This window comes from Rhodopila sp. (genome assembly GCF_965277165.1).
Lineage (GTDB): Bacteria > Pseudomonadota > Alphaproteobacteria > Acetobacterales > Acetobacteraceae > Rhodopila.
Genome location: NZ_CBDICE010000006.1, coordinates 1,019,781 through 1,071,890, shown reverse-complemented (window position 1 = coordinate 1,071,890; position 52,110 = coordinate 1,019,781). Strand labels below are relative to the sequence as shown.

Annotated in this window: 71 protein-coding genes, 1 pseudogene and 1 riboswitch (2 of these 73 running past the window's edge); of the genes and pseudogenes, 36 read left to right on the top strand and 36 right to left on the bottom strand. The window is 59.7% G+C overall.

From position 1 onward, the window contains the following. The 4 genes in view from ACQY4Y_RS16900 to ACQY4Y_RS16885 are tightly spaced (at most 6 nt apart) and all read left to right on the top strand, a layout consistent with a single transcriptional unit that may run on beyond the window. A protein-coding gene (locus ACQY4Y_RS16900; RefSeq protein ID WP_428491767.1) for a GumC family protein crosses the window boundary here: on the top strand, positions 1-2,128 show its 3' portion. It extends 146 nt beyond the left edge of the window; 2,128 of the gene's 2,274 nt are visible here — the last part of the coding sequence; the start codon falls outside the window, past its left edge; the stop codon is at positions 2,126-2,128. Positions 2,129-2,134: 6 nt separating this feature from the next. Further along, positions 2,135-3,121 (top strand): UDP-glucose 4-epimerase GalE, encoded by a 987-nt coding sequence (gene galE, locus ACQY4Y_RS16895; RefSeq protein ID WP_428491766.1) that lies wholly within the window; start codon positions 2,135-2,137, stop codon positions 3,119-3,121. After that, positions 3,111-4,517, top strand: a complete 1,407-nt coding sequence (locus ACQY4Y_RS16890; RefSeq protein WP_428491765.1) for a hypothetical protein — start codon at positions 3,111-3,113, stop codon at positions 4,515-4,517. Before galE ends, ACQY4Y_RS16890 begins: the two co-directional genes overlap by 11 nt. Continuing rightward, complete coding sequence (locus ACQY4Y_RS16885) at positions 4,514-5,761, top strand: oligosaccharide flippase family protein (protein ID WP_428491764.1); 1,248 nt, start codon at positions 4,514-4,516, stop codon at positions 5,759-5,761. The genes ACQY4Y_RS16890 and ACQY4Y_RS16885 overlap by 4 nt, the downstream gene beginning before the upstream one ends. Before the next feature lie 34 nt (positions 5,762-5,795). Here ACQY4Y_RS16885 and ACQY4Y_RS16880 read toward each other — a convergent pair whose 3' ends face one another. Continuing rightward, positions 5,796-6,269 carry a DUF5662 family protein gene (locus ACQY4Y_RS16880; protein ID WP_428491763.1) on the bottom strand — a complete coding sequence of 158 codons (474 nt, stop codon included), beginning with the start codon at positions 6,267-6,269 and terminating at the stop codon, positions 5,796-5,798. Between the two features lie 486 nt (positions 6,270-6,755). Between ACQY4Y_RS16880 and ACQY4Y_RS16875 the strand changes: the two genes are divergently transcribed. From ACQY4Y_RS16875 to ACQY4Y_RS16865, 3 genes are all read left to right on the top strand, one after another. Beyond that, entirely contained in the window at positions 6,756-7,136 is a 381-nt protein-coding gene (locus tag ACQY4Y_RS16875) for an AAA family ATPase (protein ID WP_428491762.1), read from the top strand. Between the two features lie 228 nt (positions 7,137-7,364). Beyond that, positions 7,365-8,336, top strand: coding sequence for an Hsp33 family molecular chaperone HslO (locus ACQY4Y_RS16870; protein WP_428491761.1), 972 nt, complete (start codon positions 7,365-7,367; stop codon positions 8,334-8,336). A gap of 148 nt (positions 8,337-8,484) precedes the next feature. Then, a complete protein-coding gene (locus ACQY4Y_RS16865; protein WP_428491760.1) occupies positions 8,485-9,291 on the top strand; it encodes a hypothetical protein in 807 nt (268 codons plus the stop codon). A 26-nt stretch (positions 9,292-9,317) separates the two neighbouring features. Here the strand turns inward: ACQY4Y_RS16865 and folE are convergent, their stop codons facing one another. Beyond that, the gene (gene folE, locus ACQY4Y_RS16860; RefSeq protein ID WP_428493655.1) at positions 9,318-9,968 is read right to left on the bottom strand and encodes a GTP cyclohydrolase I FolE; all 651 of its coding nucleotides are present in this window, start codon (positions 9,966-9,968) and stop codon (positions 9,318-9,320) included. Between the two features lie 204 nt (positions 9,969-10,172). Then, positions 10,173-10,667 (bottom strand): Co2+/Mg2+ efflux protein ApaG, encoded by a 495-nt coding sequence (apaG, locus tag ACQY4Y_RS16855; protein ID WP_428491759.1) that lies wholly within the window; start codon positions 10,665-10,667, stop codon positions 10,173-10,175. On the opposite strand from apaG, the gene ACQY4Y_RS16850 reads away from it, so the two are divergent. Then, on the top strand, positions 10,666-10,890 hold the full coding sequence (locus tag ACQY4Y_RS16850) for a hypothetical protein (protein WP_428491758.1): 225 nt from the start codon (positions 10,666-10,668) through the stop codon (positions 10,888-10,890). The genes apaG and ACQY4Y_RS16850 overlap by 2 nt on opposite strands. 23 nt (positions 10,891-10,913) lie before the next feature. Here ACQY4Y_RS16850 and metZ read toward each other — a convergent pair whose 3' ends face one another. After that, on the bottom strand, positions 10,914-12,152 hold the full coding sequence (metZ, locus tag ACQY4Y_RS16845; RefSeq protein ID WP_428491757.1) for an O-succinylhomoserine sulfhydrylase: 1,239 nt from the start codon (positions 12,150-12,152) through the stop codon (positions 10,914-10,916). A gap of 59 nt (positions 12,153-12,211) precedes the next feature. Beyond that, a riboswitch (SAM riboswitch) is annotated at positions 12,212-12,291 on the bottom strand. Between the two features lie 456 nt (positions 12,292-12,747). On the opposite strand from metZ, the gene ACQY4Y_RS16840 reads away from it, so the two are divergent. After that, entirely contained in the window at positions 12,748-13,647 is a 900-nt protein-coding gene (locus ACQY4Y_RS16840) for a site-specific integrase (RefSeq protein ID WP_428491756.1), read from the top strand. Here ACQY4Y_RS16840 and ACQY4Y_RS16835 read toward each other — a convergent pair. The 3 genes from ACQY4Y_RS16835 to ACQY4Y_RS16825 form a co-directional block, all read right to left on the bottom strand. Then, positions 13,585-14,010, bottom strand: a complete 426-nt coding sequence (locus ACQY4Y_RS16835) for a hypothetical protein (RefSeq protein ID WP_428491755.1) — start codon at positions 14,008-14,010, stop codon at positions 13,585-13,587. The two genes, ACQY4Y_RS16840 and ACQY4Y_RS16835, sit on opposite strands and share 63 nt — an antisense overlap. A 304-nt stretch (positions 14,011-14,314) precedes the next feature. Further along, on the bottom strand, positions 14,315-14,485 hold the full coding sequence (locus tag ACQY4Y_RS16830; protein ID WP_428491754.1) for a hypothetical protein: 171 nt from the start codon (positions 14,483-14,485) through the stop codon (positions 14,315-14,317). Between the two features lie 156 nt (positions 14,486-14,641). After that, the gene (locus ACQY4Y_RS16825) at positions 14,642-14,833 is read right to left on the bottom strand and encodes a hypothetical protein (RefSeq protein WP_428491753.1); all 192 of its coding nucleotides are present in this window, start codon (positions 14,831-14,833) and stop codon (positions 14,642-14,644) included. Positions 14,834-15,067: 234 nt separating this feature from the next. Between ACQY4Y_RS16825 and ACQY4Y_RS16820 the strand changes: the two genes are divergently transcribed. Continuing rightward, positions 15,068-15,223, top strand: coding sequence for a hypothetical protein (locus tag ACQY4Y_RS16820; protein WP_428491752.1), 156 nt, complete (start codon positions 15,068-15,070; stop codon positions 15,221-15,223). Then, positions 15,220-15,594, top strand: a complete 375-nt coding sequence (locus tag ACQY4Y_RS16815) for a hypothetical protein (RefSeq protein WP_428491751.1) — start codon at positions 15,220-15,222, stop codon at positions 15,592-15,594. The genes ACQY4Y_RS16820 and ACQY4Y_RS16815 overlap by 4 nt, the downstream gene beginning before the upstream one ends. Here the strand turns inward: ACQY4Y_RS16815 and ACQY4Y_RS16810 are convergent, their stop codons facing one another. Then, positions 15,595-15,819: a hypothetical protein gene (locus ACQY4Y_RS16810; RefSeq protein ID WP_428491750.1), complete on the bottom strand. Its 225-nt coding sequence runs from the start codon at positions 15,817-15,819 to the stop codon at positions 15,595-15,597. A 101-nt stretch (positions 15,820-15,920) separates the two neighbouring features. Here ACQY4Y_RS16810 and ACQY4Y_RS16805 point away from each other — a divergent pair, with 101 nt between their 5' ends. After that, positions 15,921-16,181 (top strand): hypothetical protein, encoded by a 261-nt coding sequence (locus tag ACQY4Y_RS16805; protein ID WP_428491749.1) that lies wholly within the window; start codon positions 15,921-15,923, stop codon positions 16,179-16,181. A gap of 62 nt (positions 16,182-16,243) precedes the next feature. Here the strand turns inward: ACQY4Y_RS16805 and ACQY4Y_RS16800 are convergent, their stop codons facing one another. The 3 genes from ACQY4Y_RS16800 to ACQY4Y_RS16790 form a co-directional block, all read right to left on the bottom strand. Next, complete coding sequence (locus ACQY4Y_RS16800; protein WP_428491748.1) at positions 16,244-16,450, bottom strand: hypothetical protein; 207 nt, start codon at positions 16,448-16,450, stop codon at positions 16,244-16,246. 76 nt (positions 16,451-16,526) lie between these two features. Then, the gene (locus ACQY4Y_RS16795; protein ID WP_428491747.1) at positions 16,527-17,033 is read right to left on the bottom strand and encodes a GIY-YIG nuclease family protein; all 507 of its coding nucleotides are present in this window, start codon (positions 17,031-17,033) and stop codon (positions 16,527-16,529) included. Between the two features lie 6 nt (positions 17,034-17,039). Continuing rightward, positions 17,040-17,342 carry a hypothetical protein gene (locus ACQY4Y_RS16790; protein WP_428491746.1) on the bottom strand — a complete coding sequence of 101 codons (303 nt, stop codon included), beginning with the start codon at positions 17,340-17,342 and terminating at the stop codon, positions 17,040-17,042. A gap of 143 nt (positions 17,343-17,485) precedes the next feature. Here ACQY4Y_RS16790 and ACQY4Y_RS16785 point away from each other — a divergent pair, with 143 nt between their 5' ends. Further along, positions 17,486-17,767, top strand: a complete 282-nt coding sequence (locus tag ACQY4Y_RS16785; RefSeq protein ID WP_428491745.1) for a hypothetical protein — start codon at positions 17,486-17,488, stop codon at positions 17,765-17,767. After that, positions 17,761-20,706 (top strand): MobF family relaxase, encoded by a 2,946-nt coding sequence (gene mobF / locus ACQY4Y_RS16780; RefSeq protein ID WP_428491744.1) that lies wholly within the window; start codon positions 17,761-17,763, stop codon positions 20,704-20,706. Before ACQY4Y_RS16785 ends, mobF begins: the two co-directional genes overlap by 7 nt. Here mobF and ACQY4Y_RS16775 read toward each other — a convergent pair. Further along, positions 20,660-21,430: a bifunctional DNA primase/polymerase gene (locus ACQY4Y_RS16775; RefSeq protein ID WP_428491743.1), complete on the bottom strand. Its 771-nt coding sequence runs from the start codon at positions 21,428-21,430 to the stop codon at positions 20,660-20,662. The genes mobF and ACQY4Y_RS16775 overlap by 47 nt on opposite strands. A gap of 125 nt (positions 21,431-21,555) precedes the next feature. Between ACQY4Y_RS16775 and ACQY4Y_RS16770 the strand changes: the two genes are divergently transcribed. Continuing rightward, positions 21,556-22,236, top strand: coding sequence for an HNH endonuclease (locus ACQY4Y_RS16770; RefSeq protein WP_428491742.1), 681 nt, complete (start codon positions 21,556-21,558; stop codon positions 22,234-22,236). A gap of 80 nt (positions 22,237-22,316) precedes the next feature. Here the strand turns inward: ACQY4Y_RS16770 and ACQY4Y_RS16765 are convergent, their stop codons facing one another. The 7 genes from ACQY4Y_RS16765 to ACQY4Y_RS16735 all read right to left on the bottom strand — a co-directional run bounded on the left by ACQY4Y_RS16765 (position 22,317) and on the right by ACQY4Y_RS16735 (position 24,309). Continuing rightward, complete coding sequence (locus tag ACQY4Y_RS16765; protein ID WP_428491741.1) at positions 22,317-22,514, bottom strand: hypothetical protein; 198 nt, start codon at positions 22,512-22,514, stop codon at positions 22,317-22,319. Beyond that, entirely contained in the window at positions 22,511-22,744 is a 234-nt protein-coding gene (locus tag ACQY4Y_RS16760) for a hypothetical protein (RefSeq protein WP_428491740.1), read from the bottom strand. The genes ACQY4Y_RS16765 and ACQY4Y_RS16760 overlap by 4 nt, the downstream gene beginning before the upstream one ends. Continuing rightward, positions 22,741-22,971: a hypothetical protein gene (locus ACQY4Y_RS16755; protein WP_428491739.1), complete on the bottom strand. Its 231-nt coding sequence runs from the start codon at positions 22,969-22,971 to the stop codon at positions 22,741-22,743. Before ACQY4Y_RS16755 ends, ACQY4Y_RS16760 begins: the two co-directional genes overlap by 4 nt. Before the next feature lie 62 nt (positions 22,972-23,033). Continuing rightward, entirely contained in the window at positions 23,034-23,192 is a 159-nt protein-coding gene (locus ACQY4Y_RS16750; protein ID WP_428491738.1) for a hypothetical protein, read from the bottom strand. A 3-nt stretch (positions 23,193-23,195) separates the two neighbouring features. Then, entirely contained in the window at positions 23,196-23,645 is a 450-nt protein-coding gene (locus tag ACQY4Y_RS16745; protein ID WP_428491737.1) for a hypothetical protein, read from the bottom strand. Positions 23,646-23,698: 53 nt separating this feature from the next. Then, positions 23,699-23,962, bottom strand: a complete 264-nt coding sequence (locus ACQY4Y_RS16740; protein WP_428491736.1) for a hypothetical protein — start codon at positions 23,960-23,962, stop codon at positions 23,699-23,701. Beyond that, positions 23,959-24,309, bottom strand: coding sequence for a hypothetical protein (locus ACQY4Y_RS16735; protein WP_428491735.1), 351 nt, complete (start codon positions 24,307-24,309; stop codon positions 23,959-23,961). The genes ACQY4Y_RS16740 and ACQY4Y_RS16735 overlap by 4 nt, the downstream gene beginning before the upstream one ends. A gap of 129 nt (positions 24,310-24,438) precedes the next feature. Here ACQY4Y_RS16735 and ACQY4Y_RS16730 point away from each other — a divergent pair, with 129 nt between their 5' ends. Continuing rightward, entirely contained in the window at positions 24,439-24,669 is a 231-nt protein-coding gene (locus ACQY4Y_RS16730; RefSeq protein WP_428491734.1) for a helix-turn-helix domain-containing protein, read from the top strand. Positions 24,670-24,724: 55 nt separating this feature from the next. On the opposite strand, the gene ACQY4Y_RS16725 is transcribed toward ACQY4Y_RS16730, so the two are convergent. Continuing rightward, positions 24,725-24,892: a hypothetical protein gene (locus tag ACQY4Y_RS16725; protein WP_428491733.1), complete on the bottom strand. Its 168-nt coding sequence runs from the start codon at positions 24,890-24,892 to the stop codon at positions 24,725-24,727. 85 nt (positions 24,893-24,977) lie between these two features. On the opposite strand from ACQY4Y_RS16725, the gene ACQY4Y_RS16720 reads away from it, so the two are divergent. From ACQY4Y_RS16720 to ACQY4Y_RS16700, 5 genes are all read left to right on the top strand, one after another. Then, a complete protein-coding gene (locus tag ACQY4Y_RS16720; protein WP_428491732.1) occupies positions 24,978-25,229 on the top strand; it encodes a hypothetical protein in 252 nt (83 codons plus the stop codon). A gap of 51 nt (positions 25,230-25,280) precedes the next feature. After that, positions 25,281-25,478, top strand: a complete 198-nt coding sequence (locus ACQY4Y_RS16715; RefSeq protein ID WP_428491731.1) for a hypothetical protein — start codon at positions 25,281-25,283, stop codon at positions 25,476-25,478. A 262-nt stretch (positions 25,479-25,740) separates the two neighbouring features. Then, positions 25,741-25,929, top strand: coding sequence for a hypothetical protein (locus tag ACQY4Y_RS16710; protein WP_428491730.1), 189 nt, complete (start codon positions 25,741-25,743; stop codon positions 25,927-25,929). A 6-nt stretch (positions 25,930-25,935) separates the two neighbouring features. Next, positions 25,936-26,457, top strand: a complete 522-nt coding sequence (locus ACQY4Y_RS16705; RefSeq protein WP_428491729.1) for a hypothetical protein — start codon at positions 25,936-25,938, stop codon at positions 26,455-26,457. Then, positions 26,454-26,873 (top strand): GcrA family cell cycle regulator, encoded by a 420-nt coding sequence (locus ACQY4Y_RS16700; protein WP_428491728.1) that lies wholly within the window; start codon positions 26,454-26,456, stop codon positions 26,871-26,873. Before ACQY4Y_RS16705 ends, ACQY4Y_RS16700 begins: the two co-directional genes overlap by 4 nt. Before the next feature lie 280 nt (positions 26,874-27,153). Here ACQY4Y_RS16700 and ACQY4Y_RS16695 read toward each other — a convergent pair whose 3' ends face one another. Next, positions 27,154-27,822, bottom strand: coding sequence for a hypothetical protein (locus tag ACQY4Y_RS16695; protein ID WP_428491727.1), 669 nt, complete (start codon positions 27,820-27,822; stop codon positions 27,154-27,156). 196 nt (positions 27,823-28,018) lie between these two features. On the opposite strand from ACQY4Y_RS16695, the pseudogene ACQY4Y_RS16690 reads away from it, so the two are divergent. Beyond that, positions 28,019-28,468: pseudogene (locus tag ACQY4Y_RS16690) on the top strand (TspO/MBR family protein); the annotation flags it as partial. Between the two features lie 66 nt (positions 28,469-28,534). Here the strand turns inward: ACQY4Y_RS16690 and ACQY4Y_RS16685 are convergent. The 9 genes from ACQY4Y_RS16685 to ACQY4Y_RS16645 all read right to left on the bottom strand — a co-directional run bounded on the left by ACQY4Y_RS16685 (position 28,535) and on the right by ACQY4Y_RS16645 (position 38,303). Further along, positions 28,535-30,385 (bottom strand): patatin-like phospholipase family protein, encoded by a 1,851-nt coding sequence (locus ACQY4Y_RS16685; protein ID WP_428491726.1) that lies wholly within the window; start codon positions 30,383-30,385, stop codon positions 28,535-28,537. Positions 30,386-30,494: 109 nt separating this feature from the next. Then, complete coding sequence (locus tag ACQY4Y_RS16680; protein WP_428491725.1) at positions 30,495-31,415, bottom strand: recombinase RecT; 921 nt, start codon at positions 31,413-31,415, stop codon at positions 30,495-30,497. 275 nt (positions 31,416-31,690) lie between these two features. After that, on the bottom strand, positions 31,691-32,281 hold the full coding sequence (locus tag ACQY4Y_RS16675) for an exonuclease domain-containing protein (RefSeq protein ID WP_428491724.1): 591 nt from the start codon (positions 32,279-32,281) through the stop codon (positions 31,691-31,693). Beyond that, entirely contained in the window at positions 32,278-33,222 is a 945-nt protein-coding gene (locus tag ACQY4Y_RS16670; protein WP_428491723.1) for a YqaJ viral recombinase family protein, read from the bottom strand. Before ACQY4Y_RS16670 ends, ACQY4Y_RS16675 begins: the two co-directional genes overlap by 4 nt. A 98-nt stretch (positions 33,223-33,320) precedes the next feature. Continuing rightward, positions 33,321-33,686, bottom strand: a complete 366-nt coding sequence (locus ACQY4Y_RS16665; protein ID WP_428491722.1) for a hypothetical protein — start codon at positions 33,684-33,686, stop codon at positions 33,321-33,323. Further along, positions 33,687-33,872: a hypothetical protein gene (locus ACQY4Y_RS16660; RefSeq protein WP_428491721.1), complete on the bottom strand. Its 186-nt coding sequence runs from the start codon at positions 33,870-33,872 to the stop codon at positions 33,687-33,689. Continuing rightward, positions 33,869-35,281 (bottom strand): DEAD/DEAH box helicase, encoded by a 1,413-nt coding sequence (locus tag ACQY4Y_RS16655; protein WP_428491720.1) that lies wholly within the window; start codon positions 35,279-35,281, stop codon positions 33,869-33,871. The genes ACQY4Y_RS16660 and ACQY4Y_RS16655 overlap by 4 nt, the downstream gene beginning before the upstream one ends. After that, complete coding sequence (locus ACQY4Y_RS16650) at positions 35,275-35,535, bottom strand: hypothetical protein (RefSeq protein ID WP_428491719.1); 261 nt, start codon at positions 35,533-35,535, stop codon at positions 35,275-35,277. Before ACQY4Y_RS16650 ends, ACQY4Y_RS16655 begins: the two co-directional genes overlap by 7 nt. Then, positions 35,532-38,303, bottom strand: coding sequence for a hypothetical protein (locus tag ACQY4Y_RS16645; RefSeq protein ID WP_428491718.1), 2,772 nt, complete (start codon positions 38,301-38,303; stop codon positions 35,532-35,534). Before ACQY4Y_RS16645 ends, ACQY4Y_RS16650 begins: the two co-directional genes overlap by 4 nt. A gap of 684 nt (positions 38,304-38,987) precedes the next feature. Here ACQY4Y_RS16645 and ACQY4Y_RS16640 point away from each other — a divergent pair. Together ACQY4Y_RS16640 and ACQY4Y_RS16635 are read left to right on the top strand one after the other, a co-directional pair. After that, positions 38,988-39,695 carry an AAA family ATPase gene (locus tag ACQY4Y_RS16640; protein WP_428491717.1) on the top strand — a complete coding sequence of 236 codons (708 nt, stop codon included), beginning with the start codon at positions 38,988-38,990 and terminating at the stop codon, positions 39,693-39,695. A gap of 104 nt (positions 39,696-39,799) precedes the next feature. After that, positions 39,800-40,414 carry a hypothetical protein gene (locus ACQY4Y_RS16635; RefSeq protein ID WP_428491716.1) on the top strand — a complete coding sequence of 205 codons (615 nt, stop codon included), beginning with the start codon at positions 39,800-39,802 and terminating at the stop codon, positions 40,412-40,414. Positions 40,415-40,578: 164 nt separating this feature from the next. On the opposite strand, the gene ACQY4Y_RS16630 is transcribed toward ACQY4Y_RS16635, so the two are convergent. The 4 genes from ACQY4Y_RS16630 to ACQY4Y_RS16615 form a co-directional block, all read right to left on the bottom strand. Continuing rightward, positions 40,579-40,791 (bottom strand): hypothetical protein, encoded by a 213-nt coding sequence (locus tag ACQY4Y_RS16630; RefSeq protein WP_428491715.1) that lies wholly within the window; start codon positions 40,789-40,791, stop codon positions 40,579-40,581. Positions 40,792-40,929: 138 nt separating this feature from the next. After that, positions 40,930-41,346 (bottom strand): hypothetical protein, encoded by a 417-nt coding sequence (locus ACQY4Y_RS16625; protein WP_428491714.1) that lies wholly within the window; start codon positions 41,344-41,346, stop codon positions 40,930-40,932. Positions 41,347-41,398: 52 nt separating this feature from the next. Continuing rightward, positions 41,399-42,445: a YihY/virulence factor BrkB family protein gene (locus ACQY4Y_RS16620; protein ID WP_428491713.1), complete on the bottom strand. Its 1,047-nt coding sequence runs from the start codon at positions 42,443-42,445 to the stop codon at positions 41,399-41,401. 174 nt (positions 42,446-42,619) lie between these two features. Beyond that, on the bottom strand, positions 42,620-42,817 hold the full coding sequence (locus tag ACQY4Y_RS16615; protein ID WP_428491712.1) for a hypothetical protein: 198 nt from the start codon (positions 42,815-42,817) through the stop codon (positions 42,620-42,622). 238 nt (positions 42,818-43,055) lie between these two features. On the opposite strand from ACQY4Y_RS16615, the gene ACQY4Y_RS16610 reads away from it, so the two are divergent. The 6 genes from ACQY4Y_RS16610 (at position 43,056) to ACQY4Y_RS16585 (ending at position 45,833) form a co-directional block, all read left to right on the top strand. Next, positions 43,056-44,075 carry a hypothetical protein gene (locus ACQY4Y_RS16610; protein WP_428491711.1) on the top strand — a complete coding sequence of 340 codons (1,020 nt, stop codon included), beginning with the start codon at positions 43,056-43,058 and terminating at the stop codon, positions 44,073-44,075. Positions 44,076-44,077: 2 nt separating this feature from the next. Beyond that, positions 44,078-44,236, top strand: coding sequence for a hypothetical protein (locus ACQY4Y_RS16605; RefSeq protein WP_428491710.1), 159 nt, complete (start codon positions 44,078-44,080; stop codon positions 44,234-44,236). Further along, positions 44,233-44,700 carry a hypothetical protein gene (locus ACQY4Y_RS16600; protein WP_428491709.1) on the top strand — a complete coding sequence of 156 codons (468 nt, stop codon included), beginning with the start codon at positions 44,233-44,235 and terminating at the stop codon, positions 44,698-44,700. The genes ACQY4Y_RS16605 and ACQY4Y_RS16600 overlap by 4 nt, the downstream gene beginning before the upstream one ends. Beyond that, positions 44,673-45,125: a YkgJ family cysteine cluster protein gene (locus ACQY4Y_RS16595; RefSeq protein WP_428491708.1), complete on the top strand. Its 453-nt coding sequence runs from the start codon at positions 44,673-44,675 to the stop codon at positions 45,123-45,125. Before ACQY4Y_RS16600 ends, ACQY4Y_RS16595 begins: the two co-directional genes overlap by 28 nt. Positions 45,126-45,232: 107 nt before the next feature. Beyond that, positions 45,233-45,442, top strand: a complete 210-nt coding sequence (locus ACQY4Y_RS16590; RefSeq protein ID WP_428491707.1) for a dodecin — start codon at positions 45,233-45,235, stop codon at positions 45,440-45,442. A 55-nt stretch (positions 45,443-45,497) separates the two neighbouring features. Further along, positions 45,498-45,833: a hypothetical protein gene (locus ACQY4Y_RS16585; RefSeq protein ID WP_428491706.1), complete on the top strand. Its 336-nt coding sequence runs from the start codon at positions 45,498-45,500 to the stop codon at positions 45,831-45,833. A gap of 40 nt (positions 45,834-45,873) precedes the next feature. On the opposite strand, the gene ACQY4Y_RS16580 is transcribed toward ACQY4Y_RS16585, so the two are convergent. After that, positions 45,874-46,665 carry a hypothetical protein gene (locus tag ACQY4Y_RS16580; protein ID WP_428491705.1) on the bottom strand — a complete coding sequence of 264 codons (792 nt, stop codon included), beginning with the start codon at positions 46,663-46,665 and terminating at the stop codon, positions 45,874-45,876. A gap of 156 nt (positions 46,666-46,821) precedes the next feature. On the opposite strand from ACQY4Y_RS16580, the gene ACQY4Y_RS16575 reads away from it, so the two are divergent. Further along, the gene (locus ACQY4Y_RS16575; protein ID WP_428491704.1) at positions 46,822-47,058 is read left to right on the top strand and encodes a hypothetical protein; all 237 of its coding nucleotides are present in this window, start codon (positions 46,822-46,824) and stop codon (positions 47,056-47,058) included. Here ACQY4Y_RS16575 and ACQY4Y_RS16570 read toward each other — a convergent pair whose 3' ends face one another. Then, positions 47,059-47,868 carry an ester cyclase gene (locus ACQY4Y_RS16570; protein ID WP_428491703.1) on the bottom strand — a complete coding sequence of 270 codons (810 nt, stop codon included), beginning with the start codon at positions 47,866-47,868 and terminating at the stop codon, positions 47,059-47,061. Positions 47,869-48,436: 568 nt separating this feature from the next. Here ACQY4Y_RS16570 and ACQY4Y_RS16565 point away from each other — a divergent pair. The 5 genes in view from ACQY4Y_RS16565 to ACQY4Y_RS16545 are tightly spaced (at most 30 nt apart) and all read left to right on the top strand, a layout consistent with a single transcriptional unit that may run on beyond the window. Beyond that, entirely contained in the window at positions 48,437-48,931 is a 495-nt protein-coding gene (locus ACQY4Y_RS16565; protein WP_428491702.1) for a helix-turn-helix domain-containing protein, read from the top strand. Continuing rightward, a complete protein-coding gene (gene terL, locus ACQY4Y_RS16560; RefSeq protein ID WP_428491701.1) occupies positions 48,931-50,493 on the top strand; it encodes a phage terminase large subunit in 1,563 nt (520 codons plus the stop codon). Before ACQY4Y_RS16565 ends, terL begins: the two co-directional genes overlap by 1 nt. Before the next feature lie 5 nt (positions 50,494-50,498). Continuing rightward, positions 50,499-50,948, top strand: a complete 450-nt coding sequence (locus ACQY4Y_RS16555) for a hypothetical protein (protein ID WP_428491700.1) — start codon at positions 50,499-50,501, stop codon at positions 50,946-50,948. Between the two features lie 30 nt (positions 50,949-50,978). Further along, the gene (locus ACQY4Y_RS16550) at positions 50,979-51,656 is read left to right on the top strand and encodes a hypothetical protein (RefSeq protein WP_428491699.1); all 678 of its coding nucleotides are present in this window, start codon (positions 50,979-50,981) and stop codon (positions 51,654-51,656) included. A gap of 10 nt (positions 51,657-51,666) precedes the next feature. Continuing rightward, positions 51,667-52,110 carry the start of a phage portal protein gene (locus ACQY4Y_RS16545; protein WP_428491698.1) on the top strand. It continues 1,776 nt past the right edge of the window, so 444 of the gene's 2,220 nt are visible here — the first part of the coding sequence; its start codon is at positions 51,667-51,669; its stop codon lies off the right edge, out of view.

Genomic DNA, 52,110 nt, shown 5'->3' with positions numbered 1-52,110 from the left:
CACCATCGTATTGATACCGCTTTGTGCCTGGTTGACGCTGCGCCAGATCACCCCGCTATACACCGCCACCGGCGAGCTAATCTATGAACCGAGTGAATACAAGGTGCGGGAATTGCAAAGCATCCTGCGCGCCGATCCGACCACCGAGGCGATGATGGCCAGCCAGGCGGAAATCCTGCAAAGCCTGCACATCGCCCAGCGCGTGGCAGAGCGCGGCAACCTGTTCAAAAACCCCGAATTCAACACCGCGCTGCGTCCGCCCGGCACGCTTTCGCGTGCGATCAGCACCACAGTAACAAACCTGCGCTGGCTGCTGGGCATGGAGATCGACGCTCCGCCGGACCAGCCGGTGTATGGCCCGGCTCCCGACCAAACGCGGGACCGCACCATGCAGGCGGTGCAGGACGCTCTGCACGCCGCTCCGGTCCGGATGTCTCATGTGCTGGAGGTCACCTTCGCCGCCAGCGACCCGACAGTTGCTGCCACCGCAGTCAACAACGCGATGGACGTCTACATCAAGGAGCAATACGCCGCCAAACACCGGGCCGTGGAAAGTGCGACGAACCTGTTGGAGCGGCAAGCCGGCGAATTGCGTCGCCAGGTACGCCAGGTTGAAGAGCGGATGTCGGCCTACCGCGGCGAACACGCGCTGAGCCAGGGCATGCACGCCGGGACCGAGAACGAGCAGATCACCAACCTGGCCGAGGATCTGGCCAAGGCCCAAGCCGAGCTGGCCGCCGCCAACGCTCGCCTCGATGCGGCGCGCGGAAAGGTTGGGGCGGAGGCACAGGCGGCGATCGCGCCATCGGTGGCGGCGTTGCGTGCGCAGCAAGACCAACTCGCGGGGCAGATCAAGGCGCAGCAGGCGCGGCTGGGTAGCGCACATCCAGAAGCGCAAAGCCTGCAGCGGCAGTTCAGTGACGGGCAGCGCGCGCTGAACAGTGAAATCGCTCGCGTGGTGGCGGCGACGCATGCCGAACAGCACGCTGCGACGCAACGCGTGGCCGCGCTCGAGGATGTGCTGGCACGGGCGAAAATTGCGGCGGAGAATGCAGCTCGGGCGGAAATCCCGCTGAACGCGATGAACCGCGATCTGGAGGCGGCGCGGGGTCAGTTGCAGGCGGTGCTGGACCGGATAGAGCAAACCGCGCAGCAGGCCACGATCGAATCCTCGGAAGCACACGAGATCTCGCAGGCGATCCCGCCGGACCGTCCCACTTCGCCGCGGATGATGCAGACCATGGCCGTCTCGATCGCCGGCTCGGTTTTCGTCGGCCTGGTGCTGGTTCACATCCTTCAGCTTGCCGACGGAACGTTGCGCAGCGGCGATCAGATCAGGCTGCTGACCGGTCTGCCTTGCCTGGCGCTGATCCCCGAGGTGGGTCGGCGCGCGCTGGGGCATTTGAAGGTCTACGACTATGTTGTGCGCAGGCCGCTGACCTCGTTCGCCGAACAGGTGCGCTTCCTGCGCGCCGGGGTATCGCTCGACGTCGATCGCCCCCGTATCGTGACCGTTACGGGCGCCCGTTCGGCGGAAGGAAAATCGCTGATCAGCATCGCGCTCGGCCGGTCCGCCCGACTGGACGGGGAGCGCGTGCTGGCGATCGAGTGCGATGTCCGCCAGCCGACGTTTCAGCAGCGATTGCAGGGCGAGGCTGGCGCCATGCCCAGGTCACGCGGCGCGGCCCCGCTGGGGCTGACCGACGTGCTGCGCGGCGAGACCGACTGGCGCGAGGCGTTGCAGACCGATCCGATGACCGGGATGCGGTTCATCACCGCCGGAAGACCCGGCGCCGACATACTGGGCCTGTTCCTGTCCGACGCGATGAAGCAACTGCTGGCCGAGGCGCGCGCCGACTACGACCTGATCCTGCTCGACGCGCCGCCGATCGAGGCGATGACCGAGACCCGGGTGGCCGCCGCGCTGGCCGACGCCACGCTGGTGTGCGTGCGCTGGCGATCGACCAGGGAGAGTATCCTGCTGCACGCGCTGGAGGTGTTGGGCGATGCCCACGCCACGGTCATCGGAACCGTTCTGACAAGGGTCGATCCGCGCGTCCATCTCCGTTCCGGATACGCCGACGCGGGGGTATATCACCGTCGCTACAAAGCGTACTTCCGGGAGTAGTTGTTGATGACGCAGCGTTTCCTTGTCACCGGCGGGGCCGGGTATGTGGGCAGCCATCTGGTCGCCGCTCTGCTGGATCGAGGCGACGAGGTCACCGTGATAGACAACCTGCGCACCGGCCATCGCGCGGCGGTGCCTGCGGCGGCGCGGCTGGTGGTGGCCGACCTCGCCGATGCCGCGAAGGTCGACGCGGCGCTGGGCGGCGAGAAATGGGACGCCGTATTTCATTTCGCATCGCTGTCGCAGGTTGGGGAAAGCATGCGCATGCCGATGCGCTATCTGCTGGACAACGCGGCCAACGGCATCCGGCTGATCGATGCCTGCGTGCGCCATGGCGTGGGGCGGTTCGTGCTATCCTCGACCGCGGCGCTGTTCAACCTCGACACCGCCGAACCGATCGCCGAGGACGCGCCGATCGATCCACAATCGGCCTATGGCGACAGCAAATGGATGATCGAGCGGGCGCTGCGCTGGGCGGGTCAGGTGCATGGGCTGCGCGCCGCCTGCCTGCGCTATTTCAACGCCGCCGGTGCTGATCCGGCCGGGCGTCTGGGTGAGGACCATCGGCCGGAATCGCACCTGATCCCTCTGGTGATCGATGCCGCGCTGCGCCGCCGCGCCGCGCTGGACGTATTCGGCGACGACTACAAGACGATCGACGGCACCTGCGTGCGCGATTACGTGCATGTCTCGGACCTGGCCACGGCGCATCTGCTGGCGCTGGAGGCATTGGCGCATGACCCGGTGGTGTGGAATCTGGGCAACGGTGCCGGCCATTCGGTCAGGCAGGTGATCGCTTCGGTCGAGCGGGTCTCCAGGCTGGACGTGCCGTATCAGGTGGTTGGCCGACGGCCGGGCGACGCGGCGGTGCTGGTGGCGTCCTCCCAGCGTGCGCGGCAAGCCGGCTGGCGGCCGATGCACGAAGACCTGGACGATATCGTCGCAACCGCCTTCGCTTGGCGTCAATCGCACCCGGATGGCTATGGCAACTGATCGGGCCGGGCTCTGGGCGGTGCCGGCGGCGGCCGCCACGCTGTTGTGGCCGGCGCTGTGGAACGGCTATCCGATCGTGTTCGCCGACACCGGGACATACTTGTCCCAGGCGATCGAGCACTATGCCGGCTGGGACCGGCCGATATTTTACTCGCTGTTCATGCTGCCGTTGCACGCCACCATCAGCGTCTGGCCGGTGATCGTGGCGCAGGCGCTGTTAGCCGCCTGGGTGCTGTGGCTGGTCGCCGGCGCGCTGGGGCGCGTCTCGGGGATCGCCTTCGTCGCCGGCCTCGGCTTGCTATCGGCCTGCACGTGGCTGCCGTGGCTGGTCTGCCAACTGATGCCGGACCTGTTCACGGCGCTTCTGGTGCTGGTGATCTGGTTGCTGGCCTGGGTTCCGGAACGGCTGTCGCCGCGCCAGCAAGTCGGTGTGGCGGGATTGGCCGGGTTCATGATCGCCACGCAGATTTCCAGCTTGCCCTTGGCGTGTGTGCTTTTGGCGCTGGGCGCGATCGCCAGTCGCGCGAGGTCGTGGCGGCTGCGACCGGCCAGCGAGGCGTTCGGAAGCGGTTCGGCGCCGCCGCGTCTTTCAGCCGCCCGCTGCTGGCTGCTGATCGTACTGCCCCCGGCGTTGGCCGTGCTCGGCCTGTGCGGGGTCAATCTCGCCGCGCACAAGCGGTTTGCGATCTCGCCTTTCGGCAACGTGTTCCTGTTGGCGCGGGTAATCTACGACGGCCCCGGAACGGCCGCCCTGCGCCGGGACTGCCCGGCCCGGCAGTGGGGTCTGTGCCGCTTCCTCGACCGCTTCCCGGCTAACTCCGACGACTTCCTGTGGACCGCGGACAGTCCGCTCCGCCTGGCCGGGGGCCCGAAGATCGTGTCCCGCGAGGCCGGGGCTATCATCACTGCCGCGCTACTGGCCGATCCAGTGGGCGAGGCACGGGCGGCGCTTGGCAACGGGCTGGAGCAACTCACCCGGTTCGCCAGCGGGGATGGCCTGAACGCCTGGCCTGCCCAGGTGTCGCCGGTGATCGAGCGGCATTTCCCACCGCGTGAGCAGGCCGAATATGCCGCCGCGCGGCAACAATCAGGTAGCTTGGAGGTTCGGCCTGCACTCGCTTTCCTGCACCGGGTTGCTGGACTGAGCGGGATCTTGTGCTGTGCGCTGTTGCTTCCGGTCGCGATAAGACGGCGCGCCGCTTGCGCCGGTTTGCTGCTGACCGTGCTGGTCGCCCTGCCTCTGAGCGCGATGATCACCGGCAGCCTGTCGGCGCCGCACGATCGTTACCAGGCCCGCATCATGTGGCTGCCGCCGTTCGTCGCAGCGCTTTCAACGCTGTGCTTGCGCCCCCAGATCTCGCTGCGCCCGCGGCTCCCATCGCGCAGGCCGGCATGAGGCGCAACGCCTTCTGGTCGGGCCTCGAAGCGGGGGTTTCCGCCATCCTGTCGCTGATTACTTCGTTCGCGGTTGCCCGCATCGTCGGTCCGACCGAGTTTGGCATCGGCGCGGCGGCAACGGCGGTGCATGTCGTGCTTTGGGTGGTGGTCAACGCGCTGTTCGCCGACGCCCTGGTACAGCGGGCCGCCATCAACGACCGCATCCTGTCGAGCGCGTTCTGGGCGTCGAGCGGCGTCGGGTGCATCGCCATGTTGTTGCAGGCAGCCTCCGGCTGGGGCCTTGCCGCCCTGCTGGACGATGATCGATTGATCCCGATGGCGCTAGTGCTGGCCGCGCCGCTGCCGCTGGTCGGCGCCGCGGGCGTTATGCAGGGGTTGCTGACGCGCGAACGGGCCTATCAACGCCTCGCGCTGAGGACACTGATCGGCCAGGGCCTGGGGACGGCAGTCGGCGCCGTGGCCGCGCTCGCCGGGGCTGGCGGCTGGGCGCTGGTATGCCAACAGGCCGTCACCAGCAGCGTTGGCGCGCTTTCCCTGCTGATCGGGCGGAACTGGACGCCCGCCCGCTGCCTGGACTGGGGGGCGGTACGCTCCCTGCTGGGCGTCGGAGGACCGCTGACCGCATCCACGCTAGTGTTGATCGGGCGCTACCGTCTGTTCGCGGTGCTGATCGGCGCAACCGGAGGTGCCGCCGTGCTGGGGCAGGTACACATCGCATTCCGCCTGGTCGATAGCGTGCGCGAGCTGACATTCACCGCGCTGTGGCGGCTGATGCTGCCGGCGCTGTCGGAACATCAGCGTGACCGGAAAGCTTTACTGACACAGGTCGATCGCTGGCTGCGCTGGTGCGCGGCGGCGGTGTTTCCGCTGTGCGCGCTGTTGGCGATCATGTTGACCCAGATGGTGGCGCTGCTGATGGGTCCGCGCTGGATCGCCACCGGACAGGCGGCGCTGCCGCTGGTCGGCCTGATGGCGTGGTCGACGCTGTCATTTCCTTCCGGCGTGGCGCTGATCGCGGCCGGGCAGGCTCGGTTCACGCTATACGCCAACCTCGCTGGCATGGCCGCGAGCGCGGGCGGCGTGCTGCTGTTTCGCCCGACCGACCCGTGGCAAGCGGTGATGATCTGGACGCTCAGTCAGGTCTTGGTCAGCCCATACAGCCTCTGGGTCAACGCCCGGGCGCTGGGGGTCAACATGATCCGGCCGCTGACCGGCGGCTTGGGATGCCGCGTGGCTGTGTAGCGGCGCGGTGTGCCGCCTGGTTGCGACAGGCTGCTCAGCCGGATGTCGGCCAGCGTGCCAGAGTATTGGCCAGAATGCTGGCCAGCTGCGGCTCGATGTGGAACAGACCGACATTGTGCGCTAGCTTGATCCCGTCCTGCGGGTGGCGTTGGGCCGACGCCATCCAGTCACAGACCATCTCGACAACATCGAACAGATCCATGCCGGCAATGCCGCGTTCGCCGTAGTGCTCCGGATGGTGCGAGTTGTGCGCGTAATGGTGCTGCAACATCGGCTTAGCGTTATCCAGCAGCGCCTGGTATTCAGCCGAACCATAAGCGATGCCGGCCAACAACGGCATCACCCGGTCAAACGTCGGTTTCTCGGCCGGGCTCAGCTTGCTGGCATCATGCCTGGCGCCGCGTTTCAGCATTTCGGTGACGAAGCTGTCGAGATGATCGCGCACCAAGGCTATGTGGGCCAGCGTATCGGATCGGCTATCATGGCTGGATTCAGACTGATTGCTCATCGATTTCGTCCTATGTTTGGGTGGCGCACAACCGGTTGCCTCGTGTTCTTCGGGCGACGAACGCCCACTGTGAACCGGCGTTGCGTCACCCCGGGACGTGCCGCATAGTCATGAGGTCCACTCGGCGTCGATAGGCTAACCGTGCTGAACGGATGATTGTCGCGCGATAGAATGAGTCGGAAACCCAGCCATACCTCCCTTCGGGCACCGTTTCTTAAGCGGGTCGAGCTGATGATGGATCGCGTGCCCGATCAAGCCGTCTATCCGTTCTCGATCCCCGCGATAGGCGCCGAGCCTTTCCAAGTCGAATTTACCAGTGCCGTTACGATTTTGACTTGAATCAACAGTAGCGGCAAATCGACCATTGTCGAGGCGCTTGCTCACCTTTGCGGATTCGGTCGATACGGTGGAAACCAGAACTATGCCCGGGGCGGCGATGGCGGCGAAATGCTGGATAGATTTCTCAGGCCGTCATGGCTGGCAAAGGTGGACGACTTCGACGCCACGGGGGCTTACGGCGGCAGATCCCTGTCCGAACGCTCACACGGAGAAGCCTGCCTGACGGTATTTAGAAGTCGCGTTCATGGCATCGGGGTTTTTCTGTTCGACGAACCGGAGGCCGAGCTGTCCCCCTTCCGACAAATTGAGTTTCTGAAGTTGTTGAAGACGGCCGAGAACTCCGGCGATGCACAATTCGTCATCGCGACCCCTTCCCCGCTTCTGATGGCCTACCCCGGCGCAATGCTGCTGCATCTGACCGATTTCGGGCTGATGGAACGGTCGTTCAAGCTGACGGAGCATTTCAGGGTCTTGCGTGAATTTTATCTTGATCCCGAGGTGTTCATGGAAGCCGCTTTCATAGCCTGACGCATCGCTTTGCAACTATGAATACCCGACCAAAATCACAATTTCCCGTCAGGCAACCGGGGCTGCGAAGCTGTCGAGGTGATCGCGCGATGTGGGCGACTGACCCGCCCTGGCCTGGCCGACGTCTCATTGGTACGCCTCTTTTGTTCGGGTGATTTGTTCGTCACGCGACCGGCACCCGCGGCGACGCCGGTAGCGTCGCGGGGCGGAGATCACTATCTTGCGGTGATGTCCGATACGCCAGCCTTTCTCGATAGCGGCCGTCCGCCGGTGCCCGACCTTGTCGTGCCACGGGCCGTGCTGCCGTTCTTCTTGCCGCGCCGCCCTGTACGCGGGCGATTGGTGCGTTTGGGCACGCTGGCGGACGCGTTGCTGACCCGCCATAACAACCATCCGGCGGTAACCCGCTTGGTCGGGCAGGCCTTGGCGCTGGTCGCCGGGTTGTCCACGGCGCTGAAATTTCGCGGCTCTTTCAGCCTGCAGGCCAAGGGCGACGGGCCGATCTCGATGCTGCTGGCGGACTGCTCCGACGCGGGCGAACTGCGCGGCCACGCCCTGGTCAGGTCCACCAGGTTGGACGCGTTGCTCGCACGCGATCCGCAACCCTCGACCGCGGCGCTGCTGGGCGGCGGCTTCCTGGCCTTCACCGTTGATCCAGGCGGCGAGCAGAATCGCCATCAGGGCATCGTCGCGATCGAAGGCGACTCGCTTGCCGCAATGGCGTCGCATTATTTCGACACCAGCGAGCAACTGCGCTGCCAGGTGCAACTGGCCTGCGAGCACTCCGCGGCCGGCTGGCGTGCCGCGGCGTTGGTCCTCGAGAAGGTTGCCGGCGCCGGCGGCATCGATCCGGCCCTGAACGAAGCCGCGCAGGAGGAAAGTTGGCACACCGCGACGACGCTGGCGGCTACGGCAACCGAGCGGGAACTGCTTGACGACGGGTTGCCGGCGGATCGACTGCTGTATCGGCTGTTCCATACCGAGGGCGTCGCGGCGGACCGCGCCCGTGCCCTGTCATTCGGCTGCCGTTGCTCGCGCGCCCGGCTGGCGAGTATTCTGGAAGGCTTTCCGTCAGATGATCTGGATCACATGACTGTCAATAATGATATCGTTATGACCTGTGAATTCTGCAATTACGATTTCCGGTTCCCGCGTCAAAACGTGCATGGACAAAGCGCGCCGCCGCGACCGGCGGAATAGATCCGTTCGGCCGTCGGAGGCGGACCGGAAGGGGGTTTGCACTGGCCGCTGCTAATCTCTATTCCCCTGGCGCCCCGCCTCCCCTGCCCCAAGCGGTCCGGTTGCCCATGATTCGACCGGACTGGCCAACAAGGAACCACCCGCCTTCATGCCACCCGCAAATCTGAACCGCCGCTTTGTGTTGCTGCTGCCGCTCGCGCTCGCAGCCTGCGGGGGAAATGACGAAGTCGCATTCGACGCGTTGCGCTACAATGACCTGCCGCCGATCCAACTGAACGTAGCCTCGATCAAGATCGAGCAGCGTTTTGTGCCGTCGGGGGTGCCACCTGACGTCAGCAACCAGGCCCCTTCGCCTCCGGTTGAAGCGCTGAAGGCCATGGCAAGCGACCGCCTGCAAGCCTTTGGTACCGCCAACCAGGCAGTGTTCGCCATTCTGGACGCAACCTTGACGCGCGAGGGTAATGTCATTCTGGGGTCGATGGCCGTGTCGCTGACCATCCTGAGCGATAGCGGCACGCAGCTTGGATTTGCCGAGGCTCGGGTTCAAAGTCGCCATACCGGTCAACTGGACCACATCCGCCGCGTACTCTACGAGCTGACCAAGAGCATGATGATCGACATGAACATCGAGTTCGAGTATCAGATCCGCCGTAATCTGAGGACTTGGCTAACCAACACGGTGGCCCCCGATACGCCGGTGGAGCAGGCGCCGCTAAACCAGTCCCCATCTGCCGGTCAGCCGCAGTATGGTCAGCCCGGGCAACCCTATCGATCCCAATCGGATCAGCCGGGGCAACCCTATCAGCCGCAGCAGACCTATCCGCCGACGCCAGCCTACCCACCCTCGCAGGCGTATCCCTTAACGTCGCCGAATCCGGGTCAGCCGTATCAGCAGCCGCCATATCAGGCGCCGCCGCCTGATCAACCCTATTCGCCGACGCAATCGCCGCAATAGGGACGGCGAGCCGCCCGGCAGCGAAGCTACGCGGTTAGCACGTTTGGGCCTCGGTTGCCGATCATCGCCAACAGTTCTCGGCGCGTCGCCGCGTTATCGCGAAACGCCCCCAACATGCGGCTCGTGACCATGGTCACGCCGGGCTTGTGAACCCCGCGTGTCGTCATGCATTGATGGGCCGCCTCGATCACGACAGCGACGCCGCGCGGCATCAGCACGTCCTGGATCGTGTTGGCGATCTGCGCGGTCAGCTTTTCCTGGATCTGCAGGCGCTTTGAATAGGCGTCAACCACTCGTGCAAGCTTGCTGATGCCGACCACTCGGCGGTGCGGCAGATAGGCGACATGCACCCGACCGATGATGGGCGCCATGTGATGCTCGCAGGTGCTCTCCAACCTGATGTCGCGCAACAGCACGATTTCGTCGTAGCCGTCGGTCTCCTCGAAGGTACGCTCCAGCATCGCAACTGGATCCTCCGCGTAGCCCACGAAGTATTCCTGGTAGGCCCGAGCGACCCGGGATGGCGTGTCGCGCAGGCCTTCCCGGTCGGGGTCATCGCCGGCCCAGCGCAACAGCACGCGAATGGCCGCTTCCGCCTGTTCACGCGTAGGGCGCTGTTCCGCCGAGGTGCTGGCGGCAGCCGTCTTGGTGGCGCGGTTCGAGGCGGGCGTTACGATATTCACCGAGCAGGTTCCTCCGTCTTATCTCTAGGGCGATATGGGGCCGGTTCCGGACGTCGCAACTCAAGTCTGTTGGGCGCTTGCGGGTCAGGGATCGGCGGGGTGTGTCGAGGAAATTGCCGTGGCAAATCGCGCCAGGGACCAAGCCTCATTAGCCGGCGGCCGGCTCGTGCCCCAGGGCGTCGTCTCGTCGCCGCGGAACTAGTGTACCCTACCGGTTTGATGCGGGCTGTCCAGGCTGAAGGCCGGGATGGCGACATCGAAGTTCTCACCCGACGACGGCACCAGCATGTGGTAGGCGCCGACCATAAAGCCGGACGGCGTGTCGAGCGGTGTCCCCGAGGTGTATTCGAAGCTCTCGCCCGGCTCTAGCAGCGGCTGCTCGCCGACCACGCCGGCGCCATGCACGTGCTGGGTACGGCCGCGCGCATCGGTGATCTGCCACGTGCGGCGCAGCAACTGGATCGGCTCCGCCCCCTGATTCTCTATCTTCACGCGATAGGCCCAGACGAAATGATTCTCGTCCGGCTGCGATTGATCGGCCAGAAAGAACGAGCGGACCGAGACGTGGACATCGCGGGTCGTGCGCGAATAGTCTGAGCGCGCCGAACCAGCGGCACGGCCTGACCGCTGCGGTTGGATCAAGGGAGACGTCGCGCGCTTGCCGCGGCCGGGCTTGGAATCTTCAGACGACATGACAGCATACCTTCTTGCCTTGCCGGGTCTTCGGATCAAGGACGAATCCTATGGGTTTGTCCAGGACGGCGGGATGACCGCGGCGCTCGGGCGGCCGGGCTGGTTAGAAAAACAGTTTCGTAGTCAGATCGATATCGGATTTGATCGCACCTCGGCGCGGGATGCCCAAGGCCTTCCTCAGAAAAGGCGGTTAAGAAACGATCTCCCTGATTGTTTCAAATAGAGTATGACGAGCGCGCTCGGGCGTCACGGTCCGTTAGCTGCCAGCCCTGACATCCGAGCGGGTGGTACGCACAGTGCCTGACGAAGGTCTTGCTCGATGTCGGGGGCATCCTCGAGCCCGATCGAAAGCCGGATGGCGCCGTCGGTGATGCCCAGCCGAGCGCGCTCCTGCTCGCCGATCCGCATATGCGTTGTCGTGGCCGGATGGGTTGCCAGCGACTTGGAGTCACCCAGGTTGTTGGAAACGGCAATTAGTTGCAAACGGTTCATCACCTGGAAGGCACCATCCTTGCCACCGGCGACCTCGAAGGTCACCACGGTTCCACCGGCGCTCATTTGCCGTCGCGCCAGCGCCTGCTGCTTGTGGTCGGCGCGCATCGGATACCAGACCCGCGTCACGCCCGGGTGGCGGGCCAGGACGTCGGCGATCGTCGCGGCGGTTCGGCTGGCCGCGTCGACCCGCAGAGCCAGGGTTTCGATGCCCTTCAACAGCACCCATGCGTTGAACGGTGACAGCGCCGGGCCGGTGTTGCGGATAAACGGCTGCAACACGTCGTTGATCCACTTGCCGCGGCCTAGAACCGCGCCGCCAAGCACCCTGCCCTGACCGTCGATGTGCTTGGTGCAGGAATAGACCACGACATCGGCGCCCAGCTTAAGCGGTTGCTGCAGCAGCGGGGTGGCGAACACATTGTCCACCACGACGATCGCCCCGGCCACATGCGCCAATTCCGCCACCGCCGGCAAATCGACCAGTTCAAGCATCGGATTAGACGGGGTTTCCAACAACACCAGATCAGTTCGCCGCGACAGCGCGGCCTGCCACTGCGCCAGATCAGCGCCATCGACGAATTCAGCCTCGATGCCGAATTTGGGCAACAAGGTCGACACGATCCAATGGCACGATCCGAACAACGCTCGTGCCGCCACCACGCGATCGCCAGCCTTGAGGTGCGACAGCAACGCGGCGTTGACGGCAGCCATGCCGGTAGCGGTGGTGCGGCACTCCTCGGCCCCTTCGATCAGGCAGAGGCGCTGCTCCAGCATGGCCACCGTCGGATTGGCGAAGCGGGAGTATTGGTAATGCTCGACCGTGCCGGCGAACGTCGCCTCGGCTTGTTCGGCGTCGTCGTAGACATAGCCCGAGGTCAGGAACAAAGCTTCCGACGTTTCGCCGTGATGGCTGCGCTGCGTGCCGCCATGCACCAAGCGGGTAGCGGCGCCCAAACGGGACAGGTCTGGTCGGAATGGATCGGGTGTCATGCGTCAGGGCCCCTATGTGTATTGGCCCGACCGTTGAGCAGTTTCGGTTCGGAAAAAAACCGAGCCTGATACTGGCCTGTTTAGCGCGCTTGTTTCACCTCGCCGCAATCCGGCCGGACAAATCACGAGGGCCGGGGGGGTCCCGACTCGGTGCTGATAGGGCCAAAATCGGCAATGCGTCAACTGCAGCGTCGGAACCGGACAGGCGTTATCCTTGGGGGAACCCTATTGTATGAGCGCCGATACCACCCGGCGGGCGAACAGACCGCCTGGCGGGCGAATTGCATCACCCGAGGGAAACGATTAGAAGCCTGCCAAGACGCGGGTGTAGTTCAATGGTAGAACGGCAGCTTCCCAATCGCATATCGTGATTTGTGAACGGCCATTTCTACTAATCTTTTCAATGTCCACGCCCTGTCCAGTCATAAATAGCTAGGTTTTCTGTATCAAAAGGGACAGAAACCTATGGGCAACATCCTGCAGCGTGGCGCGCACCAGTATCGCGTTCTTATCCGCCGCAAGGGCGTAAACCTTTGCCGCACATTTGAGACAATGGCCGAGGCCAGAGAATGGGAGAGGGAAACCGAGGCCCGGATTGCTGGCAATCAACCCGTCCAGAAGAAACCTGTCGCTTCCCCTCGCCGAGGCCTGCGACTGGATGAAGGGTCATTTGGGTAAAAACCCGAACGCGCGGAATGAATTGAATTACATCACATATTGGAAATCCTCCAAATTCGCCCACTGGTCGCTCGCCGCGCTGCGTGACTGGGACCTCATAACCTGGCGAAAAGAAGTCCTCGACGAGGATAATGCCAAGGATCAAGGCGTAGGGCCAGCTGCGCTGGTTGGTGCGCAAACCTGCATTCATCGGATGAACGCTCTATCCAAAGTCGTCCAGACCTGGGGCCGCGCGCACAGAATTACGCTGGATAATCCCATCAAGCCGGGTGTTCGCCCGCGACCGCCCAAGGGGCGGGAGCGGCGGCTCTACCCCGAAGAGGAGGAGCTGCTGCTGAAGGCGGCTGAAAAATCAAGCCGTTCTTGGCTGCGCGCCGCGATCGTCATCGCAGTCGAAACCGGAATACGGCAAGCTGAGCTAGTCGATCTGACATGGACAAGGGTCAATTTGGACCGCCAGTTTCTCGATTTGACGCGGACGAAGAACGGCCGGCTCCGCCGCGTGCCGCTCTCAAATCGGGCCATTGAAGCGTTCCGATCCCTGCCGTCATTCCGCGACACCGTGCTACCGATCGAGACAACCAACGGAATTATGCAGGCATTCAGGGACATCAACACATTCCCCGACCTCCGTTGGCACGACCTGCGCCACGAAGCGATATCCCGCCTGTTCGAATATACCGACCTGCGAGATCATGAGGTCATGGCGATCTCAGGTCATCTTAGCCCGGCGATGCTGTCGCGTTACACGCATCTACGGACCGACAGGCTGGCCGACCGCCTCAGGGGCGGGCGGTTGAATGCGCGGGCCGAGTAGTGAAATGGTGGCGGCGGACGCGCCCGTGCCAGTGAATCCGCGCCTATTAGGCAATACCGTTTGATGCACGGCCTCCAGGTAAGCCAACGTTGGCATGGGACCGACCAACTGCTTGTAGTTTTCAGGATCACCGTCTTCTTCAAAGATGGCCGTCACTGCCGCAAGAAACTTGAAATCCCTTACCCTTTCCTCCCACGATCCGGGATTATGTTTTTGAAGGGCCACATATGCTGCTTCGAGCAGGGCGCATGCAATTTCGCGTCCTGGCCAGCCTTCTTTGAGCCCAAGTTCGACTAGATCTTCTAACGTTTGAATGGACGTTTGCGCAAAAACGCCATCATCACTGGGCTGATTTCCCGTCATCACAAATTCCTCCTCGCAATGTCTTCAGCCTTCGTAGGCCGCCCCCTCTTCCTCGCGACCTCCGGCGAGGGCAGAGACGCCACCCAAGCCTCCAGCCGGTCCGCAAGCACATACACTGCCCTGCCAATCCGTTTGTGCGGCGGGGGCGCCGGGACATTAAGCGGCCGGATTTTCATGAACGACTTCCGCAGCGTCGACAGCGGGATGCCTGTCATCGCCGCCGCCGTCGGCACGTCAACCAACAGAGGGCCATCTTTCATCCTTCCGCTTTACGGCAAATAGTCCGGACATATGCTGGACGGATCTAGCCGTAAGCGCCAACCCCGATCAGCAGCACCTCGGTCTGCCGGTTCGATATCACCACCCTGCCCGGCCGCGCGCCGCAGCCCGGCGTAGAGCAGCGCAGCCGGGTGACCATATTCCGGATCAGAATGTCACCCCGATAGACGACCAGAATGTCCGAGACCGGGAGCACGCGTTGATGGTGGCAGGTCGCGCAAGATATCGAGAACGTCCATGCGGCGAAGTCTGATAGCCTCCCCGACATGACGGCGGAGTGGCGTTTGCGTTGCGAAGCGGTCTGGCCCATCGGGCGAGCATAGCTAGGAACGGATGGGGAACGCCAGGTTAATCAGATCCGCTCACCCCGATAAATCGTCACGCTCAACAGATCGCAGTTCATGACCTTGCCACGCTCATCGAGGACGATGTGCCGGCTTCGCGTTTCAACGAACTTGTCCACGAAGCAGCTACCATCGACCATTTTCACGAACAGCCGTTTCCCGGGCGTGAAGTGGAGATGGGTGGATTTCTTGCGGGACATCGATGGCTTTCTACCGCCCTTCACGCGGCACTGGACATTTCATTCCGTTTTCGATATTGTATGCACATATGCATCTACAGTCAACAGAGAAATGCCCAGAGGAAACCCGAAGATACGTCGAACGATGCGCCTCGACCCCGCCCTGACCCGCGAGGTTCTTCGGCATAGGGACACCCTGACCGGCGCGGTCGAAGAAGCCCTGCGCGATTTGCTCAAGAAGATCGGACGGAAGCGATGACCACAATCGACACCCTCCCCGCCCGAACCCGCTCCGAACTGTGGAAACTCGCCCTCACCGCCATCGAGTCGCAGAAAGCCGAAATCGCCTATCTCAAGGCCGAGATCGAGCGCCTGAAACCGAAGCGCCGGAAAGACGGGCGGTTCCAGTGAAGCAAAGATACGTCAGGCAGTCCCGCGCGGGAAAAGCAACGCCAGCCCCCGATTTAATCCGGCTGCTGCTCGACCATCTCGGCTATCGGGAGGACATGGCACCGGAGCCCAAGCAGGATCTTCGCTTTGCCGCAGCCGATGCGCTGGAGGACACCTACTTCCGAATGATGGCCGGGACCCCAGGAGGCGTCCGCCGGAATATGTCCCTGCATGTGGTGATCGATAAAGCGACCGCTCTTTTAGAGGGCGACGGCATTATCCCGGCTGGCAGCGGCATGGTGCCAACGGACACCGAGAGGGCGTTCTGGACGAGGCACTTTCCGGGCATGCAATACACCCCGGCGACGAGTGATAAGCCGAAGCCGCCCTGACTACGGGCGCGCGGCTGGGGACGTGGCGGGCGCAGCACCCGGGCCAACCGTCGGCGCGACCAACAACAGGCTGTTCACCAGATAGACGACCACGACCACCACAAGCACCAGGAACAGGATCCCGCCCAACCCGCGTCCGCCATAGGCTCCACTTCGATAGCCGTAGAAGCCTCCGCCGCCGCCGAACAGCAGAACCAGAATGATAATCAGCAAAATCAGGGCCATAACGCTGTTTATGATGGAATTTGGATTCGGCGCAAGCGGCGGGCGTTGACCCCAACGAAGCGACACTGGAACGATCCGCTGGCGTCGCATATATAGGGAGCATGGAAACCACAAAAGCCATGCTGAAAGCCGCTCGCCGGGCCGAATTCGCCTACTACCACCAGAACCGCTTCCCGGGTTCCAGGTTCGTTCCGATCCCCGACGGCATGATGCTGGCGATACTTGATGCAGCGATCGACGCAATCGGCGACGACGATCTGCCAGACGATGACGGGCCGGCCAATTCCCATGACGAGGCCGAGGTCCCGCGAGCGACCAGGACAACGATCGTGCGCGCGCGAAAGCCCAGGACACGACGTTAGAATAGCCGCCATCCTCGGCGAAGCTCTTGGGGCCATCGGATGGGTAGTCGTCCTGGTCGGACTTAGCTGTAAATCGCCCATGCGATGAACAGAAAGACGCAGATCACAACGAAACCCGGCCACCCGCTTTTCTTCTTCACACCAACAATGTGTACAGGCGTGATGACGATCACGCCAGGCGGCCTCTTTTTCTTGCGCATCGCCAACGCGGCGATGAAAAAGACTATGGCCCATACCAGGTTCATTGAGTCATGTTCTGGCGGCAGCATCACGATACCTTCCACTGGGAGATCGATTAGACCTCCGAGGATACGTGAACTCCCCTGGACACATCCGGGACAAAATTCAGAAAATCCGCTCCCTGTTTCCTCCCGTCCGCTGCTGCCAGGCGATCTTTTTATCCATCGCGCTGATCCGCCAGCCAGCCGCTCGCATGGTGTTCCTGGCAGCATTACGGACGGCCCAAATAGCCCGCCATTGGCTGTATCTGTACATCTCAACCGTTCCGGCGCAGCGATAGCGATAGCGGCGAAGGTACTGGTGCGCCAGATCCTCCACCGTGTTCGAGAACGGGACGTTGACCACGTACACCAGCCGCGTGCCTTCGCCGCCCAGCATATCCATTTCGACCTCGGCTTGCCGCGTCGCTGTTCTCCGGCTTGTGCGACCGATTTTGTAATGGCCGGGGAACCTAACCAGCTCGAACACATAAACGCGGCCCCATTTTCCGGATAGATTTATCCGCCGGCGCCTGAGCAGCACGATCAGCATCGCCAGCGCGAACAGCCAGAACAACACATCGCCGCCGGAGAGCGTGGTCGGTTCGGGGGTAAGGAAAATCGGTGCGGCCATATTGAACTATTCTACCAGGCTGGAGGTGGTCACTGCCTGGACAGACCGATTGAACCGACCCATCACCGATCGATTCCGTCTTGCCCTCACCCGATAAAACGTCTGCCGGACGATATTCGCGGTTGGTTTCTTCCCTCTTCCAGCCATAATTCCATATCTATTCGCCAGCTCGGCAAGAGCCTGCCAGTCGGTGCCGTAGCGTTTGCGGTTCACCTCGATCAGGTCGAACTCCTCCCAGAGCCAGCGATAAAGCGGCGAGACCGTTGACTGGGTTAATATCGCCAGGGTTTTAAGCTTGGGCGGGTTCATTTTGACGCAGTGCATTAAAGGTTCTTGCGATTAATATGACGCGAGATTATATTTAACTCAAGATTATCGCATAATTGTCGCGAGAGTGCCTCGTCGAATTTTTATGCACCATTGCTACCTGCGGTAGCCCCGGAGACCCAAAAATGGACAGGCGTATTGATCAAATTTTAGCCGGAATTGAAAATATCGGCAATCGGTTTGATGATTTAGAAGCAGGTTTTAATGCAGTTCTTTCCGCTCTGCGCGACCAGCAGGTGCCGATGCTTAAAACCCAGATTGAAAAACTCGACCAGCTGATTGAGGCCGTGGACCACGAGCCGTCCGGCGAACTCGAAGAAACACTGGCCAGCCTCGCCCGCGCCGTGAACGGCATGAATGAGACGATCCAACGGGCGCTCAGCCAGAAACCAAAGGACGATTGTTAGTCTTTGCGAAAATCGCTGCGGGCGCGGAAAGCGCGGCAGGCGCGTTAGCCGCGCATCTGCTGGAGAAAACACTCCCCGACGATTATCAAAGGGCCTCCGAATATTACCTGCGAACCGCGGGGCTGGACCCCGCCCTTCTCGACGCCATGGGATCGACGCCCAGGGTCCGCGCCGATCTCGATCCTATCCTCGCGAAAGCCCTCGCCCTCACGCCCGGCTCGGTGATCGACGAAGCGGCGCTGAAGGCAATCCTCAGCGGCGCGAAAGCGAACGGAAAGCCGGTCACCGATCGGAAACGCAAGCTGATGGCCGAAACGAAGGACGGCACGCGCAGGCGCATATCCGGCATGGATCTATGCTTTGCGGCGCCGAAGTCGGTTTCCGTCATGTGGGCCTTCGCCGAGAACGAGGCGGTAAGGGCCTCGATCCTCCAGGCCCACCGCGACGCAACGAACGAAGCGCTTCGCTGCGTCGAGGAGCAGGTCGGCACACGCGTCGGAGCGAATGGTGGGCAGGTCAAAGCGGCGGGTAAGTTTGCCTGGATCTCCATCGAACATTTCACCGCGCGCCCGACCGTTGCTATCACCCGGCCGGATCCGAAAACGGGCGTGGTCGGCACCGAACTCTACACCGTCTCGCCCAGCCTGCGTGGCGATCCGCATCTCCATTCCCACAACATCGTGCCGAATTACACGGTGGCCGAAGACGGGCGAATCGTCGCGATCAACACCAAGCAGCTTCATAATCGCATCAAGGAATTCGGCTCCGTCTATCAGGCCCTGCTCGCCCGGAACCTGCGCGCCATCGGCATTGAGATGGAACTTGACGCACGCACTCGCATGGCCAAGGCCAGCGCCATTCCGGACAGCGTATGCGAGGAATTCAGCAAGCGGACGAAAGACGCGCAGGCTGCTGCCCGGGCCGAAGCTGCATCGCGCGGCCTGGACTGGGATGCCATGCCCGACCAGGACCGCATCGATTTCCTAAAGGGAGGCGCGAAGGCCAGCCGAAAATCCAAGACCGACGATCTCGCCTGTTTTGAGGCCTGGTTCGCTCAGGCCAAAGCCATGGGCTGGAGGCACGAAGCGTCGATCACCACCGATCCCCATGCGCCGCACAACATCGCCGCCGCCCGTGACACCGCCCTGCCCTTTCTCGCCGAGGAATTCTCGCGGCGCGCCGTCATCACAGGATCCGATGCGCGATTGCAGGCTGTCCGTGGGCTGATCGCCAAGGGGATGCGGACGACCGCCGATATCAGCGCCGTCACCCGCCTCATGGTCCAGGAAGGCATTATTCAGGACGATCGGCTGACGCAGTTGCTCTATGCCGAGACGGAGAAGGGCGTCCGGATCACAACGGTCCTCCACCGCGACCAGGAAGAGGAGCTGATCGAGCTGGCGCGGGACGCGGCGGCGGATCGCTCGCGCAGCTTATCGACAGAAGAGCTGAACGCCGCGATCCGGCGCACGGGAATAAAGTTCACTGGCGACCATGGCGCTGCGCAGCGCAAGGGCGTGGAGGCCCTCGGCCTGGGCGGCGAGCTTGGCGTGCTGGTTGGAACCGCAGGCTCCGGCAAGACGACCCTGCTCAAGTCGCTCGTCGACGCCTGGCACCAACAGGGTCTAACCGTTCTCGGCACGTCGCTCGGCTGGAAGCAGGCGAACGCGCTGGCCGATGCCGGCATACCCCTGCTCAAGACATTTGCCCTTCAGCCGTTAATCGACGGAATCACCGACGGGTTCACGACGGTTGGCCGTGACAGCGTCATCGTCATCGATGAATTGGGCCAGATCGGCACGCGGCAACTGCTGCAGCTTCTTCGCTTGCAAAAGCGGTTCGGGTTCAAGATCGTCGCTGTGGGGGACGACCGGCAATGCACCGCGATCGAGGCCGGGCCGGTCATCGATCTGCTCCGCAAGGCCCTCGGTGCCGATACAATCCCCGAGATCCTGACCACGATCCGCCAGAAATCAGAACGCGAGCGGGAAATCGCCGGGATGTTCCGCGAGGGCCGGATCGCCGAGGCCCTCACGATGAAGCGCACGGACGGCACCGCGGAGCTGGTCGAGGGGACGCGGACCGACGCCATTGAGCGCATCACGGATCTGGCGATTGAGCAAGGCGGCGATTTGACGCTGTCCGCCCCCACCAACGCCGATGCGCAGGACATCAGTAAGGCTATCCGCAAGCGGCGGCAGGCCGCCGGGACCGTCGGGCCGGATCGGCGGTTGATACGGGCCACGAATGGGCGCGGGCACGAATTCGAGTTTCACATCTCGGAAGGCGACAAGGTCCGACTGTTTAAACGAACCAGGGCGAAATTCGGGCGCATTGAAGCGCAGATCGGAAATAACGGGTCGGTCCTTACCGTCGTTGAGGTCAGGGATGACGGGCTGCTGTTGCGCGGGGAAAGCGGCAAGGAAGGGTTCGTCGCCTGGTCGAAGCTTGATCACAATGGTCGGTCGATGCTGGCTCTAGGCGAATGCCTCACAATCGAGTCAGCACAAGGCTTAACGTCCGACCGCCATATTTTCTGCGCTCCAAGTGGATCATCGGCCGTCGATGGTTTCCGGGCGTATGTCTCGTCTTCGAGGCACCGAATTTCATCATGGATGATCCTCAGTCGCGGCGAGGAGATGAAAGAGACGGCTGACAGGCTGCCTCTCGGATTGCGTCAGCCGATAACCGAAGACGTCATCTGGAACAACGTCGTCCGCAACCTGAGCCGCAGGCCGGTCAAAGACTCGGCCATCGATTTTCTTGCCGAAGCTGCGGTGATGAACGCCGGGGTAACGAAAGGGTTTCAGGCCCAGATGCGACGCAAGGCGGCCGGAGATCAGACTGATATGAAACGAAAGGCCGGGATAAAGCAGTGGTCGATGCAGCGGGTCAGGGGCGCGGTTCGGCGGGTGTTTGCAATGGGCGCGCATCCTTAGCCCGCCGCGCCATCTCAATGCGCGCGATGCTTTCGACGGTCCGCTTAACCTCCGCATTTGGCAGCGGCGGCACACAGCGCGATTCGTTGAACGCCAGCAGGAGATCAAGGACGAAATCCCCGTCCATGTCTTGGCGCAGCAGCCGTCCGGCCATTCGCGCTATCGTGTCATTCCGCGATCCTTCGGGAACCGGTCCGCCCGGGTTCAACTCGACCCTGCACGCCGGGCGTAGGACCAGGTCGATCAGCCATTGGGGGGCATCCGCTATCGCGTTGGCACAGTTCGGACCCCAGATATACAGGCGGCCGTTGGGGTGCGTGCTTGGCGGGGCAATAATAAAACCGCCATCTGCACGGGTATCAAGGCCCGACTGGAATTTAACCCTGTTGCCCATGGACGCGGTACAGCGAAAATAGAGATGTTTTCCTCCCCCGCCGGTGATGACCTCAACTGTGTTGGGCAGGGGTCCGTATTTTTCTTGGAGTGAGCGCAAAGAAGCCATTCCTTCTGCGCCATCAACATCCAAAACCCATACGCCGGAAACTGTTCCAGTCGCTATCCCGATATTAGCGTTTTCCCAAATTGACCACCACTCTTTGATTTTCTGTTGATTAGTGGTGGCAGCCAGACAGCCACCTTTAATCAGGGGCCATTTACCTTTTACTGGAAAAACACGCATCCCACGTTTCGCATAGGCCAGTGCAAAATCAAGCAATATAGTCATCACAAATATCCTGACATCACGTTGCTATATCGCAATATCGAGATATAATCCAGCTATTAAACGAGCCGCACAGGCGTGTCATCGCCGATGCAGCTCTGACATCCACAGCTTGATGGGAGCAATAGATGCTGGGAATTATCCTAGACGACCTTCCGCGTACTCGCCAAGAGGCGATTGACACAAACTCAAAGTATTATTTTACACTCAAGCCATGTGTAAATGGACACCTGACATACCGTAAGGCTTTAACTCGTGACTGCCATGATTGTGCTATCGAAAAGCTAAAACGCTACCGACAACGGCATCCCGAGCGCATCAAAACACGCAAAAAAATTTATAACGAGCAAAATCGAGAGCGGGTTTGCGCCTCGAAAAAAGAGTACAACCGGCGAACTGCAGTCGCCAGACGGGCTCAGAACACAATATGGATGAGAAACAATAAGGAGCACGTTCGACGCTATACAGCGGAGCATAAAGAACACCGCCGTACATATATTAAGGAATACCGCAAGCAATTTCCCGAGAAACACAAAGCACATAAGCGGAATCGCCGGGCAAGATTGGCTGGTGTGACTGGATCTCACACGCCTTCAGAGATACAGGAAATCAAAGAGCTTCAGGGATGGAGATGCTCCAACTGCAAGGTTTCTATTAGAAAAAAGTATCATGTCGATCACATTATGCCGATAGCACTAGGCGGCTCAAATGATAAATGCAATCTCCAGATACTATGCCCGACTTGCAACCTTAGCAAGAACGCTAAACACCCGGTCGCGTGGGCGCAAGAGCAAGGTCGGCTTTTGTGACCCGTTCGGCGTGACCGGAAACTTCCCGTTCAGCGGAAGAACGGACAGGCCACGACGGGCAAACGCGAGAGCGTGCGACATCATTTGGAATGCCTCGCCGGTATCTTGTCGGACAATGCGAGATCGAACGCGCCGGTCACCTTGCCGATGGACATATCCAGACGATGCAGTTCCAGCTGCACATCACCAAGGATGATCGCTCCGTACCAGACAAAGAAACCTGATGCGGCCACGCCACCCGTCAGAACGCCGGAGAGGAAGGCAAGACGGGCGGTCATGCTGCCTCCGCCTTCTGCCCATGCAGCACCGCAATCAGGGCGTCTGGGAACAAGGCCGGCATCAGAACAACGACCTCGCCGACCTGCGCCCCGCCGCTGGTCAGAGCGATGGTCCGCCAACCGCGCGCCTCGGCATCGTAAATTGATGCGGTGTAAGCGCGTTCCTTGAGCCATTCGGGCAGGTCGCGCAAATTGGCGTGGCGGCGGATGATGAAGGTGTCTGACTTCACGGCGTCCACCCCGGCATAAATCCGCCAAAGGGAAATCGCTCGTCCGGCCAGAAATCGATCACGTCCTCAATCGGATCGCCCAGCTCGAAATCCACGAAATCGCCGACCGCCCAGACGGCATGAATCTCGCTGCCGTCGGCGGTCTGAACCATCAGGTTCGATTGGAACGGGACCAAATCCGCCTTGGCGCGGTCGATGGCGGAGGCGTTGAAGGTGGTGGTACGCATGACAGTCGGCTTTCTCTGAATTTATCCTTCAGGTTAGCGGTTGATGAATGGACAGCGTCTGGTCAAAGGTCAGTAGCCAGCACCTCTTTGACGAACTCTACGTTCAACCACACCAGCACCGACTCCCAGTTCGCACGGTTCGGGAGATAGATCGGTCCATGCTCGTCAATCGTTTCGAGTAGGGCAGCTTTCAGGTGCTTAACGATCTTTTCGGCATCCACGCCTTATGCCCTCGCCACCAAAAGCCCGTTCTCTATCCGCACCGTTCCTTTTTGTTCTGAAATCCATTGATTGATAAAGGCCACGGCAGGTCCGACTTCTCCCTGCTTCGCTTCCGGGCTGCACAAGTCGGTAAAGAGCGTGCCGAGCAACAAATCACGATCGCGCTTCCAGGCCCACCATGTGTTCACTTTTCCAGGGACAAGCCCCTCAAGGCCGAGCGCATGGGCCTCGAAGTCGATCTTCCCGCGTTCGACGCCATCCTTATCTACGAACCGACCGATCATCTCGCCATCATATGCATCATCAAAATTGATTTTATGACGACCTGTACGGTAAGCCACGCTATCAATGTATTTTCCGATAAAACATGCCGGGAAAATGACCCTGACGACTTTTGCGTTAGATGACACCACGGCCTTGATGCAATGGCGTGTCGAAGAATTGTCAGACATAAGCGTTTTCTTTCTCGATTTAGCGGGTGGTAACTGGGCAAGGCTTGATCATCCTAATAGATACAGCCGACGTCAGGCCCGCAACTAACGAGGCCACTTGCGGGATGCACATTCGAATTTGCGTGGATCAGCTCCAGCAGTGGCCGGTAATCGTCCGACGGCAGCGGGCGGTTGTCGGCGATAACCATACCGTCAAAGCAGCACATGCCGCCGATCGGATTGAAGTTAGTCTGGTAGCTTCCCGTGATTTTCTGAAAGAAATCGTCCGCCAGCCAGACCGGCGCGCGGCTGTTAAAGACATCGATGGAGAGCTTCATAGTCGGTCCTCCACTGCCGTGAACAGCCACAACGAAAACAGCGCCGTCGTAATCAGCATCACTGTGACGGCAGGATGCGCAGGAAATACTGCAATGCACCAGGTCAGGCCAATACCGCTTCCCGCCATCAGGAGCGCCGCGACAGCGACTGTGCAGTGGACCGCGAACTTTGAGTGCTGGGCGAGGACGGCCTGGTCCTTATAATCGTCACGGTCCATTTTGATCCGCGTCACCCCAGCAATGGCTTGAAGCCCTTCGTTGTCGTTCATCTTAAATTCCCCTTCGTCCTGATATTTGTCGCAGAGCTTTGTCAGGCGTTTGATTTGTTTGCTTGTAAGATCCGCCATTTTCTCCATCCCGTGCTAAAATACGATAGAGTATATTCTCACACAGAGACAGGCAGTACAATCCGCTTTCTGAGAAACTTTATTGCGTATTTATACTGGCTATATTCAATCCTTGATAGGGAGTTATCAATGTGGAAATACTTCAATATGAGAAAGCAAAGATCGAAACCGCGCGAGTGGCGCCAAGAGCAAGGCATGTCACTCGAAGACATATCAACGCGAGTGGGAATAGCCAGAGGCTACATCTCCGAATGCGAAACCGGGGTGAAGTCAGCATCCGCGAAGTTAATCCGGGCCTATGAGACTCTATCCAAGGGACAAATCACCTCGCTCAGCTGGCCGTTATATTATTCCCGTTGAGATTGTTTCGATCTCGTGTAATGATAAGCATCACCCGTTCCATCGACTGGGAAACTTAAACAAGGAGAACGACCATGGCCGCGAAAGCAGCACCGAAGAAATCAGCCACCCCTGCACCCGCAAAGAAAGCGCCGGCCAAAGCGGCCGTGCAGAAAGCGGCGGCGAAGATCGCAAAGACGCCTATGAAGAAAGCGCCCGTGAAAAAAGCGAAGGCTTGATTCATCAGGGCCATCGTGAACAGTGCGCGATGGCCCGAATGAGCCAGGTCGGTTCAGGTCGCAAGACCCAACAAGCAATAGGGATAGCCCATGCAAAACAACTTGATTCAGTTCTTCACCTGCGATCATCTGCCGCAACATCTGAAGACGGTCAGCAAACCGTTCGGCGATCTCGCCCGGCAGCTTGAAGTCGATCTCCCGGCTAATCCCGAAAAGACCGTAGCGATGCGCAAGCTTTTGGAGGCGAAAGACTGCGCGGTTCGGGCAATCCTGTTCAAAGCGGATGTCACTCCCCAGTCAGCCCCCGCTGACCCAAACATCGGCGACACCAAAGCAGCCTGATTTGCCAGGCGGCGTGCTCAGGCGCGCCACCGCGTAAACCAGGAGGAAACAGTGTCCTACGATAAAAACCAGTCGGCTGCCTATCTGCAACGAAAGGCCGATCTTGCCGCCCGCCGAAAGCGCCAGCGTTCCCGAAGATCCGCATTCGATCCCAACATGGTCACGGCGTTCGCCGCCCGCTGGAAAGCCGTCCGCGCGAAGAATGGTGTAGGACGGCTGCCCCGCAGCAAAGCGGTGCCCGCCCAGTAATGCCAAAAAAAAATCGCAACATCCAAGCCCGGATCGAATATGCAGAGATCAACGCAACGCGAACCCGCAAACCGGCTAAGGCTCGCGCGCCGGCGCCGTCTGATCCGGCTGCGGTTGATTGCGCGCAACACGATCAATTCGCCTGGGAGATCTACCTGTTGCGTGGCCTCTACGCCGTCCACCCCCAGGACAAACGCCTGAAGCCCCACGAGCGATTTCTGCTGCGGTTCGTGTTCTGGTCAATCCACAAGGACCGCCGCGCATGACCTACCGCATCATTATAACCAAAACGTCCCCGTTTTCGCCGGATGAATGCGTCACCGAGGCGGTGCATTGCGCGACGAAGAAGGAGCTCGACGAAAAATACAGCGCGCTCAATCATCGACGCGGGCGGGACATTCTCAGCATTCGCGTGGAGCATTCGGACGACCGGAAGGTCGAGAATTTATAGGGAGCCGTGCTTAAAACCAAAATGCCGCCAAAGGGCGCCGGTCGCTCCGACATTTTTCAAACCGAGCGCGGTGCGGTTGGGATTGTGCTCCCCTACATCCCACGCAGCTGGACCATATGGGAGTCGGCATGCGGACAACGGCAAATCGTTCGCGACATCGAAGACGATGGCCGAAAAGTGGTAGGTACCGATATCGCGGATGGGTTCGACTTCATGTCGCCCCTGGCTTCCGCTCAATTTCAATTTGATTGCATCATAACTAACCCGCCTTACTCGATCAAAGACGCATGGCTTCAGCGATGCTTCGATATCGGAAAGCCGTTTGCCCTGCTCCTGCCGATCACAGCACTCGGGGAACAGGGGCGGGTCGCCATGTATCGAAAGAACGGGATCCAACTGATCCTCCCACCCGGACGCATCCAGTTCACGACCCCGAACGGCAAGGAAGGGGGGTCCTGGTTTTACGCAGCATGGTTCTGTCACGGCCTCGACCTGCCCTCACAAATAACGATCCCGGAGGCTGCATGACCCACAACCCGTCCCCCGACTGGCACCGCCGCCACTTGGCCGGCGAAACCTACACCCAGATCGCGAAATCGGCCCACGTCTCCCGCAACCGGGTGGCCGGCGCGATCAAACGCCATCGCGACGAGCTGGCCGGTCGATCCGCGCCGCGCCGGACGCCCAATACCCCGCGTGCCCCGAGCCCGCCCATCGTGCGCCCTATCAAGCCAGACATCGAGCTCTCCAAGGCCAAGCGCCAGGCCGTCGACCGCCTGAGCCTGGATCGCTTCAGCGCCGCCGTGGAGGCCCGCGAATGCCTGTGGTGGGATGGAGATCTGCGCGACGGGTCGGCGGCCTTCTGCGGCGCCTCACGGGGGCGAGGCCGATATTGTCCCGAGCATGGGGCGCGGGCGTTTAAAGATCGGCCAGCGGCGTCGTGACACCGTTCGAAGCGAGAGTGATGGGCGTTGCCAGACGGCTGAAAGCCTCGCGGCGGGATATCACGAGCCCGACGATCGCCGTCCTGCTGAATCGAAGCCCGAACCAGGTGTCGTCTGCCTTAAGCGCGCTTCTCCGCGCCGGGCGGCTGGTGATCCGGCCGGCGATCGGACCCGGCCGACAAAATGTCTATGACATCGCGCCCGAGCTGGTCATCCCGAAGACATTTCCGGTCACGATGTGCCCGCCGGGTTATGCGGATGGGTATGGGTGGGGAGACGATTAACCGAACACCAGCAAGGGCAGCTGCAGCACGCCGGAACCCAGCAACAGCACGAAGCCGATCTTTTGGAAAACCCGTCGGGCCAACAGGCGGGGGTCGGTACCAACCTTCGCCTCTTGGGCCTCTGCGTGTAACCAGCGTCGCATTAGCCAGAAGCCCAGCCACATCAGACCCGGCCAGAATACACTGAAAACCACGCAGATCTGAAGTTGCACGAAAAGTCTATATCCGTCCCTGTGCTCTTCATAAACAGCTACCGCCAGCACAGCAATCAGAAGCCCGACGACCAAGCTAAAAACTAGCATGAGCAATACTGATTTACCGTCGCTGACTGTGAGTCTCGCGGTATGACCCGTTCCCCTGATCGCGCTCGCCATTTGCACAAGTGAAGGAGAGTCCAACACCGACGACCACAGAAGCACATGCGCCGCCAGCATGCCCAACAGGATGCCTACCAGGCCGGTAGTTTTAAGCCTATCGAAATGGCCGAAGCTGTACCCACTAGAATTCAGCACGCCAAATGCGATCATGTATACCCCAAGCCAGATCGACACCTTTCGCGGCAAGGTCGGTACGCCCTCGGCATCCTCCGCGCATCCAAAACGCAATAATGTTCGCTGCACAAATCCGTTTCGGCGAGTCCTCTGAGCCAGAGCCCAATCATCCATCACGACATTCCTTGTTGACCGACCGCGCGGCATTGAACTGATCGGTGGTATCGCGATGTAATTTTGCCGAAGTTCCCCGACCCCGCTTGCCGTCTTAATCGCGTCGCAGGAGCGGCGCCCTCCTTGTATCGTTTAGCATCTTCAAACGGACGTGAGCTCATCCCGCCTTGGCCTGCTGTCTGGCGTTAACAGCTCCATGCTGAATAAGCCCCTCGCCGCCGCCTGCGCGGCATCCGCCGTGATTATCGCACAGCTTTCTGGTGCAAGCTTCCGCCCGGATCGAGACCCTCAAACGGATCAATGGTATCGCAATCTCGACAAATCCGCACTCACCCCGCCTGGCGCGGTTTTCGGTATCGCCTGGACTATCCTCGATTCGCTCCTGGGTTACTCCGGCTATCGCCTGATGACATCCCGCCCGAGCCGGTCGAGATCGGCGGCCTTTTGTTTTTGGGCGCTGAGCCTTACAGGCGTCGTTGCCCACCCGTGGACCATGTTCAAGCGCCGGCGGCTCGACGAAGCGACCGCGGTGACAGCCGGTATGATCGGGAGCGCTGGCGGGCTTATCGCAACAGCCGCCAATGTTGACCGACGAGCAATGTGGTTTGCGACGCCGCTCGGCGGGTGGGTCATCTTCGCGATGTACCTGCAGGTGGAATTTGGCGACGAAATCGCGGGAAATGACGATGGCGCGGCGTCAGGGCCTGGCCTGTCATTCATCATTAAGATTATGACATCCCTCTCGATTGCCCGAGGGATCCTTTACCGGGTGGGCAGCGATGAACTTGTCGATGACAGCCTTGCAAACCTCCCTGTCCCTCGCCACGCCGCCGAGCACGCGGGAATCAAGTGCGGGAAGGCCGTCCTTGCAGCGCAATCCAGCGGGCGCTCTTTCACCGGCCCTTAAACCCAGGCACATCTCGTCCGCGCTCAGCGCGACCGACCAGCGCGCCGCTTCTCGCAGACAGGCTTGGGTATCGTCGGGAATACTAACGAGCGACGAATCAATCTGTCCGCGAATATCGAAGTAGCACTGGGGGTGATAGTCAGAAAGCGCCATCCGCCGTCGGCTGTCCGCACTATGGATAAGCTTTCTCGCAACATCGGCCTGCAAGTCGACGCGCGCGCGGATGACCTGATCTATAGCGCGAACGTCCGTCTTTCCCCCCGTATCCGGCGTGTCAAGAATTCCCGCCTTTTTCCACAGGTTGTAAATTGAGCCGCCAGTCGGATACTGGTCGAGTTTATCCAGGCCGATATCGATCGAGTTTACCGATATCTTTTGAATGTCGGTCGCCCTCGCATAATCGAAGTATAGGTTTCGACGGAGATTAAAGTTCGTCGAGCCAAGAACATCCGTGGCCTCGGAGACCTTGCTTATTATTCCGTTTACGAGCCCAAAAGCCCCAAGCGGAAACTCACCGCTGCCGCTTCCAGAAGGGCCTGTCGTATCGGTCACGCTCGAATTGATGACGAAAATGAAAGCCGCATCGCCCGGTCTCATCCGAACCTTCTGGAGCTCATCCTCAGGGACATCCGACCGTCTTTCACCAAAGGCGAGTTCCGCCAGGATATGGTAGATCTCGACAATGCCCTGGTTATCGTTCGTGCCGCCGTCCGTGAGGGTGATGATACTGTCATCCTTGTCCTTGCGGCAGAAATCGGTGAGCTTCGGCTGATCAATCAGCACCGGGAACGCACCAGAAGCCGCGACAGCCTGGGAAACAGGAAGTTGGTCGAGATCAGACCGAATGAGATCGAAATATACGTCTGTATAGGCAAAATGGTAGAATTCGTCCGGCGTCCGGCGCCGCAGCCAGCCACGGGTGACGTTCGGGCTGTCACCATAGCAGGAAAGCCTGTCTCCTGACCCACCCAGGCCGGCCCGGTTCGCGCTCACGATCGTCGAGTTCACCGCGAGCAGCGGGCGGCGCGGGTTCACGTCCTTGAAAAGTAGCTGACGCCCGCCGTCGAAGGTGTGTCCGAAAAAGCGGTCATCGATGTAGCTGGCAAAACGATCGGAACTTATCGTTCCCGGCACGCCAGGCACTACAAGGCGGGCGATTTGCTCATACACAAGGCGCGTATATCCCTGCCCGACGGTCTTCAGCACGTCGTCATGCCGCCAGACCAGGCCTTTATCGTCTTCCGCGAGACGCCTCTTGCACACCTCGTTCCGATCGTCGCCAGGGTCACAGGACAGCGCGTAGACGCCCGCCGTGAAGCTGCCGCCCGAGACCGAAGACACGACATCGGTCCGGTGCAAAAGCCCGAGCGCCTGCAGATAAAACATCGATTCGGCTGAGAACACCGCGGCCTTTACTCCGCCGCCGCTCAAGGCGAGCGCGATGAAGTCTGACTTCCCGGCCCGGCTCTTGCTGCACTCAAGTGCGAGGGAGTCCCGCGTTAAGCCGAGGGGAACGTCGACGTCCCGAATGCAATCGGCATCCGCGCGCCAACGGATAGGCTTCGACGTCTGCTTTCCCGCCCGTACGTTCGGCGGATCCGGTGGGGAACAACTACCGACAACAAGGGCGAGCATCAGCGCGACCAAACGTATCATTGGTTTTCCTTCCCCCAGCCACCGTTGTTCAAGCGTGGAAGCGCCAAGCATAGCCTTCCTTTATGCCTGGCGACAATATGGAATCGAGCGTCACCCTATATTTTCTGGATTACATCGGGATTTCTTCTTCCGCGATGGCTGCCGGTTCAGTCACCTCAGGATCAAGCCCGTCATCCTCAACCTCGGTGAATTCTGCATCAAGAACGTCACTCTTCGGCTCGGCATCACCTTTGACAGCGTCTTTGACCGCCTGCGCGGCACGGGTCTGGCGCTTCTTTGGCGGTTCGGCTGAAGTAACCTCCCCAGTGGTATTGTCGATGATTTCGCCGCCCACTTCGTCGGCTTCATCCTGACGCAGAACCTGTTCTTCTCGGTCGCCGATAGGCAGCCGCTTCTTGGCCCGGTGCAGCACCGTCTTGCGCCACGCCTCGCCGGGCGACTTGTTCCACATTGGGCTGACGATTTTCCCGTCCTTATTTTTGGCGGAGTAATTGTCACGGACGGATTCGATCTCCGCCTTTGACATATACTCAGGACTGGTCCACTCGCCGCTGGCGAGTTTGGCGACAACATATGCGCCGATGGGCTCGCCGCGAGCCATCTTCAGATTGATTGTATGCGTGACAGGGATCTCATCGGTGACGAAGTTGATCTCGCAGATGTCGTTTTCATAGACGACTTGGCACGCAATAAACGAAATCTCCGGCGAGCGACGGATCATTTTCATGACGCCCCCGCTCATCAAGCGATACTGGGCTTCTTTCGATTTTGTTTTATCGTTCCAGCCGATGACGATGGCGGCCTCTTTGCCGTCCAGGACGACGCCATCGTTGGCGGCGCGGGAGCAGACCGCGAAGACGGAGCGCGTGCTAACCTCTCCCCTCTTGATTTCCGGCTTTTCATTCACCGCCATAAGGGCGTTATTCATGAATTTCTTGATGTCGGTGCCGGATGAGCGTAACAGGGACGCGAATTCGCTTTCCTGTTTACGTAATGTCTCGGTAATCGTCAGTTGCTTTCCTTTAGTCATAGTCTCCTTCAATTCTGCTCCGTTGGTTTATCATTCGTCGGTGCTGGAGCGTTAGGCGCCTTCGAATCTGTCAAGAAAGTCCCCGTGATGAGCCCACCTGACCGGGGATATAAATTCTATGATTCTCTCGCTGATCGAGTCATATCCGGCCCAGTGCTTTCCGTTCCAATGTCCCTCGCAGAGGAACCATTTGCCCTCCACGATAAACAATAAGACAATATTCGTGCCGTCTTTGGGTGCGTTGGCCATGTCATGGAGGTTCAGAAAATTGGGTGTCATGCCGCCACCTTCTTCAGTCCGAAGTATATGTCCTTGCACGCCCGCACATCCCAAAGGGCATCGTGCGCCGCGTCGCCCAGAGACTTCCCGCAAACCTTCTGTAACGCCTCATCGAGCTTCGGCGATTTCGGCTTATTAAAACCTGCCTCCAGCATCTTCTCAGTTGGCGGGATATTGCAGATATCGACTGTCATGCTCATCGTGCATTTCCACGGTTTGTCGGCTGGCTGATAGCCATGATAGGCGGCCTCGATATCCATCATCTTGCGGTCAAATTCCGAGTTATGCGCGATTATCACGTCAGCCATTTCAGCCAGGCGGCGATAAAACAGGTATGTCGCCTTCGATGACACGCCGCAGGCCGCGCACAATTCCGTCGTGAAGCCATGGACCTGCCCCGCCTCCTCTCCCACCGCCCAGCCTTCCGGCTTCATCAGCGCAGAAAATTCCGCCAGCGACTTGCCCGTCTCATCACACAGCAACATCGCAACCTGGCAAACGCGGGCCTGGCCGTCTTGCACTAGCGCGCCGTATTTCTTCGGGAAGCCGGTTGTTTCCGTGTCGATGGCGAGGATGCGGCGGGTCATGCTTCGCCCCGCTTCTTATGCAGGTCTGACACGGTGCAGCGCGGGTAACCTTTTCTGGCACCTAGATAGGTCCCGACCATACTCTCCTCGACAAGGGTGCCGGGGCTGTCCTTGACCATCAAAACCTTTATTTTGAAGTCCCGGCCGAACGCCTCGCTATGGTTGCCGAGGCGGTGGATCAGCTCGGCTTGAGTTGCTTTGAAATCGTCCTCGGCCTGTTTCTTCTCGGCTTGAAGGCGATGGTGGCGGGCGAGGAGGGCGTTGAAATCCAGATCTTCCGTGCGGTCGAGGATATCGCCGCCTTTGTGCAGGGCTTTGATGACCGCGTCGTCGCGACTGAAATCGGGATCTGGTGCCCGGCCCGCGTCGACGTCGGTCCAGAACTCTCGAACTTTTTTGACGATAGCTGCGCCAAACTCGCGATCTCTCGGCCGCTCATATTCATGCCAATCATAAATCGAAGTGAACCCGGCGATCATGCCCCATTCGTAATCCTCCCGAACCTCCAGCTGCTGCTGCAGTTGAATCTCGATGTGCTCGGGTGCCTGTTCCTCCACCCACAGCTCCTTGTGGCGGAAATGGTCCACACCCTTAATCTCTAAAATGCCCGGGCCTCGCTTTGGGCACAGAACTCGGTAATCGAAACTCGAACCCATTCGCAACTGAGGAATCCGGATATACTCATCAGCACGCCACACAGTCCAACCGTGCTTTCGAGCGATCTCGTCGGCAGCATAATCCTGCAGCCTCGACCCCTGCGCCATGCGCTCATTTTCATTAAAGGGAAGCTCCAACCCGTCGCGCTTTGCGTGATAGAGCTCAAAACGAGTGAGATAAGGGCTCAAGTCGAATAGCGCAGCTGACATGGTGCTGGTGACATCCAGCTTCCTCAACTCAAGCCACTCTCCCTCGGTGGCAGGATTTAAAATCTGACGTTCCACTTAAATATCCCGAATCCCTTCTGCTTTGTTGCATTATCAAACTAGACTGATAGATCAGACACGTCAAATACCTATGATATAATAATATTGCGTAGTTATTATGAGAATAAGCGTATTGCTTCTTCGGGTGACCAAATGAACTCGGCGATCCCGCCATCGCGCTTTACCGCCGCGACAAACGCCTTCTGCTCCTCCGTGCCCCGGCCTTTCCCTGCTTTCGTCTCCAGCACGCAAAACACCGGTAGGATCTGCCCCACCATCTGCTCGCTGACGCGCACGAGACGATATCCGACTAAATCGCTGCCACCATCTCCGCCCAACCCTGCGTCCACCCATGCCCCGGTGATCTTGCCACCGCTGACAACCTGGCCCTTGTACCGCTGATTGCGAAACAGCCTAAAGCCCAGCGGCGATAATCCCAGCTGAACGCCTTTCCAAACCCCTGTCTCAGCTTGCTTGCCCATTCAGCCCCCTTTTATCTCCGCCGCTGTTTTCACCTGCAATTTCAAGTTCTCCAACTTGTCTCCATATCGAACGATCTTCACCTGTTCTTCCGTCAGGCTATGCCGCTTAATATAGCGCCGCACCTCTTCAAGGTTCTCCGGTGTGTTTTCCGCATCGATCAGCACGAAATCCTTCCCGTAGATCATCCCCCGCCCCCTGCTTTTCTTGCTGTGTAAATCTTGGCGGCCCATGCTTCGGGTGCGGCGTAACCGCGCGCCCTGGCCAGTGCGATCAGGTCGTTCAGGGATTTGGCCATGCCCTGTTCCTTGCGGCGCTGGAGTTTGGCCTGGTCCTCTGGTGACAGGCCGGTTACCTCGGCCAGGTCGCCTTCGATATGGTCGAGTTCGCGGGATTGGATTGGGTAGACGTGGCCACAGTTCGGGCAGGCTGGCGCGGGTCGATGCGCAAAGAAGCAAGCGCTGCACTGGCGGCTGGCGATTGTCCGTTCATCATCTCCACCGGCCTTCTTCCGGTCGCGCGAGGCGAGCGTCCATTCGCGGTCCGTATCCGGAAGGCCAAATTCTCGAATATTTCCAGCATGATCATGGATAATTGCCGGATAATCCTTACGCCTAAGCACTCGGCCGAATTTCTGCAGCTGGAGGGCCAGGGATTTCGTCGGGCGCAAGTCCGACATAGCCTCAACGGTCACGTCCATCCCGGCATTTGCTGCCAAATCGAATCCGTAGGTTGCGATATCCACTGTCGTCATAACTAGAAGTTCGCGCATCGCAAACGCCCGGATGATCCGTCGCCGGTCGGCGTCCTGCGTCTCACCGTCCATGTGCATCGCCGGAATGCCAGCATCCCTGAACTGCGTTGCTATCATCTCGGAATGCTTGCGGCTCGTTGCATAGACCATGTTCAACCGACCCATGGCGTTCTGCCGGTAATGCCTCACCGCATCGCCGATCAGGACGCGGTCATCTTCCATTTTGCTGGCGAGCTGCTTCTTGTCGTAATCTCCCCCAACCGTCTTCACGTCGGACAGGTCGGGCCGCGACGGCGCGAACGCCCTAAAATCCGAGAGGAACTTGTTATCGATCAGCCACCGCACCGAAGGGCCGCACACCATGTGGTCGTAATATTTGCCAAGGCCCTGTCCATCGAGCCGCCACGGGGTGCCAGACATGCCGAGAATGAACGTCCCATTCTTCTTCAGCCACGCCACCAATACATCCATCGACGCGCCGCTAACGTGGGTTTCATCGATCATGGCGAGATTCGGAGCCTTCAGCTTGCCATACCGCTGCATCACCGTCTGGAGTGACACGATCTGAACCCGGGCGTACGGGTTATGCGCGTAGTTTGCCATGATGTATGAGAACGGCACGCCCCAGCTTTCCAGCGTGTTTGCCGTCTGCCTGGCCAGCTCGCGCCGGGGAACGATGAACCAGACCGTACTGCCCTTCGCATGGCCGTCGGCGATCATGGAAGCCGCGGTTTGGGTCTTGCCGAATCCTGTTGCCGCTTGCATCAGGACAAATCGTGTTTTCCTGAACGCCGCGCGAACTTCGTTCTTAAGATCGATCTGATGAGGGTAAAGCTCTACCACGCTTCACTGCGGTCTCTCCGGCGGCCAGCTACCCGTCCAGTCAGCACATTTTCCGCGTCGTCCGGCCTGAAATAACCCTGCTTCTTCAGGACCGCATATTCCTTCTTGGTTGCCTTCAGTCGGGCTTTCTGACGCTGCGGGTCCGCGCACGCGCCTGCCGCGAAATGCTCCGCGCCATCAACCTTGGCGTCGCAGGACGCGCAGTAAAAGCCGCCGGCCTCTACCAGATCACCATGAAAATAATATCTCGTCATCGTCCCTCCCCAATTCCAAAAGCCGCCAGCGGCACACGAACAGACCGCTGTGAAAACCCAGGCGCAAAATACAGGGCAGCGTGCTTCTCGGCCCCACCAAGATCGGCCAGCGTCCGGGCCCAGCTATGCCACGGTGTGTCCTTCAGCAGATTTTCCAGGTTCGGCGATTTGTTGGCGATCAGCACGCCTTCCGCTTTTGGCCAGATGCCATATGTCCGCAGGATGTTTTCCGCGTCCTGGTCCGGCGTCAGACAGTCTTTCGACCGGCCGAGCGCGCGCTGTATCAGCGTGCCTATAGTCGCCTCTCGATTGGTCCCATTGAACACATACCGGATAATCTTGGTGGCGATGAACATGATCAGCCGCTCAGGATCGGACTGCTCAGCAATCGCCGTGTGCGTAGTCCAGTCGTGCGCCCGTATCCAGGCCACAGCCTTATCGTGATCCACGGCTGCCGTACTGCTCAGCAGGTATAGGCCCGCCAGCATGGCGCCGATCTGATCTGCCGCACGCCGGTCGCAAAGCACGTCCGATGCAGCATCCGCGAACGCACGGCAATTTCCAACCAAAACGCCGAGATTATTAATCGTCCTGGCCAGCAGCCCACGCCCGAATTCGGGGGTTAGCGTCTCCCTAATCTCCTGACGCAAGCCCTGATAATACTGGTCGGCATCAGCAACCGCCGCTTTCTTCAAAACCAGCTGCGTGATCCGGCTCTCATCGGCGCGATGCTTGATCACAGGGTTGATACCCGAAAAGCAAAACGACGCCCGCAGCGTATATTGCACCGCCTCTCCGCTGGCCGACCCCTTGACGATCTTCCCTCCAGAGGAAGACCGGCGCACCAGCTGCATCAGGCCCTCCATGATGGTCTTATCCTTCATGGTTTCCGCCTCGGCTTCGTCGTAAATCACAGGCCGCCCGTCGAACCCCAGCATCTGCCGCAGGGCCGCTTCCGTCGTTCCACCTTCGACGTGCAGCGCCATCGCGCCGACCATGTTCGAAACTATATTTTCCAGAACAGTCGTCTTCCCGCTCTGCGATTCACCAGTGATCCAGATGTGCGGCCGCCACGGAATCGCCGCGCAAACCGGCGCGATGACGCACCAGCCAGCCAGCAGGTCGCCCGACAGCTTCGACTCCCAGGAAAGCTTGCTGCAGATCTCACGCAGGCGGATCGCCGACCGGTTCGACAGCGGCTCCGCGTCCATATGCACCGTCGCGCTCATCAGCGGATAAACGAAGCGGCTCGGCAGCTTGTGCGGTTTCACTGACACCCCGTCGACCATCAGCGTATCGCCGCAATGCAGGATGTTCCGGCCATCATCCAGCCAGGCGCCGATACCGCGAATATTGGAAGGCCTGAAGATGCCGACCTCATGAGCCGTCGTGATCAGGGCATTCGCCGCAAACTCGGCGATCTTGCGGCTTGATTCCTCTCCAGCACCAAAATGGTCCTGCCAGTAGTGAAGCGGGCATAGCCGGAACAGATTAACCATGCTCCCGAGCGCCGTGGGCGACAGCTTGACGATCTGGCCAGAGCTGCGCGGCAGGAAATAATAGTGACCGTCACTATGCCCGAGGATCTTGAAGGGCTTCTCCTCGTCGGTTTCGTGCGGATCTGGGTAATCCCCGGCGTCACCCCCGACGGGTTGCAGATCGTGGCCGGGGCCAGGAATCCCGTCGGGGGCTTCTTCTGGAGGTGGCGCCGGCGGCACGACTCCCAGAATTCTTTCGCGCACGGCGTCCAGGCCGGCGCTTAAATGTAGGTCACTAAAATCGGTGCGCTTGCCCGGGTCGTTGTCACCGAACCCGGGATCGACGACGAACGCGCCGCCTATGGCCGCAGCAGCCTTCGTGGCCTTCTCCACCCCGGCGTTATAGAGGAAGCCTGCCGCGCGCCACTCCACCCAGTGAGGATCATCGCCAGCAACCGTTTTCTTGTCCGGAGATCCTGCCCCTTTATGGCCGGTCGGAGAGAAGCTCCAGAAATCCCCGTCCGCGGCGAAAATGAATCGCGAATCCGGGTATTTTTTCTTCATCGACCGGGCGACCTCAAGCAGGTTCCCGGCGGTGAACGCCACGACTACTGGCAGACCAGTCGCCATGCGGATGCTCGCCGCGGTTCCCCATCCTTCAGCAATGATAATCTTTGATTTGTCCTCATCTCGGGTTGCCAGCGGAAAATAAGCGCCCTGCACCGAGCAACCATCTCGGAACTTCTTAAACCCGTCCGGGCGGATCTCCTGCAAGCTGACTATATTGCCGTCCCTGAACATCGGGATGACCAGGGTATCTCCGTCCTGCCGTATGCCCTCGAGGACGATGCCCTTGCGCGCGCTGTATTCGTTCCCAGCGGCAGGCTTCAGTCCCTTCCAGTATTCCTGCGCCCCGCGCGCCGCTGCCTCATAAGCCGCCCGCCGCTCCTTTTCCGCTTCGGCCTTCTCCCGTTTCAGTCGCGCGGTCAGCTCCTGCCGTTCGGCCTTGGACAGCTCCCCGCCCATTTTGCTGTGCCAGGCCTGGAAACCTTGGGGGTCTTTCTCGCTGCCATAGCTGCCAAAGACGAACCCGTCTGGTTGCTCACGCAGGACATAACGTCCACTATCGCCGCCACCTTTCTCGTCCATGAAATAGAGGCGATGCCAGCTATTGTCGGAAACAATATGTCCATTCTTCGGGCGGTACCCGGCGGCACTGAGGGCCGACAAAAAGTCTTGCATGAAGTGATGTCCCGGAGTGGAGAAGTCGATCTGCTCAAACAGCATCATACAAAATAATATCGGGTACAAGAGGCAAAATTAATTTTGACCTTCCCGATTTATATTAGGACACTCTAATATATTAATGGACTTAAGTATACGTAATACAGCGGTTTCTACAACATTGTTGTGGCCTGTCGTTGCCTATGTGTCTGATTTAACTTACAAACTACGGACTACAGCTTTTTTCGTTCTACAGAGATATATACTGACATATAGACTATATAGGTTATGGTAAGCTATATAGTGCTACAGGCTCCTATATATATATCTATATCTTTATAGTATAGGTAGTATAGTAGTAGTCGCCTCGCAAGCCATTGGCGTGACTTGGGAAATGTCTACGACAAATCGTACAACAGCAAATAATCTGTGTCGTTTTCAAATACGCTGATTGACGCTGACAAAACATCCTGTCTAATATCGTATCTGTAACAAACAGGAGGACGTGCTGTTTGAACTTGAGACCGGATATTCACCACCAGCGCTGATCCCGCCACGCGAATTGCGTTTCAGCGAATTGACCGAGGGCGTGAGCTTCTTCGTGCCCGCAGACTTTCGAGCGACGCCTAAGCAGACCCGCGCCTCGATTTACAGCGCCGCGCACAGCCGCGGGATACGTGTCCGGATCCACAAAACGACGAAGGATGGCGCGGAGGGGTTCAGAGTATTTGGAGCCCTAAAGTCTTCGCCGTGACCCTTCACAACGACCAGCAGCGCGCCGTCGACGAGATCCTGGCTGCGCGCGGCAGGGGTCAGCGGCACCTGCTGGTCGGAGCAGCCGGCACCGGGAAAACATATCTCATGCAAAACCTAGCCCGCGACTGGCGCGACAAGAAACTCTCCGTGGCCATGACCGCGCCGACCCACAAAGCTGTCGCCGTCCTGTCCTCCAAACTTCGCCAGGCCGGGCTCGTCGAGATCCCCTGCCGCACCATCCACAGCCTGCTCGGGCTGAAGCCGAAGCCGGATGGCGACAAGCTCACCTTCGTCCGCGACAGGAAGGCTGAGCCGATCGACGCCGATGTTGTGGTGATAGACGAGGCCAGCATGATTCCTGCGGAACTGATGGCGCACATCCGCCGCCACATGACGCGCGCGTTCGTACTGTTCTCGGGCGACAAGGCGCAGCTGCCGCCGAAGGAAGCACATTTTGCTGGGCCTTCTGTGATGTCCCCGACATTAGGAAACGCGGGCGAGACAACGAGAGGGAAATGCAACAGCTGCTTTACACTGCTGTCACTCGTCCGAAACAAGGGCTCGTTTTGGTTGGCGTTTGATCACCTCAGCCTTCCTGTTGTTGAAGCACAAAAAGGAGATAAGTGGCGGTCAACCGTAATCGCGATGGCCTCAGCGGTGACGACGGACCATATACCCTTGGCAGCAGTTGCATATCGCTAAATTTGGAGCGTTATATGCTAACGGAAGAAAAGTTCGAGAGCGACCTTCACAGGACAATTCATCTTACGATAATGCGAGCCGGCCACGCAAGGAACCTGCATCCCGTGTCGGCGCACACGCCACGAGGTACAAAACTTTCCGATTATTCGCTTTTTCACGGTAAAGTTATCGTTGAGCACAAGGCCTACTTGGACTCCCCGGAGCAGCAGAGAAAAGGCCAGGTCTTGAATGCTTTTTTTGAAAGCCTGATTTTTAAGTATAAAATTGCGCGTGAACAAATTCCAAGTTTCCGCGAACGCCTTAATCCAGAAGAACGTAAGAAACTTCAAAAACTTACCGATACTTTTCTTCATAAACTTCAGAACAAGATTGCAGAATGTAAAGATCAGATAAGGGATACCAAAAAAATCCTCGAATTGCCCAGTGCCGTCGGCGTCGCGCTTATCACATTCGATCGCGTCCGTTGGATGATCCCTGGTGTGGTCGCACAACGCTCTTGGCGTAGCTTGCCGAAACTTCGGCATGTAGATTTTGCAATCGCCGCGATACGAACACCTGACCGTGGTCGAGTGTCCATCCAGTATATGGGCTCTGCAAACTTAGATCCTAAGCATCAAGCGATCTTGAGGGGTGTGCTTGATGTCATGGGTGCAGGGACGCCAAGAAAACGTTACGACCTTTATACCGCAATGGAGATGGAGTGGGAAGGCAAGCTTTAATCATGAGCGAACACGGCTCAAGCGCGTTCCAGACCATGGAATACCTGCACTCGAAAGCCTTTCCATGGTCTGGCCGCGCAGGTGGTGGACGACCCGGCCACAACTCCCACCCAGATCACGATAGCTGGTCTGCCCCTTGAACGGGACGGACCAGAATCGCCAGCCTATTTTTTCTCGGCTTTTTTCTCTTCATGGTGACCGATCGCAGCGCCGGTAACCGCACCAGCGACAGCGTGGCCGCTTCCGACCTCATGGCCCGCCACGGCGCCCACGGCCGCGCCTTTGCCGGTTCCGGCATTCGCCTTGTCATTGTCCGCCGCGAAGACGGGCGAGACCAGCGCCAACCCGAGAGCGGCGGCGAGAAGATACTTGAACATCCGTTCCTCCTTAATGTAAGCACCTCTTACATTGGTGAGGAGCGCGGTGGCTTTCAACCGAGATCAAGATTTTGTTCTCCTGTAGTATCGCTCGAGGCGGCTAGGAGCCCAACGTCGCCGCCAACACCGCGCCTGAGGTCATCGCCGCTTCTGCTGCGTAAGAAGCTTCCGTTTGTTGCCCCGTCTTCTCCACAAATAGCCGGCGGTTGGGACGAGCGCGGAGAACGTCAGCGACGTCTGCAATGCCTGCACGGCTTTCTTCCTGACGTCCAGGGCGTCGATCTCTGTCCGGCTTGGGCTGGAGCGCATGGCGATCAAGGCGAGGACCGCGGCGACCACTAAGTTAAACCCCAACACGCAGAGAGTCGCGTAGATCGGGAGCAGGTACATCCCTGCTACTTGCCAACCTGCGATTTCCAGCGTGATCAGAACCCCCATTCCGAAAACCAGCGCCATCACGCCAAACGCGGCCCGCCTGCCCTGGCGCGCGGCCATGGATTTGTACCGAAGAATTTCCGCGTCGATCGCGAGTTTCAGAAGGTTCACGCTGCGCATGGCGACGTCCTGCTTTTTGGTGAAGATTCCGCCGCGACGCCGCGACTAGAGCTCAGTGCGCCTCTCCCAGCGTGTCAGCCGCCCGCGCGCCGCGCCGTCCCATGGCCTCCGGATGGCCGACGGTCGAATCCTTCCGCGTCTGCTTCTCGGATTGCGCGTTGATCGCCGCCCCGAATAGAACCACGAAAGAAGATATGTAAAGCCAGGTTAGCAAGATGATGACGCCGCCCAGCGAGCCATAAGTCTTGTTATAGCTGTTGAAGTGGGCGACGTAGACGGTGAAGCCGATGGACGCGATGATCCATAGCGTCATCGCAGCGCCAGCGCCTGGCGAAACCCATTTCCATTGCGGCTCGTCCCGTGCAGGGGCATACCGGTACAGCACTGCCAGGCCGGCCACGAAAAAGCCGATGAGCATCGGCCATTCGAGAATTAGAAGAAGCCATTTGTTCATAGCCCCGAGCGGTAGAACCTGCACGGCCGCCGGCAGCACGCCGACAAGCGCGACGACGAAAATTCCGGCGATCGTCAGCCCGATGGTCAGACCGATGGCGACGAGGTTCAGTTTGAAGAATCCTCGCTTCTCCGGCTCCTCGTACGCAATGTTCAGCGCCGTGATCAGTCCGCTCATGCCGCGGGATGCGCTCCACAAGGCAAGCAGCAACGCGAAGATCGCGCTGAACCCTAAGGCGCCCGTCGATGCACTTACGAGCGCGTGCAGCTGGTCCGAGAGCATTTGCTGGGCCTGTTCCGGCAGAATGCCGGATAGGGATGCCACCTGCTTTTCAATCTGTGACGGATCCAGAACGAGGCCGTAAATGGATACGAGCGCGGCTAGACCCGGAAACAGAGCCAGAAGGATCGCGTACGTAACCCCGCCCGCGACGAGAAACAGGTTCTCGTTCGATACTTCGCCCCACGCCCGGACCAAGATGTCTTTCCAGCCGACAGGCGGAATCTGCGTTGGCTTTCCAGCTTCCCGTCCGCGATCCCCTTCCCGTCCGCGATCCGGCGCGTGAGAAGCAGGTTGATACCCTCTGTTCGACGGGCTCAGATCCGCCAGCCTGTCCTTCAAGCGCTGCAGTTCGCGTTCGCTCATCTCCAGTCCTTGGCCAGCAGATACGGCGCCCGCGCCCGGTCGTGCGCAACACATGCGTCAGACCGTGAAATCTATCGCCCTATTTGAGATAAACAATCCCGGAGAGTGCCGGTTGCGGCACACCAGATCAATAATCCGGATGTAGCGGGCCGATGGTAAGTCGCAACAAGCGCCTCACCGCTTCCCCTTCACCTCCATCCGCGCCCGCGATCGATACACCGCGTCGTCCGACAGCGCGTTCGCGTAGGTTGGATCCACGCCGGGCGCTTCGGCATTGGCCTGAAGCACCATGACCTCGCCATGCCACTGGCCGGGATAAAATCCAGCGGCGATGCCGATCAGCAGGCAAGCAATTGGGATGATGGTTTTCATGTTCGTTTCCTCGGTTTTGCCGCCGCCGGGATCGGACGGGCAATGGAGGACGGTAGCGCCGGGGCACTTAAGGCCAGGTAAATAGCCACGCTGGTTAACGGGGAACTGCGGGACTCCGGCCAGCAAAAGAAACAAAATTACCCGAATTTTCTGTTACGACTAAGGGATGTTCAGAAAACCATTCTCGCATCGACTGATTACAGAACAGCCGTCTGGCGCGCCCGGAGGCAAAGCGCCTGTGACCCACGCCATCGAACCGAACCCCACCGGACCGGTGGCTGATCTATGCGCGGATATCATGGCGCATCCGGCGAACTATAAAACCAGCGGCGGCATCATCAGAAGCGTCGCGGATGATCGGATCTATCTCGGCCAGGCGACAGCCAGCGGGTTCACGCTTAGCGAGGCCGAACGAAAATACAGCCGGGGCACGTATAATTTCTTTATGGCGCTTCATGCGGATGACGAACGGCGGGAAGAGGAAGCGGCGCGGGCTGGCTTGGCTGCGCGCCTGGTAAGGGCGAACATGGACCGAGGGAAACACGCACCGTCCATCAATGGCGATGCCGACGAACTGCGCAGACTGCTAGTTAAGCCGGACCAGCCTGTATGGGCGGACGTCCGGCACGTTGAGCTGGCGCACCGCGCGATGGGACTATCCACTTTCGCAGAACGAATGCTCCCTGTCCTCGAAGGTACGCACAAGATCGTGCCGATCGGCGAATTCGACGACAGGGCGGACCCAAAACAGCGGCCCGAAAGTGAACGCACCATCGCCGCCTTCACTTGCCACGACGCATGGATTGACCGTCTCCAAAACCCCTACGGCACCACGATTTTCCCCAGCATCGAAACTTTGGAAGCCGAACATCCTCGTATCGGGACATTGGGCATTGTTGAACTCGAGGTGGGGCTGAAGCGGGTCGTTCCTTCGGGGGACGTCACCATCGAAACGCACACCCCAGGCGACGACAGGGCGGTCATGCGGGATTTTCTGACGGACGGGGACGCGCAGGGTTGGGCGGACTTCACAGCGGCGCGTCGCCCCGCCGACTTCGACTTCCTGACCGATGGTTACCGTGTCACTGACAAGGGCCATGCCGCCATAAACGCCCGCTGGATCGACCGCTCCGGCGAGCGCCACCGGACGCGAGCGGAGATGCGGGAAGAGAACAAGGCGCTTGAGACAACGCAGCGCGCCCGGAAAGACGTTCCTCCAGCAGCACCACGGGATCCGCCGATGCGGCGGGGTCGTTAGGTATGGCCGAAGAAGACCGCGAGGGCGAGCGTCAAAAGTGGAGATGGAGGGACGAGCACCCGATTCTCTTCAGCCTTGAAAACGTTATCGACTGGTCAATGCTGGCGCTGATCATTTTCATCATGGCGCAGTGTTCGTGCCATTGGTGCGTGGCATCGTGAACCTAACCACCATCCCCCGCCGCATCGACGACTTCGCCCTCGACCGGATCTTCCAGCCGATCGTCGACCGCTTTCCCGATGCAGGCCCGGCGGGCGTGGCTCGCTTCTTTCTGACCGGAACATTCTTCGCGGACGTCGCAAAAAACCTCATTTCGAAAGAATCTTACCTATGGATCCTGGCGGATTTTGTCGGCGCGGCGGTTCTATACCTAGCCGCTGATTCTCCAGCGGCCCGCTTAGGGTCAAGAAATGCGAGACGGATCACACAGTTTGGGTGGAGATTACTGTTTCTGGTTATAACCCCCGCGATTTTCATCGGCACCTTCAGAAGCTTTACACTGCTTAAGCTTCTGAACCCGGCCGATGCGCTTCTTTTCCTGTCTTACCTGTATAGCGTTGCGTGCGATCGCATGCCGCCGCGCCAGACCGAAAGCGCGTGGACGCGGTGGAGCATGGCGTCGTGACAAGCCTCTGTGACATCTGCCCGAAGCCGGGCAATTGCTGCAAGAAACTCACGCTGTCCACTGGACCAGGCGAATATATCACCTTTTGGAAAGACGACGGATTTGCGGCGGCCGAGGCCAGAATGGAAGAATGGAAACTGCCGTTTGTGCCGATCGAAATAAACCATACTTTTACCGACGATCAGACGGGATCCGAATATGTCGATTACTATTATTCCTGCCCGAAGCTACTCCCCAACGGCCGCTGCGGCATATACGACGACCGCCCTGCCCTGTGCCGGTCGTATCAGCCCGGAGCAGACGGCCTGTGCGTCTTCCACGCCAACGGGGCGCTTCGCCAGCCCGTGAAGCACGGGAACAGGTCGACGCGGCAGATCAAGAAGCTGGCGCGCTCGATTCTTCAGATCGCCGACCGTCCTCGCTAGATCTCCGTGGCGGCGCGGATCGCGCAGCCGCAGTTTTTCGAACCATCAATGCCACCAGCGAGACATTCGCGCGTTCCAGAGCCGGCAATCACAACTGGAGAACGCACTTGGCGAACCAAACCTACAGCATCACTGAAATTGCAGGCTCGTCTGATGTCAGCCACGCCGATGCAATCGAGAAGGCGGTCGAACGCGCCTCGAAGACGCTTCGGCATCTGGCATGGCTTGAGGTCAAAGAACAGCGCGCCGAGATCGCCAACGGCAAAATCACCCATTACCAGGTCATCATCAAAATCGGGTTCAGAATGGAGGATTAGCCGCGTTCCGCCGGTAGGCTTGTCGTAGAGCAGCCCGGCGGCAGCCCAAGGACCCATGCCCCAGCCATCCAGCACCATCTTCTGGTCTTTGATCGACCGCTGGGGCGTCCCTGAGGACCAGGCGCTTGAGTTGGTCGCTTATGACGGAAAGCTGCCCACGACGGGGAACCGGCCGCGCTTCAAGCTCTCAAGCGAGCAAACCCGCATCGTCGCCACACTCGCTGAAATTGACACCGCCCTCGCCCATGCTGGCATGGACCCGACATGGCTGCGAAAGCGCTCCCGGGGAGCGCCGCGCTCGCCGCTGGACTTGATGCGCGCCGGCGCGATGGACGAGGTTCTGCGCTCGCTCACGCAGATGGCGTTCAAGGCGTCTCTCAAAGCGAAATGAGGGGAGGCCAAACATCTTGGCCTCCCCTCGCCCTGAGGCGTTACGCTTTTTCTTTCACCTTGTGCACCTGCCGTCCTCCGCTCTCTCCCGCCGCAACCCCGCTCATCAGCGCGCTCAGGGTTTCAGGGGAGACAGACTCAAGCAGCCTGGCATCCGCCGCACTGATTTCCGCTTGCTCAGGCTTCGGGAAGACGATGATCGGGCCGCCCGGCTGGGGAGGAATCTGCAGTTCCGCATGTCCGCTCGCCGACGGCAACGCGAAGGCCGTCTGCGCCTCGACCGCCGTCGCCGCGTCTGTCGGCAACGGCAGAAACGTGATCCGTTGCTCGGGCGTCGCAATGATCGGCACAGGGAACTGCGACTGCGGCTCAAAGAAAAACGGGAAATGCCGCTTGATGAGCGCGGGCAATCTCAGGTCGACCCAGCCCCGGATTTCGACATTCGCGGTAGGCAAGGTGCTGCCCAGGAAGATTTGCGGCAGCACGCCGACCAGGACCGTGCCCCTAGCGTTGACGGTCACTCGAAGCGAAAAATCCACCCCGTTTGGATTTGCCGTGAATGTGAGAGGCACGCCCGTCACGCCGTCATCGAGAAACGCCGTAGCGTTGGCGAGCGTGCGCTGCGGCACTGGAGGCCCTGCCGGATTGACGTTGCAGTGGAACCCGATGTCAAAGGTGAACGGCGCGCTGTTGATATTCGCGAGCGTTAGGAAGAAGCCCTTGATCGCGAGTTCGTCCGCTTTCTGGACAGTGGTCGGACCGAGGCCAGGTGGAAATTGTGGCGTGAACAGCACTTCGAAAGTCGACAAGAGAGTCGGCGGTACGATGGGCATTGTTGTCCCCTGATTGTGGAATGTCGCCCGAAACGCAGGTTGCGGCACCTCGCCGCCCCGTCCCGCGCTCGCAGGCGACCGACCATATAGGGGAAGGGGAACGCTCAGGCTGTGATCTGCGTCACAGCGCGCCACCGATTAACACGAGAGGCCGACATGATTACCACCACGACGTTCCATAGCAGCTCCAACGGCGACCGCTGGCAGATGCTCCACGACGATGCAACGGGCCTCTATCAAGTCCGCCACGAACCCAATGCATCGTCTGGCGGACGGCCGACCGACACGCCGATGCCGGAGTTCCTCAGCCGCAGCGGCGCGACGCCGCAGGGGCTTGCGCTCCAGAAGCTGCTAAAGGAGCAGGGCGCGATCGATCCCGACCTGGAGAGCTGACTACGGCCAAGGCCCTCTGGTCGACGTGATACCCCAATCCTCCGCAACACGACCGTCGACGAACCGGTACATGGCAATGCAAGGAAAGACGACAGTTTCGCCGTCTCTCTCCCCCGAAAACAGCCATCTTACCGCTGCACGATCGCCCTGTTCGATCATGTCCAGAACTTCGACCTTCATACTCGATCCAAATTTGAGGAACGTTGCCAGCATGAGGCGTGCGCCTTCATGGCCTGTCGGAACTTTCATCCCTGGCTCATGCAATTTAAAATCCTCGGTAAACCACTCCTCGACGTGGTCCAGGTCGCGCGCGGTGATTGCCTCGGCCATACGCAAAAAGAAATCCTTGAGTGACAATCGATCCTCCAATCTTCCGACGAAAGCGAATGAACTCTTCGATTCTCTGTGATACAATAACGAAAAACCGTCACTAATGGGGAAGAAATTGCAAGAATTAAATCCAGACGCCGAGATATCAGCCGTCGACCAGAAGATCAGCGGCGAGCGCCATCGGACAGTTTTTAAGCGCCGGTCGCGCCGGGAACTCGAAAAGAACCTAACCCCGTACAAGCCGAGGCTGATATCGCATTGGGCTGGCAAATGCGGGTCGGCCACATGGGTTACGGATCCAACGACCTGAACCGCGTGCGCGGAACCTTGCATGATGCCGCGTTGGCCAAGGAGCACCCTGCCGTCCGCGCGCTTCTTTCCTGGCTGGAGATATGCCCGATCCACAAGGCACAGATTGTTCTTGACATTGGCGTCTTCGAGAAAACGGTCCGCGACGTGGCCGAAGTCCGCGCGATCCACCGTGAGACGGTTACCAGCAGGTTTTACGGTGGGCTGATAGCATACTGCAAAATGATGGGATGGCCTTCCTATACAATGGCTGAATACAGAAAGATGAAAAAATAGATTTGACCTTCCGCGCGAAATAGGGCAGAATTGTTTCAATAGTGTTTCCGCCGCTTCGTAACAGACCGCCCCGCAAAGGCGGTTTTTTGTTGTGCGGATTTCCTCTGCGCCCGTCCGGCCCGCCTCCCGACGACATCAGACCGACCCCATAGTCCTCCCTGACATAAAAGCTGATCCAGTTCGTCCCGCCTTCAAAAGCACTCCGGACGGGTGCGCCAAATTCCATCTCCCGATATCGGCGTGTCGATATCGCATGCCCGTGGCCGAGGCTGCGTGCTTAACGCTGCCCAGGGCGCGATCTCATGAATCTCTTTGACGCATTCGCTGCGGGCCACCTGCCTGGCCCTGATCATTTCAGCATTCCGATTCGCGAATATCAGCGTTTGGTCGGGTTCTATATCGATCATCAGGCGGATGCCGCGATCAGGACAATTCAGTAGCCACCCCTTTCCCGGAAAGGAGCGTGATCCCCATCTCCGCCGCGTCACCGATGCGGCTGGCCTACCCCGCGAGTAGCATCATGCCCGACGAGAAAGACGCGCCCAACCTCGGCGGCCGGCCCAGCAAGTACGATCCGGCCATGTGCTCGCGTATCGTCGAACTCATGCGGGAAGGCGCCAGCAAGCACGAGGTCGCCGCCGAGCTAGGCATCGCCTACTCGACCATTTTCAACTGGCAGAACGACGGCGATAAGGCGGACTTCCAAGAGGCCATGCGCCAAGGCGAAATGCTTTCTCAAGCCTGGTGGGAGCGCGCCGGCCGCATGGCCGTAATGGGCGAACTCAAAGGATTCAACGCAACTGCGTGGGTCTTTTCAATGAAGAATAGGTTCGGCTGGCGCGACAAGAAGGACATCGAACTTTCAGGCCCGGACGGCGGGGCAATCCAGACCGCCAACGCTGCCGTCACCGGCGATGAGCTAAGGGCCATGATCCGGCAGGCAGAGCAAGATGTGTAATGGATTTAAACGACCCTCAGTATCGGGAAATCGTTAGATCCAAGTGCGAAGACGACCACCTCTACTTCACCCGCTTCTTCTTCAAGCAGCGCAACGGTTTCAAATTCATCGTCAACTGGCACCACTATATAGTTGCCAGCACCGTGCAGCAAATAATCGACGGCGAGATCAAGAATGTCGTCATAAACGTCCCGCCCGGCAGCTCTAAAACTGAGCTGGTAATAATCAACCTGATTGCGCGCGGCCTGGCGATCAATCCCCGCTCTCGCTTTCTCCATATTTCGTGCTCTGACACACTAGCCCTGCTCAATTCCGAGACGGCGCGGGACATGGTTCAGTCCGAAGAGTTTCAAACGCTTTGGCCCCTGCCTATCGCCACCGACGCGAAATCGAAAGCGCGGTGGAATGTCGTGGATGCGGAAGGCCGCAAGCTTGGCGGCGTTTATGCTGTATCTCTCGGCGGCCAAATCACAGGTTTTCGCGCCGGGCACATGTCGTCTGGTTTCAACGGCGCAATCCTTATCGACGATCCGTTAAAGGCCGACGAGGCTTTCAGCAAGCCCGCCAAGGCCGAAGCAAACCGACGCCTGATCTCCACCGTCAAATCGCGGAAGGCCCTGCCGGACACGCCCGTCATCGTCATCATGCAGCGGCTGGCCGAGGATGATCCGACCGCGTTCATAAAAGCAGGGAACCTGCCTGGCAAATGGCACTGTGTCGAAATCCCGGCTCTGCTGGACGAAACGAAAATCGTCAGCTTTGGCCCCGAGATGCTCTCTCATTGCGATGCTTCCGTCCGCGATGAGCAAGGGCGCTTTTCATACTGGCAGCAAAAGGAGGCGCTGAACGAACTCCTTGATATGGAACGTGGCGCAGCCTCGGACAAAGAAGGCAATCGAATCAGTCGCTTTGTTTTTTCCGGCCAGTACCAGCAATCCCCGGTCGCTCTTGGTGGCAATCTTATTCGCGGCCAATGGTTTCCCCGCGTTCCAGCACCGAAAATAGTCTATCGGACAATTTACGCCGATACCGCCCAGAAAACCGGCGAGCGGAACGACTACAGCGTTTTCCAGTGCTGGGGAAAAGGTGAAGACGACAAAATATATCTCCTGGACATGATTCGGGGCAAATGGGAAGCGCCCGATCTCAAACGGGCTGCAATCGACTTTTGGATAAAGCATAAATCGATGACGGATTCCGCCCTCCGGCAAATGAAAGTCGAAGACAAGGCAAGCGGTACCGGCTTGATACAGGACCTGCGGCGCGGCGGTCACGGCCAGCCTGGAATACCAATTGTCGGTATCGAGCGTCATAAAGACAAATTAACCCGCGTCATGGATGTTGTCGCATACATCGAATGCGGTTCTGTCTGCCTTCCGCTTTCAGCGCCTTGGATCAACGATTTCATTTCCGAGTGCGAAGCCTTTACTTCGGATGACAGCCACGCGCACGACGACCAGGTCGACCCTATGTGCGATGCCATATCGGATTTTTTAGGCGTAACCGCCGGCCCGAACGCCGGCTTCTTCCAATTCCTGAACGATCAGAAAGCCCAGCCATGATTTTTATGAAGGCGACCCCCGGCGCTCGACTCACCGGCGTCAACGGCCAGTCCTATACCGCCGACAAAGACGGCCTGATCGCTAACGTCGAGCAGCGCGACATCCCTGCCCTGCGCGAGCAAGGCGCGGGCTTTGCCAGCGTGTCGCCGTTCAAGCATCTCAAGCTGCTGGTCAGTCACGCACTGTATTTCGAAGGCAAAACGCATAAGGCCGATGGCAACAACATTCTGCGCAATGTTCCACGCGATCATGCTGAACCGCTGATCGAGAGCGGCGCGGCCCGCGAGGCGACCGAAGCCGAGTTGGCGCCTGCGGTCGAAGTCGCGCCGATCCCCGAGCCGATTCCTGTGATCGAGCCCGATCCCGAACCATCAGATGTCGAACCCGCCACCGCGCAAGTCGCGGAACAGCCCGCCGAACCGGCCCGGTCCATCCTGACGCCCAAAAAGAAATAGCCCTTCCCCAACCTATAGAGGATTTCATCGATGATCACGAATATGAAAGGCATCGTAGGCCAGACCTACGTCCCCCGCAGCGGCAACAAATACACCACTGATAGCAACGGCAACCTCGGCGTCGCGGGCGTGGTCGGCGTCAACAGCGTCGATGTGACCGACCTGCTGAATGACGGTTGCGCGTTTGGCAATTCAACCCAGCTGCAGGGCGCGACGGGCCTCTATGCCACATCGCTGCGCCTGAGCGAGTTTAAAAACACCGACGGTTCCGTTCTGGCCGCAGCCGCCTCCGCCGGTAAATTCGGCTTCGGCATCACCCTCGGCACCAGCTTCAACCTGGTCTCGGAAGCGGCCAACAGCAACACCAAGACCGACGATGCGGTGTTCGAATACGTCCTGCCGTCAAACTATATCGCGGGTAAAAACCTGACTGTCACCGTCAACGCCGCCACCTCCGGCGCCGGTACCCTGTCCGTCAAAACCGCGCAAATCAAAGCCTACCGCATCGGCGCTGATGGCACCTCCGGCGCAGACATCGGCCCGGGCGTTGCGTCCGCCGTCACCTCCGCAGGCGCTGACATCGCCTTCACTGTCACCGGCGCGACGCTGAACCCCGGCGACAAGGTGCTGCTGCAGCTGGAAACCGTGCTGACGGAAACAGCGGCATCCGCCACCTTCGCGAAGATCAACTCGATCCGCGTAAACTGATTAAACCGACATGGCGCGTGGCAAGAGCGATTCACCCGGTATTGCCACGCGCGTCGTCGAGGCCGCCCGCTACGTCATATCCGAAATCACGCCCAATGCCTGGCTGTCGCCCGGCCAACCGTTAAGACCGAATGCCCCCGCCGGCACCCAGCCGTTCCGTTGGGACATGCCGGTCGGCTTCAACATGCAGTTGTCGCCGAAGCCTAGGGGCCGCGTCAGCTACGCCGAATGCCGGAGTCTCGTCGAGAACTGCGATCTTCTGCGTATCGTCATCGAACGCCGCAAGGACCAGATCCAGTCGCTCCCCTGGCAGATCGGGCCGAGGATCGACAGCAAGGTTACCCCGAACGACCCGCGCATAAAGCTGGTCGAAAACTTCTTCCGCTATCCGGACAAAGACCTCGACTGGAACAGCTGGTTGCGCCGCCTGCTCGACGATCTGTTCGTCATCGAC

Excerpts from the sequence above, each read along its gene's own strand:
- ACQY4Y_RS16725 (WP_428491733.1), bottom strand. The coding sequence starts at position 24,892 with ATGAATCAAGCCTTCGCTTTTTTCACGGGCGCTTTCTTCATAGGCGTC.
- ACQY4Y_RS16660 (WP_428491721.1), bottom strand. The coding sequence starts at position 33,872 with ATGATCTACGGGAAGGATTTCGTGCTGATCGATGCGGAAAACACACCG.
- ACQY4Y_RS16790 (WP_428491746.1), bottom strand. The coding sequence starts at position 17,342 with ATGAACCCGCCCAAGCTTAAAACCCTGGCGATATTAACCCAGTCAACG.
- ACQY4Y_RS16615 (WP_428491712.1), bottom strand. The coding sequence starts at position 42,817 with ATGAAAACCATCATCCCAATTGCTTGCCTGCTGATCGGCATCGCCGCT.
- terL (WP_428491701.1), top strand. The coding sequence starts at position 48,931 with ATGGATTTAAACGACCCTCAGTATCGGGAAATCGTTAGATCCAAGTGC.
- ACQY4Y_RS16745 (WP_428491737.1), bottom strand. The coding sequence starts at position 23,645 with ATGTCTGACAATTCTTCGACACGCCATTGCATCAAGGCCGTGGTGTCA.
- ACQY4Y_RS16625 (WP_428491714.1), bottom strand. The coding sequence starts at position 41,346 with ATGCGCAGCGTGAACCTTCTGAAACTCGCGATCGACGCGGAAATTCTT.
- ACQY4Y_RS16630 (WP_428491715.1), bottom strand. The coding sequence starts at position 40,791 with ATGTTCAAGTATCTTCTCGCCGCCGCTCTCGGGTTGGCGCTGGTCTCG.
- ACQY4Y_RS16880 (WP_428491763.1), bottom strand. The coding sequence starts at position 6,269 with ATGAGCAATCAGTCTGAATCCAGCCATGATAGCCGATCCGATACGCTG.
- ACQY4Y_RS16695 (WP_428491727.1), bottom strand. The coding sequence starts at position 27,822 with ATGGATGATTGGGCTCTGGCTCAGAGGACTCGCCGAAACGGATTTGTG.
- ACQY4Y_RS16885 (WP_428491764.1), top strand. The coding sequence starts at position 4,514 with ATGAGGCGCAACGCCTTCTGGTCGGGCCTCGAAGCGGGGGTTTCCGCC.
- ACQY4Y_RS16755 (WP_428491739.1), bottom strand. The coding sequence starts at position 22,971 with ATGCGTACCACCACCTTCAACGCCTCCGCCATCGACCGCGCCAAGGCG.
- ACQY4Y_RS16795 (WP_428491747.1), bottom strand. The coding sequence starts at position 17,033 with ATGGCCGCACCGATTTTCCTTACCCCCGAACCGACCACGCTCTCCGGC.
- ACQY4Y_RS16550 (WP_428491699.1), top strand. The coding sequence starts at position 50,979 with ATGATCACGAATATGAAAGGCATCGTAGGCCAGACCTACGTCCCCCGC.
- ACQY4Y_RS16775 (WP_428491743.1), bottom strand. The coding sequence starts at position 21,430 with ATGACTATATTGCTTGATTTTGCACTGGCCTATGCGAAACGTGGGATG.
- ACQY4Y_RS16665 (WP_428491722.1), bottom strand. The coding sequence starts at position 33,686 with ATGGGCAAGCAAGCTGAGACAGGGGTTTGGAAAGGCGTTCAGCTGGGA.
- ACQY4Y_RS16850 (WP_428491758.1), top strand. The coding sequence starts at position 10,666 with ATGACAGCATACCTTCTTGCCTTGCCGGGTCTTCGGATCAAGGACGAA.
- ACQY4Y_RS16605 (WP_428491710.1), top strand. The coding sequence starts at position 44,078 with ATGGCCGAAGAAGACCGCGAGGGCGAGCGTCAAAAGTGGAGATGGAGG.
- ACQY4Y_RS16685 (WP_428491726.1), bottom strand. The coding sequence starts at position 30,385 with ATGATACGTTTGGTCGCGCTGATGCTCGCCCTTGTTGTCGGTAGTTGT.
- ACQY4Y_RS16835 (WP_428491755.1), bottom strand. The coding sequence starts at position 14,010 with ATGACGGGAAATCAGCCCAGTGATGATGGCGTTTTTGCGCAAACGTCC.
- ACQY4Y_RS16890 (WP_428491765.1), top strand. The coding sequence starts at position 3,111 with ATGGCAACTGATCGGGCCGGGCTCTGGGCGGTGCCGGCGGCGGCCGCC.
- ACQY4Y_RS16765 (WP_428491741.1), bottom strand. The coding sequence starts at position 22,514 with ATGACCGCCCGTCTTGCCTTCCTCTCCGGCGTTCTGACGGGTGGCGTG.
- ACQY4Y_RS16825 (WP_428491753.1), bottom strand. The coding sequence starts at position 14,833 with ATGTCCCGCAAGAAATCCACCCATCTCCACTTCACGCCCGGGAAACGG.
- ACQY4Y_RS16800 (WP_428491748.1), bottom strand. The coding sequence starts at position 16,450 with ATGCTGCCGCCAGAACATGACTCAATGAACCTGGTATGGGCCATAGTC.
- ACQY4Y_RS16710 (WP_428491730.1), top strand. The coding sequence starts at position 25,741 with ATGACCTACCGCATCATTATAACCAAAACGTCCCCGTTTTCGCCGGAT.
- ACQY4Y_RS16575 (WP_428491704.1), top strand. The coding sequence starts at position 46,822 with ATGATTACCACCACGACGTTCCATAGCAGCTCCAACGGCGACCGCTGG.
- ACQY4Y_RS16865 (WP_428491760.1), top strand. The coding sequence starts at position 8,485 with ATGCCACCCGCAAATCTGAACCGCCGCTTTGTGTTGCTGCTGCCGCTC.
- ACQY4Y_RS16680 (WP_428491725.1), bottom strand. The coding sequence starts at position 31,415 with ATGACTAAAGGAAAGCAACTGACGATTACCGAGACATTACGTAAACAG.
- ACQY4Y_RS16675 (WP_428491724.1), bottom strand. The coding sequence starts at position 32,281 with ATGACCCGCCGCATCCTCGCCATCGACACGGAAACAACCGGCTTCCCG.
- ACQY4Y_RS16620 (WP_428491713.1), bottom strand. The coding sequence starts at position 42,445 with ATGAGCGAACGCGAACTGCAGCGCTTGAAGGACAGGCTGGCGGATCTG.
- ACQY4Y_RS16650 (WP_428491719.1), bottom strand. The coding sequence starts at position 35,535 with ATGACGAGATATTATTTTCATGGTGATCTGGTAGAGGCCGGCGGCTTT.
- ACQY4Y_RS16740 (WP_428491736.1), bottom strand. The coding sequence starts at position 23,962 with ATGAAGCTCTCCATCGATGTCTTTAACAGCCGCGCGCCGGTCTGGCTG.
- ACQY4Y_RS16810 (WP_428491750.1), bottom strand. The coding sequence starts at position 15,819 with ATGGCCCTGATTTTGCTGATTATCATTCTGGTTCTGCTGTTCGGCGGC.
- ACQY4Y_RS16770 (WP_428491742.1), top strand. The coding sequence starts at position 21,556 with ATGCTGGGAATTATCCTAGACGACCTTCCGCGTACTCGCCAAGAGGCG.
- metZ (WP_428491757.1), bottom strand. The coding sequence starts at position 12,152 with ATGACACCCGATCCATTCCGACCAGACCTGTCCCGTTTGGGCGCCGCT.
- ACQY4Y_RS16805 (WP_428491749.1), top strand. The coding sequence starts at position 15,921 with ATGGAAACCACAAAAGCCATGCTGAAAGCCGCTCGCCGGGCCGAATTC.
- ACQY4Y_RS16645 (WP_428491718.1), bottom strand. The coding sequence starts at position 38,303 with ATGATGCTGTTTGAGCAGATCGACTTCTCCACTCCGGGACATCACTTC.
- ACQY4Y_RS16730 (WP_428491734.1), top strand. The coding sequence starts at position 24,439 with ATGTGGAAATACTTCAATATGAGAAAGCAAAGATCGAAACCGCGCGAG.
- apaG (WP_428491759.1), bottom strand. The coding sequence starts at position 10,667 with ATGTCGTCTGAAGATTCCAAGCCCGGCCGCGGCAAGCGCGCGACGTCT.
- ACQY4Y_RS16785 (WP_428491745.1), top strand. The coding sequence starts at position 17,486 with ATGGACAGGCGTATTGATCAAATTTTAGCCGGAATTGAAAATATCGGC.
- ACQY4Y_RS16555 (WP_428491700.1), top strand. The coding sequence starts at position 50,499 with ATGAAGGCGACCCCCGGCGCTCGACTCACCGGCGTCAACGGCCAGTCC.
- galE (WP_428491766.1), top strand. The coding sequence starts at position 2,135 with ATGACGCAGCGTTTCCTTGTCACCGGCGGGGCCGGGTATGTGGGCAGC.
- ACQY4Y_RS16720 (WP_428491732.1), top strand. The coding sequence starts at position 24,978 with ATGCAAAACAACTTGATTCAGTTCTTCACCTGCGATCATCTGCCGCAA.
- ACQY4Y_RS16820 (WP_428491752.1), top strand. The coding sequence starts at position 15,068 with ATGACCACAATCGACACCCTCCCCGCCCGAACCCGCTCCGAACTGTGG.
- ACQY4Y_RS16735 (WP_428491735.1), bottom strand. The coding sequence starts at position 24,309 with ATGGCGGATCTTACAAGCAAACAAATCAAACGCCTGACAAAGCTCTGC.
- ACQY4Y_RS16700 (WP_428491728.1), top strand. The coding sequence starts at position 26,454 with ATGACCCACAACCCGTCCCCCGACTGGCACCGCCGCCACTTGGCCGGC.
- ACQY4Y_RS16870 (WP_428491761.1), top strand. The coding sequence starts at position 7,365 with ATGTCCGATACGCCAGCCTTTCTCGATAGCGGCCGTCCGCCGGTGCCC.
- ACQY4Y_RS16580 (WP_428491705.1), bottom strand. The coding sequence starts at position 46,665 with ATGCCCATCGTACCGCCGACTCTCTTGTCGACTTTCGAAGTGCTGTTC.
- ACQY4Y_RS16585 (WP_428491706.1), top strand. The coding sequence starts at position 45,498 with ATGCCCCAGCCATCCAGCACCATCTTCTGGTCTTTGATCGACCGCTGG.